Here is a 56,676-nt window from a genome sequence, read left to right on the forward strand (position 1 = left end):
GAACGCCCTTGTTTCCCTGCGTGTCCTTCCTCATGAAGCTCCACCGTATCTTTGAAAGACCCATGGAGACTTTGACGGCGGAACACCTTGTTCTACGGCTCTCTGAGGCCGCGAAGCTTCAACCGGGGTGCTAGCCGGACGTCCCGTACGCGGCGCGCAGCGCGTCCCGTACGGCTGCCAGCGCGTCCTCCTCGGAGAGGCCGAGCCGTCGGGCCCGCTCGGCGTAGGACTGCGCGGCAAAGGACGCCTCCTTGGCGGCGGCGTCCCCGGCGGCGGCGACGAAGGTGCCGTTGCGGCCCCGGGTCTCGATGACGCCGTCGGACTCAAGGGCCCGGTACGCCTTGGCCACCGTGTTCGCCGCGAGCCCCAGCGACTGGGCGAGCCCTCGTACCGTGGGCAGTTTGTAACCGACGGGCAGCGCGCCCGAACGTGCCTGCCCGGCGATCTGGGCCCGTACCTGCTCGTACGGCGCGTCGCCCGCGCCCTCATCGATGTCGATCTTCAAAGTCACGGAGCGATTCTCCCGTACGGGCCGGAAAATGGGAGGCACCCCGGCGCGCGCCCCGCGTACCGTGCGGCCCATGACCGTGATCGTCCGAACCCTCGCCCCCGACGCCGCTACCGCGGCGGCCGACGACGCGGGGTTCGCCGCCGTGCGCCGGGCGTGTGTGCCCGCCATGCTCACCACCTCCGAGTCGGTCGCCTTCGACCGCGCGCACGCCCATCCCGCCTCCCGGTACCGGCAGTTGATCGCCGAGGCCGACGGCGAGGTCATCGGTACGGCGCAGGTGGGCCTGGCCTACGACAGCCCCGAGCCCGGCCAGGGCTTCGCCAACGTCTACGTGCATCCGCGGCGGCTCGGCACCGGTGCGGGCACGCTCCTGCTGCGCGCCGCGGAGGAGTATCTGGCGGGCGAGGGCGCCGCCACCGTCTACTCCTGGGTCCTCGACGATCCCGCGAGCCTCGCCTTCGCCGCCCGCCGCGGCTACCGCGCGAGCCGCCGCGCGCACTTCCTCCGCCTGGACCTCGCGCACGGCACGCTGCCGCCGCTCCAGGGGCCTGCCGCGGGCGTGGAACTGGTGAGCGGGTCGGTGTTCGCGGACGACGCGCGGCCGCTCTTCGCGCTGGAGGCGGAGACGGTGGCGGACGAACCGGGCGACGTGACCGCGGAGTTCACGGACTACGAGCACTGGCTCGCCGAGACCTGGCACCACCCGCTGGTCAGCCGGGAACTCACCGCGGTGGCCCTGGTGGACGGCCGCCCCGCCGCCTTCAGCCTGGCCCGCACGGACGCCGCGGGCCGCTACGCCTCCGGCATGACGGGCACCGCGCGCGCCCATCGCGGCCGGGGCCTCGCCAAGCTCGCCAAGAACGACTCCCTGCACCGCGCCCGCGCGGCCGGCTGCACGGAGGCCTTCACGGGCAACGACGCCGGAAACGGACCGATGCTGGCGATCAACAAGTGGTTCGGTTACGAGATCTGTGGAACGGAGATACGCCATGTCCGGGACCTCGGCTGACGGGCACCGCCCGGCCGCCTCGGAAACGTCGGAAGCGTCGGAACCCTTGGAGACCTCGGAGACCTTGGAGATCGCCCTCGTCAAGGCGGGCCGCACGAAGATCCGCTACCCCGCGGAACTCCTCCACGACGACGGAACACGGGTCACGGTCCGCGCCCCCTGGGCGGCCCCCGGCGTCCGCGACTTCGGCTTCGTCCGCTTCGAGCCGGGCGACGTCTTCACCGAGCACTTCTGGCGCGACCGCTGGTACGCGATCAAGGAGGTGTACGCCGCCGACGGCACCTTCAAGGGCTGGTACTGCGACGTGACGCGCCCCGCGGTCCGCGAGGGCGGGGTCCTGACGGTGGAGGACCTGGACCTCGACCTGTGGTGCTCGGCGGACGCGAGCACCGTACTGCGCCTGGACGAGGACGAGTTCGAGGCGAGCGGCCTGCCCGCCACGGACCCGCCGGCGGCCTCCGCGGCCCGCCGCGCCCTCACGGAACTGGAGTCCTTGGCCCGGGGGAACCTCCTCGGCACGGTCTGACACGGGGCGCGGGCGCGAGCGGGACAGACGCGGTGGTGCGCTCGCCGTCGTAGGCGACGGGCTCCTCGTCCGACTGCCAGTGCACGGTGAAGCGCTCGCCCCTGTGCCAGGCGGACAGGCCCTCTCGGCAGTACGCCACCATGTCGTGCGGCAGGGCGGTGAGGGGGTGCCAGGCCAGCTCGGCGCACTTGTCCGGTTCGGCGTTGAACGGCTCGCCGCCCGCGCCGTACTCCGCCGTGAAGAACCAGCCCATGCGGGGCGCCTCACCGGGCCCGCGGTGCTGGACGACGGCTTCCGCCCGCAGGTCCCCCGGGGCGAGGGCGAGGCCGATCTCCTCGCGTGCCTCACGGATCATCGCCGCGCGGACGTCCTCGTGGTCCTCCATGTGGCCCGACGGGAGGTTCCACAGCCCGTCGGCGTACCCGGTGTTGGCGCGGCGGGCCAGCAGGACCTCGTCACGGCGGCGCAGGATCAGGTGGACGTCGACGATCTCCGCGTGCCGCGGTGGGGGCTCGGGCAGCATCCCCACCACCGCGTACCGCTCGTCGTCCACCGGTCCGCCCCACAGGCGCGCGTCCGCCGAGAGGCGTTCAGAGTGCAGGCGGGTGACCAGCGGGGACAGGGCTTCGATCACGCGGGGCATCGGGAGGCCGCGGGGGTGCGTCGCGCCCCACACCCCTTCGACGAGGATCAGGCGGCCGCCGGGGCGCAGGAGGGTGTGCCAGTGGCGCAGGACCGCCTCGGGGTCCGGGAGGAGCCACAGGACGTGCCGCGCGAGGACGGCGTCGAACTTGCGTCCGGCCACCGGTGGGTGGCCCGCGTCGCCGGTGAGGACCTCGGCGTCGTGGCCCGCCAGCTTCTCGCGGGCGCGTGCCGCCATGGCCGGCGAGAGGTCGACCGCGGTGACGCGGTGGCCGCGCTCCGCGGCGAGCAGGGCGAGGCTGCCGGTGCCGCACCCCAGGTCGAGCACGTCACCGGGGGTGTCCGGCAGCCACTGCGCGAGCCGCTCCGCCCAGGCCTGGCGCACCGCCTGCTCGCGCAGGCCGTGGTCCGGTTCGTCGTCGAAGGTGGCGGCGGCGGTGTCCCAGTCGATCTCCGCGGCGGGTTCGTTCGGCGTCATCTTCCGATCGTGGCATCCGCCACTGACAACGAGCCCGGCACCGCCGAGAACGGTGTTCGATCAAAAAGCCGGGCCGCGGAGGTCTAGCACGGGGCTTCGATGGACATCGGTAAGGCAGGGAGGCAGCCATGCGCCGAGTCACCACGCACAAGCCCGCGGTCAAGCCCGTCAGCCGCCGGGTGCGGGAACGCCAAGAGGCCGAGGTTCAGCCGCGGGAGAGGCCGGAGGTCCGCAAGGACATCCAGCGGACCTGGTGGCCCGACGGGTGAGCGTCAGGCGCCGCCTGCACCGCGCCGCGCCCGCACCAGCGCCTTCCTCAGCGCCTTCTTCAGCAACGGCCACGCCACTATCAGGGCGATGACGCCGTAGACCGTCACGGAGAAGGGCGTGTCGACGAGCCCGCTGACGCTGCCGTCGCTGATCTGGAGGGCGCGGCGCAGCTGTTGCTCGGCGTTGGGGCCGAGGATGACGCCGATGACGGCGGGCAGGACGGGCAGTCCGTAGCGCCGCATGCCGAGGCCGACGAGGCCGATGACGAGCAGGATGACGAGGTCGATCGGCTCGCCGCCGACCGCGTAGGCGCCGACGGCCGCGAAGAACAGGATGCCCGCGTAGAGGTAGGGCCGCGGGATGCGCAGCAGCTTCGCCCAGAGGGGGGCCAGCGGGAGGTTCAGGGCGAGCAGCAGCACCATGCCCACGAACAGGGACGCGATCAGGCCCCACACCAGGTCGGGTTCGCGTTCGAAGAGCAGGGGGCCCGGCTGGATCCCGTACTGCTGGAAGGCCGCGAGCATCACGGCGGCGACGGCGGTGGTGGGCAGGCCGAGCGTCAGCATGGAGACGAGGGTGCCCGCCGCTGACGCGGACGACGCCGACTCGGGTCCGGCGACGCCCTCGATGGCACCCTTGCCCCACTCCTCCCGGTGCTTGGACAGCCGCTTTTCGGTGACGTAGGAGAGAAAGGTGGGGATCTCCGCGCCACCGGCCGGGATCGCGCCGAACGGAAAGCCGATGAGGGGGCCGCGCAGCCAGGACTTCCAGGCGCGGCGTACGTCCTTCCTCGCGAGCCAGGGCCGGCCGACGGGGATCGCGTCGGCGCCGGTGCGGCGCAGGTGCGCGGCGACCCACAGGGCCTCGCCGATCGCGAAGAGGCCGACCGCGACGATCACCACGTCGATGCCGTCGGCGAGTTGGAGCGAGCCGAAGGTGAGCCGCTGCTGGCCCGTCATCTGGTCGAGGCCCACCAGGCCGATGGTCAGGCCGATCAGGAGCGAGGCGAGGCCGCGGACGCGGGAGGAGCCGAGGACCGAGGTGACCGCGATGAAGGCGAGCACCATGATCGCGAAGTAGTCCGGCGCGCCGATGCCGACGGCGAGGTCGGCGACGGTCGGCGCGAGGGCGACCAGCAGGACCGTGCCGATCATGCCGCCCGCGAAGTGGCCGATGGCGGCGGCCGCGAGGGCCTGCGCGCCCCGCCCCGCCCTGGCCATCGGGTGGCCTTCCATGGCTGCGACGACGGCGGCGCTCTCGCCGGGGGTGTTGAGCAGGATCGAGGTCGTCGAGCCGCCGAACATCGCCCCGTAGTAGATGCCCGCGAACATGATGAAGGCGCCGGTCGGTTCGAGCCCGTAGGTGACGGGGAGCAGCAGGGCTACGGCCATCGCGGGGCCGATGCCGGGCAGGACGCCGATCGCGGTGCCGAGGAGCACGCCGACCGCGGCCCACAGGAGGTTCAGCGGGGTGAGGGCGGTACCGAAGCCGTCGATGAGGGAGTTGAAGGCGTTCATGTCACAGCACTCCCATCAGGGGGCCGCCCGGCAGGGGGACGCCGAGCAGGTTGTTGAAGACCGCGTACGTGGTGACGGAGAGCCCCGCGGCGATCAGCGGGTCGCGGTCGAGGTGGCGGCTGCCGAGTGCGTAGGCGGAGCCCCAGAAGAGCAGCGCGCCGGCGACGGGGAAGCCGGCGGGCTCGATGAGGACGGCGGTGGCGAGGAAGACGCCCGTCAGGAGCAGGACGGTGCGCCAGTCGGCGGGCTCGGACAGGTCGATGTCCTCGCCGCTCTCGGCTTCGCCGCGGCCGCCGCGCAGGACGTCGGCGGCGATCAGCAGGGCGACGACGAGGAGGCCGACGCCGACGGCGACCGGTACGGTCCTCGGGCCGACGGGGCCGCGCTGGGTGATCTCCACGTCCATGGTGAGCGCGTCGGTGAGGACGAGCGCGCCGAGGAGCAACAGCAGGACGCTGACGCCGAGTTCGGAGTGTTCGCGCAGCCAGGTGCGGCGGCTTCGCCGGGCGGGGGGTGCGTCGGTGGTGGTCACAGCCCCAGCTCCTTCAGTACCGATACGACGCGCTGGTCCTGGGCGTCCAGGAAGTCGCCGAACTCGTCGCCGGCCAGGAAGGCGTCGTCCCAGCCGTTCGTCTTGAGGGACTTCTTCCACTCGGGTGAGGCGTGCAGCTTGCGGAACAGCTCGGTGAGTTTCTCGCGTTCGGCGTCACTGAGGCCGGGTGGGGCGACGATGCCGCGCCAGTTGGTGAAGTCCACGTCGTAGCCGGACTCCCTGAGGGTGGGCCCGTCCAGGCCGCGCACCCGCTTCGGGCCGGTCACGGCGAGCAGGCGCAGCTCCCCCGATTTGATCTGGTCCAGGTATTCGCCGACTCCGGAGACGCCGAAGGAGACCTTGCTGCCGAGGATCGAGGCGAGCAGTTCGCCGCCGCCGTCGAAGGGAACGTAGTTGACCTTCTTCGGGTCGATCCCGGCGGCGCGTGCCATCAGCATCGGGGCGAGGTGGTCGGGGCCGCCGGGTGCGGAGCCGCCTCCCACGGGCAGTTTGCCGGGGTTCTTCTTCCAGGCCGTGATGAGCTGGTCGATGGTCTTGTACGGGGAGTCCCCGGCGACCACCACGACGTCCTGCTCCTCGGTGAGCCGGGCGATCGGGGTGGTGTCGGCGAGGGTCTTCGGGGAGTGGTTGGAGCGGGCGGCGCCGACGACGCCGAGGCCCATGGACATGGCGAGCTTGCCGTTGCCGTGCTCGCCGACGAGCCGGGTCAGGCCGACGGTGCCGCCGGCGCCGGGCAGGTTGAACACCTCGATGTTGTGGGTGAGTTCGGCGTCCTCGGTGTTCTTGGCGGCGGTGCGGGCGGTGATGTCGTAGCCGCCGCCGGGTGTGTTGGGGACCATGAGGCGCAGGCCGGGGATCTGCGTGCCGGTGTCGGCGCCGCTGCCCGGGGTGAGCAGGGGCGGCGCCACGAGCACGAGGAGCGTGGCGCCGAGCAGGGCGAGGGGGGTGCGCAGGCGCATGTGGGCCACCACCTGTCGGTAACGTCGGACGGGGCATGGGTGTGAGGTGGCCCACATGTTGCCCGGGTGTTAACAACCTGTCTCTCTTCCGGAATCAACGGACGTTGTGGTCGTTGTGGTCGCGCCCATAGCCTGCGGCGATGACAAGGGTCCTGGTCGTGGACGACGACTTCATGGTCGCCAGGCTGCACTCCCGGTACGTCGGCGCGGTGGACGGATTCACCGTGGCCGGTGTCGCCCACAGCGGCTCCGAGGCGCTCGGCGCGGCGGAGCGGCTGCGCCCCGACCTCGTACTCCTCGACGTGTATCTGCCCGACATGGACGGGATCGCGGTGCTCCGTGAGCTGCGGGCCGCCGAGGAGCGCGATCCGGGGCGGCAGCCGGTGGACGCCCTGTTCATCACGGCCGCGCGGGACGCGGAGGTGGTGCGGGCGGCGCTGCGGGCGGGCGCCCTGCACTATCTGATCAAGCCGTTCGACCAGGCGGCGCTGCATGAGCAGTTGAGGCACGTGGCGGCGTTGCGGGCGCGGCTCGACGGGCTGGACGAGGCGCGTCAGGAGGACGTCGACCACCTCTTCGGTGCGCGCCCGCCCGGTTCCCGTGAGCTGCCGAAGGGCCTCGCGGCGCATACCGCGGAGCTGGTGGAGCAGACCCTGCGGGACCACCCCGGGGGCCTCTCGGCGTCGGAGTGTGCGGGCGCGGGCGCCCTCTCCCGCGTGAGCGCCCGCCGCTACCTGGAGTTCTTCGCGGACACGGGCCGCGCCGAGGTGACGCTCCGCTACGGGGGGACGGGGCGGCCGGTGCGGCGGTACCGGTGGGTGGGGTGAGCCCGCTGCGTTCAGCGCTTACTTAAGCCGGTTGCAGGAGCGGGTGGATGGTGTGGTGGACGAGCAGGTGCCCCCACAGCTCCTGCTCGACGCCGCCGGGCCAGCGCGACCGCAGCACCGGCAGGGTGTCCCGCCGCAGCGTACCGACGGCTTCCAGGGACGCCTCGATCCCCCACCGCCGGCGGTACAGGGCTCGCAGAACGGGAGCCGGGTGCGCCTCGTGGTCCACGAGCGTCGTGATCAGGCGGTGCGGAGGGCCGTCGAGCACCCGGACCTTGGTACGCGGCCGCGCGGGCCCGCAGCGCACGTCGCAGAGGTAGGAGCCGTCGGGCAGCGCGGTGCGCTCCGGCGGTACGGCGAACTCCGTCGGTGCGGTGCCCTCCGGCGTTACGGGCCGGGCGTCGGCCCGCCACAGCACGTCCGCGCCGGCGGCACGGATCGCGGGCAGCAGTTCCAGATCGGCCGAGCCGCGGTCGGCGAGCAGCAGATCTCCACGGGTCAGGGCTGCCAGCAGATCGTTCGTGAGTGCGTGCCCCGTCTCGGCGGGCAGCTTCCCGAGCGCGGCCCGGGTGATGGAGTGGCTGCCGCACTCCGCCAGCGCCGCCAGATGCGCCTGCGGCAGGGCCGCGGGGCCCGCCCCGGTGACCGGCGGATAGCTGTAACGGGCCCGGTTCTCCGGTGTGTCCGGGACGCCCATCGCTGTCGCGTCGACCGCCATCACCCGCCGCCCCAGGTAGCGGGCGCACCGTTCCTCCGTGCGCCGTGCCCGTGCGTCGCGCGCGGCTTGCGCGAACAGCGCGGCCAGCGGCTCGGGCCCCAAGCGCACGCGGGCCCGGGAGATGGCGGCGGACGTGGGCGCCGCGGGAGGGCAGCCGTCCTGCCGGGTCACCCAGGACATCGCTTCGGCCAGCCTCCTGGCCACCTGGTCGTAACTGTGCTGGGCGAACAGGCATATGGCGAGGACGAAGTACACCACGGTGCGGGCGGGCAGAAGACGGTTGCGCCGCTCGGTCCTTCCGCATTCCGCGATCACGCGGTCCACCGCGTCGGGCGGAAATGTACGCATCAGCAGTGCGAGGGCGATGCGGTCGGACAATCCGTCGGTGGCCGCCGCCCTCAACTGCCCCGGTCGTGGCATCGGAGCACCCTCCCGGTCGTATTGATGAATGGCTTGCTTTAAGTCAGCAGTACCAATCGGCACCGACTTGCCCGGCCCCCGGCAGGGGTAAACCATGAAATCAAGCCGACACAGCCAAACCTTCCTTCTGCTGTCGGACGCGCATTTCTCGGCTCTGGTTGCATTGCACGTCGAAGAATCGATTCTGTGCAGAAGTGCGGCATGCAGAAGAAACACAGAAAGGGTTGGGCGATGACAGATCGCGCGTTGCTCATCGGCATCGACGAGTATCCCGATCCGCTGAACAACCTCAACAGTTGCGTCGCCGACACCGTCGCCTTCACCGACCTGCTCGGCCAACTCGACTTCGACAGCTCCGGAATCCGTGTGCTGCTCAACGCGGACGCGACCCTGGCAGCGACTCGGGACGGTCTCGACTGGTTGCTGGACGAGGCCGAGGAGGGGGACCGCCTGGTCTTCTTCCAGTCCTCCCACGGGTACCGCTACCTCAAGGGTGACGTGATGACGGAGGTGCTCTGCGCCTACGACGAGTTCCTGGAGGACACGGAACTCGCCGAGCGCACCGCCCTCCTCCCCCAAGGCGTTCTCACCGTGGTGCTCGACTCCTGCCACTCGGGCGGCATGGAGAAGTCCCTCTTCCGCGGGGGCCTTCAGGAGACCGTGCGCACCAAGGTGTTCACGCCACCCCGGGAGAAGCTCCTGGAACGGGCCAAGTCGGTCTCCCTGGCGCGCGCGCTGAAGCCCTTCGGCCGCACCACCTTGCGCAACGAGGCGTCCCTGACCCTGAACATGGCGCACGTCCCCAACAAGGCGCCCAGGACCAAGGGCGCCATCACCGGGGCGAACGAGCTGAACGCGGTACTCCTCACCGCCTGTCAGGCGGACCAGACCGCGGCGGCCGGCAGCGCCCCCACCGCCGGGCTCTCGGCGTTCACCTACGCCCTGACCACGGAGATGGACCAGTCGGTCTCCGTCTCCGCCCTGCGCGACCGAACCGTGACGCGCATCGAAGGCCTCAACATGAGCCAGACGCCTTGCGCCTTCGCCCCCTCGGATCAGCCGCACCTCCTCACCGAAACGTTTATCTCCCGGCAGCAGACAAAGAGCAAGGAGATGATCCGACAGGTCGAGGAGATGCTCAAAGAGGTGGCCTACGCAGGCGGTGGGCACAAACCTTCCACCCCTGGAAAGGGCGAAGGAATCTCAGCGAAAAGTCACACACCGGAGGTAAAGGGAATGAGCACGGTAGAGCTTGAGAAGTCGGTCGACGCGGCCACCGAAAAGATACTCGCCGGCGTCAAGACAGCGGGCAAGAGCAAGTCGGTCTGGGGCAACGTCCCGTCCGGCCTGGACTACCAGCTGGACACGCAGACGGTCGCCGCCGTTCTCGCCCCCGCCATGGCGGCCGCGATTCCGGTGGACGGCAAGAGCTTCACGGTGCAGGCGTCCGTGACGGACACGGACAATCTCCTCGACAAGGGCTTCTGGGACTCCGCGGCCAGGCTCGCACGGGTCGTCGTACCAGCCGTCCTCGACGAGCTGACCAAGAGCGGCGGTCCCGGGAAGGGTCACTCCAAGGCCGCCGACCCGGACGAGGTGAACCGTGAGATCGCGCGGGCGGTCCCGTCGGCCCGGATGGGTGACCCGAAGTTCTTCGGGCTCGTGGAGACGCTGATCGGCATCGCGGCGCCGATCGTCATCAACGCGATCACCAAGGACTTCAAGCCCAACGAGCGTCCCACCGGCGGCAAGATCCAGGTTGATCTGCCGGCCGGCATGAGCGAGAGCGAGAAGAAGAGCTTCTGGGACGACGCCCTCGGCGTGGTCAGTACGGCACTGCCGTACGTCATCCGCGCCATCGCCTAGCGATCGGCGCGAGGACGGCGGCCGCCGCGAACGGCCGCCGTCCCGTCGGCATCCCACCCAGTGGAGGGACTTGCCCGATGCTCGAAGACAACGCCGTCTCCGACGGGACGGCTGCTCGTTGGAAGGCCAGTGCCGACCAGATCGCCGATACGGCGACAGCGCTGCGCGAGCGGGACCTGGCTCTCGCCAACGCCCCGGACGAGATCGAGCGGCGTCAACGGCGGCTGGCCGACCAGGGTCTCGACTTGGAGGCGCTCGTCGGCGACGACGACTCCGTCGGGACGAACTTCCTGAGTCGCGGCACCACCGCTGCCCGGTCGGTGAGTCGCGTGGTCAGCGTGGCGTCGCGCCGTGATCCGCCCGTCCCGCTCGCCACGGGGGTACTGATCGCTCCACGGCTGCTCCTGACGAACAACCATGTGGTGCCCGGCGAGGTCGATGCCACGGAGGCGGCCGCGCAGTTCGGCTTCGAGGTCGATGAGGCGGGCCGTGAGGGTGAGTACGTGACCTGCGCGCTCGCCCCGGAGGTGTGCTGGGTCACCGATGAGGAGTTGGATTTCACCGTGGTGGCCGTCGCCGACGCGCACGGCGAGGCACCGGGAGAGACCTATGGCTGGGTGCCGCTCATCGAGCAGACCGGGAAAGCGCTCAAGTGCGAGGTGCTGAACGTGATCCACCATCCCGGTGGCGAGAGGAAGCGGGTCAGCATCCGCGCGAACCGGATGGTGGCCCAGGACGAGATCTGGCTGCGGTACACCAGTGACACCCGGAAGGGCTCGTCGGGAGCGCCCGTCTTCAACGATCAGTGGGAGATGGTCGCGCTCCATCGCAGAGGCATCAAATTGCTGGACGAACAGGGAGCGCCGGTCGCCCGCGGCGGGGAGCGCTGGACACCCGAGATGGGTCGTGACGCTGCCGTGTACATGGGAAATGAAGGCGCCAGGGTAAGCAGAATCGTCAAGCGGCTGAGGGCGGCCCCTCTCACCCCGCCGATGCGGACCCTGATCGATGCGGCGATCGAGGCGGGTGCGGGCGTATGAACGCGACGTTGGTGTTGGTCCACGGCCGCAAGCAGGAGTGGAAGGACCCCGTCGAGCTACGGCGCACGTGGCAGGCGGGGCTGGCGGCGGGGCTTGTCAAAGCCGGCTTGCCGCCGGTGGACGGCCCCGTGGTCTTCCCGTACTTCGGTAACGTGCTGCGCAGGATCACTGACACCTTGGCCCAGAGCAACGCGGCCATCGACCTGGAAACGCTGCCCTCGGACCCCGACAGGCCAGGTCCGCTGCACCCCTGGCTGGGGTCGGACATCGGCGTGATGGAACGGAGGATGCTGGAGGACATGGCCGTCGGAGCGGGCTGGGCTCCCGGGAACTCCGACGACGACCTGGAACGACTCTCGGACGTACTGTCCTGGTCGGTCGCCCGGGACGCGCTCGACTGGCTCGGCCGCACCACCTCGTTCGACCAGGCGTTCATCGCCGCGCATCTGCGCGATGTGGCCGTCTACTTGACGCGCGCCAGGGCCCAGGTCCTCTCGCACGTGCGGGAGCAACTCCCCTCCGACGGACCCGTCGTCCTGGTCTCGCACAGCCTGGGGACCGTGGTGGCCCGTGATCTGCTCGGCGATCCCGGCCTGCGCGCACGTACGGGACTGTGGGTGACGGCAGGCTCTCCGCTGGGCATCGACGCCGTCCGCAAGAACCTCGGTCACCCGACGTACGCGGACAACCCCGGGGTGGAATGGCTGAGTGCGTACGACGTCAACGACATCGTCGCCCTTGGGCATCCGTTGCGAAGGACATGGGGCCCTCCGCTCAAGGACGTCGAAGTGGAGAACGGCGAAGCGCCACACTCGATCGAACGCTATCTCGCCCACCCCGAGGTAGCCGGACCGATCGGCGCGGCGCTGGCGGCCAAGGGCCCAGCCTGAGCCAATGCCGACAACTACGGCTCTATGGAGCCCACGTCATCCGTGCCACTCGCAGTGCCTCCGGGCGCAGGGCCTTACCTCTGCGCTGTGCGTGCCTGATGGAGCGCCGAAGTATCGACGCTGCTGACTTCACGCCCTTTGAGTCCCTGGCGGAACCAGTCGTCCGGGCAAAAGGCAGAGGTCGCCTTGCTCACCCGCGTGGTGTGCGCAAGACCTGGGTGGCGGCGCTGAGCTGTCCGGCCCGCTGTCGGTGGGTGGGTCTACCGTGCGTAGAACACGAGCCCAGCGCGAGTAGGGATGAGCATGACCATATTGGAGAACCGGCCGAACACCGCGCTCCTTGTCGTCGACGTGCAGAAGGGCGTCGTCGAAGGAGTCCACCATCGCGACGTGGTCGTCGCGAACGTCGCCGACCTCGTCGAGCGGGCGCGGCGGGAAGGAGTTCCGGTCATCTGGGTCCAGCACTCCGACGAGGAACTCACGAGAGGGAGCGACGACTGGCGGATCGTCCCGGAACTCACTCCACAGGACGCCGAGCCACTCGTCGAGAAGAGCTACGGCGACTCCTTCGAGGACACCACCCTGGAGACCGTGCTGTCGGGACTCGGTGTTGGGCGGCTCGTCGTCGTCGGCGCGGAGACCGACGCGTGCATCCGCTCGACGCTTCACGGCGCGTTCGCCAGGGGGTACGACGCGACCCTGATCAGCGATGCCCACACGACGGCTGACAAGACAGCATGGGGTGCACCGCCGCCTGACCAGGTCATTGCGCACACGAACCTGTACTGGACCCGCCAGACGGCGCCGGGGCGGACGGCTGGGACCGTCGAGACCAAAGACGTCGTCTTCGGCGGCACATCCTGATGACTCAGTAGCGCCCTTTTTGCCCGGACACGATAGTCGGAACCACGAGGCCCGGCCGATCAGGCGTTCCAAAATGCATGGCCGGGGGTTCCTGTCGGTCGTTCCGGATCGTCTGTGCGCTCAAGACGCTGAAGACCGCGGGGAGCCAAGAAGGGAGCCAGACGGGGCGGCCCCGTCTGGACTCTCACGGACCGTGCCGGACCGGTTTGTAGCTCACGTACCGGTCAAACAGGGACTCTCGGAGCCGCCACCTGAGCCCTCGGTTAGCCCTCCCTTAAAGCGACCATAAGGATCTCCATCCCCCGTCCTCAGCAGGCGATTTCGCGGTTTCGAGCGGCTAGCTTTCTCGGCGCCGGGACGGTTCGCAACCGTCCCGTCCCCCCTGAACCGCCGTTTGAGGAGAACCGCATGCCCGCTCGCCGCAAGGCCGTCGCGATCGCCGCCGCCGGTGTCGCCCCGCTCGCCCTGACCGCCCTGTCGGTGACGCCCGCCGCCGCGCACGGCTCGATGACGGATCCGGTCAGCCGGGTCTCCGCCTGCTTCCAGGAGGGCCCCGAGGCACCGAAGTCCGCCGCCTGCAAGGCCGCCGTCGCCGCCGGCGGCACCCAGGCCCTCTACGACTGGAACGGCGTGAACATCGCCAACGCCGCCGGGAAGTCGAAGCGGATCATTCCCGACGGCAAGCTGTGCAGCGCCGGCAACGACAAGTACAAGGGCCTCGACCTGCCGCGCACGGACTGGCCGGCCAGCAAGCTGTCCGCCGGGAAGCACACCTTCCGTTACAAGGGCACCGCCCCGCACAAGGGCTCCTTCGAGCTGTACGTCACGAAGGACTCCTACGACCCGGCGAAGCCCCTGAAGTGGTCGGACCTGGAGGCGAGGCCCTTCGTCAAGGTCACCGACCCGAGGATGGAGAACGGCGACTACGTCTTCGACGGGAAGGTCCCCGCCAGGTCGGGCCGCCACCTCATCTACTCGGTCTGGCAGCGCTCGGACTCCCCCGAGGCCTTCTACACCTGCTCCGACGTCGTCTTCGGCAAGGACAGCGGCGCCTCCTCGGGCTCCGCCCCGGCCCCGGCCGCGTCCGCCCCGTCCGACAAGGAGATCGAGGCGGGCGCCGAGAAGTCCACGGTCGAGCACCACGGCCACGGGGACGCCGACGCCAGGACGGGCGCGGGGGCCACCGGCGCCGCCCCCGCCCCCGCCCCCGCCGACGGTGACGGTGACGCGGCGGCGGCCGGCAACGAGCCCGAGGTGAACGGCGGCGCCGAGAAGCCGGTCACCACCGCGGCCGGCACCGACGACAACCTCGCCGAGACCGGCGGCGACAGCACCACGCCCTACCTCGCGATGGGTGGCGCGGCCGCCCTCGCCGTCGGCGCCGCGACGATGTTCGCCACGACCCGCCGCCGCGCCGCCGGACGCCACGGCCGCTGAGCCGTAAGCACCGGTTGACGGGGGTGGGCCGCCGCTACGACAGGCACGTGCTCGGCGTCGCATGCTCCGGGTCGAGCGCGTTCGCCACCTCGTGGTGGGCGACGCGGTCCAGGACGCCGACCGCCACATGCTCCGCCACGTCGGCGCGGCAGAGGTCCTGGACGGTCACGTTGCGTACGTCGGGGCCGTCCAGGAACTGGCTGCGGTACGGGGTGACCACCTCGTCGTACTTGGTGGCGATGACGGTGTAGCGCACGCCGGGCACGGTGTCCCCGCCCTTGTTGAGCCTGGTCAGGAAGGGCGATCCGGCCACCTGGTCGGCGAGGCTCGGCGTCTTGGTGGTCAGCAGGTCCTCGACGCCGGGGAAGTACGGCAGCAGTTCGGTGAGGCCGAGCAGTGTGGTGCCGTGGTTGTCGGGCGCGAGGCCGATGAGGGCGTTCACCTTGTCGGCGCCGCCGAGGAACTTGAGGTAGTGGCGGGGCATCATGCCGCCCTGCGAGTGGCCGACGAGGTCCGCCTCCTTCGCGCCCGTCGAGGCGAGCACCTTGTCGACGAAGCCGTCGAGCTGCTCGGCCGACTTGTCGATGGGGCCGAGCCCGTGGAAGAACGGCACGTCCTTCAACTGGCCGTAGTCCAGGGAGTAGACGCAGTAGCCGCGCCTGACCAGATAGGGCGCGAGGACGAGCCAGTTGTCGACGGAGTTCCCGAAGGTGCCGTGCACGAGGACGACCGGGCGGGGGTGCGCGGTGGAGGGCTTGCAGTTGTAGTCGTTCCAGCCGCGGGACGTAGTGGTCTCCGACACGGAAGCGGAGACGGAGGCGGAGGCGGTGGCGGTGGCGGTGGGGGTGAGGGTGACCGCGCCCGTGACGAGCAGGGCGGCGGCGAGCGCGCGTAGCGCTCGTCTCCAGGGCAGCATCGTGTGGTCTCCTTGCGGCTCAAGGGAGTTGCGATGGCTGTACGCCCTGTGATCCGGATCGACAGGATGCCGTGCTCACGTCAAATTACGCGCCGGTAGATGAAGAGTGAAGCGCCGCGGCACGACAACTTCCAGTGATTACTGGCAGAGTCCCGATGACGGCGGGGTTCCGCTGCCGGTGGGGCTCCACTGCCGGTCGGGCTCCGATACCGACGGCCCCCGCGCTCACCGTTGCGGTGACACCAGCCCCATCTCGTAGGCGAGAATGACCAGTTGGGCCTGGCCCCCGACATCGAGCTTGGTCAGGTCGATACGGCGTCCATGCCGCACGCACCCTCGTCCTGACCACCTTCGATGACGACGAGCACGCCTACGGCACGCTGCGGGCGGGCGCCAGCGGTCTCCTCGTCAAGGACATGGCCCCAGCCCCAGCCCTGGCCCTGGCCCTGGAGGACATCCTCGCGGGCATCGGCATCGGCATCGGCATGCGGATGCCCATGACGACGACGCCAGAGCGTACGCCCCTGGCCAGCCGAACCGCTTCGGCGGTGCCCGTGCCCGCCTCCCCCACGACCTCGATATCCGCGATGTCGGCCATCAGGACGCGCAGGCCCGCGCGCGCCAGCGGCCGGCCGCCGGCGAGGCCCCCACGGACGGCCCTTTCACTCACGCTCGCGCATACCGACGAGGCCGTATCCGTCACCCGCGGACAGCTGCCCGTTGCCCCGGCGTGCGCCGTGGGCTTGCGCAGCGCGGCCGGCGTCATCACGGAAAGCACTGTTCGTGCAACACACCGTTACCTTCCTCCCCCCTGAGGCCGCTCGTCGACCGCGACGCCACCCGCGCCAGGACGTTTTCCTCCAACCGCGCTACCCGGCTGGGGATGTGACGGCGCAGCACCTGTTCCGGCCCCCGCTCCCCCGGCTGTCAAATCGATGCCGTGTTCGAATCGCGTCGCTGACCAGGGCTGATGCGGTTAGACTAATCGAACGAGCGTACGATGAATGTATCGGGCATACGACGTAAAAGGGTCAGATATGGGGTGGAGTGATGGAGGTGCGGCATGGCGGGCTTCGCCCATCTGCACGTCGCGTCCGGTTACTCCGAGCGCTACGGCGCCGCCCAGCCCGAGCGTCTCGCCCTGCGGGCCGCCGAGCGAGGCGTGACGGCGCTCGCTCTCACCGACCGGAACACGGTCACCGGTGCCGTCCGCTTCGCGCAGGCATGCGCGGGAACCGGGGTGCGGCCGATCTTCGGTATCGACCTGGCGGTGGAGGCCCTGGCGCCCCCGCCGCCCGCCCAGCGACGCCGCACCCCGGTGCGCGGTGGCGCGCACGTCGTCGAGCCGCCGCTGCGGTTCGTGCTGCTGGCGCAGAACCGCGCCGGGTGGGCGCGGCTGTGCCGCATCACGTCGGCCGCCCACGTCGGCACCGCGTCCGGCGCGGCACCGGTGGTGGTGCCGTGGGAGGCACTGCGCGAGTACGGCGGTCCCGGTCTGACCGTGCTGCTCGGGCCGCTCTCCGAGCCGGTACGAGCCTTGGCCGCCGGGCGGGAAGACGTCGCGATGAAGCTGCTGGCGCCGTGGCGGGAGATCTTCGGGAGCGGGGTCAGGCTGGAAGTCGTAGCGCATAAACGTTCCTCCATCGGTCCTGGATCCCTCCGGCTGGCTGCCCGCACCCTGGCGCTGGCCGACCGCACCCACACCACCGCGGTGCTCTCCAACGCCGTCCGCTACGCCGACCCCGACCAGCACCGCCTCGCCGACGTCCTGGACGCCGCCCGGCTGCTGCGGCCCATCGACCGGCGCAGCCTGGACAGCGGACAGCGCTGGCTCAAGGACGAGAAGGCGATGACGGCCGTCGCGCGCCTGGTCGCCCAATGCGCCGGGGCCGACGCCCGGCGGGCACACCGCCTGCTGGCGGACACCGCCGCCACCGCGGCCCTGTGCGCCGTCGACCCCGAAGCGGACCTGGGGCTGGGCACGCGGCATTTCCCGGAACCCTCGCTCTTCGGCGCCGAGCCCGGAGCGGGAGGAGCGACCCGGCTGCTGCGCCGGCAGTGCGAGGCCGGCCTGACCCGGCGGGGCCTGGACCGCGACCGAGCGGCGCTCGACCGGCTGGACGAGGAACTCAAGGTGATTTCCGCGCTGGACCACGACTCGTACTTCCTTGCCGTCGGCCAGGTCGTGGCCGACATCCGGGCCAAGGGCATCAGGGTCGCGGCCCGCGGCTCGGGCGCCGGTTCGATGGTCTGCCACGCGCTGGGCATCGCCACCGCGAACCCGCTCGACCACCGTCTGCTGTTCGAACGCTTCCTGAGCGTGCGCCGGGCCTCCCTGCCCGACATCGACATCGACGTGGAGTCCGCCCGCCGGCTGGAGTGCTACGACACGATCTTCGACCGGTTCGGCAAGGAGCGGGTCGCCGTCACCGCCATGCCCGAGACCTACCGGGCCCGCCGCGCCCTGCGCGACACCGGCCTCGCCCTCGGGATCGCGCCCGCGGAAGTCGACCGGATCGCCAAGAGCTTCCCGCACCTGAGAGCTTCCGACATCCGGGGCGCGCTCACCGAACTGCCCGAACTGCGGCAGCTGGCGGCCGAGGCGCACCGGTACGGGCCGCTGTGGGAACTCGCGGAGGGCCTCGACTCCCTGGTCCACGGCATGGCCATGCACCCCTGCGGAGTGGTCATCAGCGACGCGACGCTCCTGGACCGGCTGCCGGTGCAGCCCACCCCGCAGGGCGATTACCCCATGGCCATGGCGGCGAAGGAGGAGATCGAGGAGCTGGGCAACATCAAACTGGATGTGCTGGGCGTACGCATGCAGTCGGCGATGTCCCACGCCGTCGCCGAGATCGAACGGACGACCGGTCGCCACATCGACCTGGACGACCCCAAGCAGGTACCGCTCGACGACGTCTTCGCCTTCAAGCTCATCCAGGAGAGCCAGACCCTCGGCCTGTTCCAGCTGGAGTCGCCCGGCCAGCAGGACCTGCTGTCCAGGTTGCAGCCGCGCGACCCGCAGGACGTCATCGCCGACATCAGCCTCTTCCGCCCCGGACCGGTCGCCGGGGGCATGCCCGAGCGGTACATCGCCGCACGTCATGGCGGCACTCCGCGGTACGCCCATCCGGACCTGGAACCGGTGCTCGCCGACACCTACGGCGTGACCATCTGGCACGAGCAGATCATCGAGACCCTGTCGGTCATGACCGGCTGCGACTACGCGCTGGCCGAGGTCGCCCGGCGGGCGCTCGGCGAGAAGCACCGGCTGCCGAAGCTCAGGGACTGGTTCCATGGCCAGGCACGCGCGCGTGGCTACAGCGCGGCCGTCCGGGACGAGGTCTGGAAGACCGTCGAGGCCTTCGGCGCCTACGGCTTCTGCCGCGCCCACGCGGTCGCCTTCGCCGTACCCGCCCTCCAGAGCGCCTGGCTCAAGGCGCACCACCCGGCATACCTGCTGGCCGGCCTGCTCGAACACGACCCCGGGATGTGGCCCAAGCGCGTCCTCGTCTCCGACGCCCGTCGCCGCGGTGTCCAGGTCCTGCCCGTCGACATCAACCACTCCCAGGTGAAACACACCGTGGAGAGGACCGGCGGAGAGCAGCGGGGCGTACGGCTCGCCCTCTCCGCGGTGCACGGCATCAGCGAGGACGAGTGCGTACGAATCGAACAGGGCCAGCCCTACGGATCCCTCTCCGACTTCTGGCAGCGGGCCCGCCCCAGCAGGCCCACGGCCGAACGCCTCGCCGAAATAGGCGCCCTGAACTCCCTCCACGACGGCCGCCTCACGCGCCGCGACCTGCTGCTCCAGATCGCCGAACTCCACCGGGCCTCCCGCACCCGATCCGTCGGCAAGGGCCAGCTGCCCATCGAAGCGGGCCCCGTGGGCGGGGCGGAGCCGAGCGGCCTGCCGGAACTGACCGGACGCGAAGCCCTCAGCGCCGAGCTGAGCACCCTCGGCATCGACGTCTCCAGGCACCTGATGGAGCACCACCACCGCCTCATGCGCGAGATCGGCGCGACCGACGCGGCCCACCTGGCCACAGTGCGCGCCGGCCAGCAGGTCCTGGTCGCCGGCGTACGGGCCTCCACCCAGACCCCGCCCATCGCCAGCGGCAAGCGCATCATCTTCGTCACCCTGGAGGACGGCTCCGGCTTGGTCGACCTGGCCTTCTTCGAGGACTCCCACCCGGCCTGCGCGCACACCGTCTTCCACAGCGGACTGCTGCTGGTGCGCGGCACGGTCCAGGTGCGCGGCACCCGCCGCACCGTCGTCGGCACCATGGCCTGGGACCTGGACGAGATCGCCGCCGCCCGCCGCGACAACGGCCCCGAGGCCGCACTCGCCCTCCTCGGCGAGAGCCACCCGCACCCGACCCCGGCCCAGCCGCAGCGGACCCTGGCCAACGGCACCACCGGCGCCCGGTTGCATCCCTACGCCGACCTCCAGCCGGCCGGCACCCGCTCGGCCGACCTGAAGAAGTTCGGCTACACCAGCCCGGGGAGCGCGGGATGACCGCGCGGCAGCGGTACGTCGCCCACCTCCACCTGCACGCCGCGCTGACCGAGCTTCAGTACCACGACGTCATGGAAGTGATGTCCGGTGTCACGCCTCATGTCCAGGCCGTTCCGCCCCACGCCGTCCAGCTCGATCTGACGTCTGCCATCAGATATTTCGATCTGTCCGCCTATGACGTCGTCCAGTTGGCGAAGCTCAGGCTGAAGGCTCTCTACGGCGTCGACAGCAGCGCCGGGCTCGCGAGTAACCGCATGCTGGCGGCCATGGCGGCCGACGCGTCCGCGCCGGGAGAGACCACCTGGATCCCCGACGAACGCGTGGCCGACTGGCTGTACCCGCGGCCCGTCACCGCGCTGCCCGGGGTCGGGCGCACCACGGCGGAGACGCTTCACAGATACGGCCTGCACACCATCGGCCAGCTCACCGGCCTGCCCTCGGTGACCCTGCAACGGCTCCTCGGCGTCGGTCAGGCGCGGCTGCTGGCCGAGCGCGCCCGCGGTCATGACCCCCGCCCGGTCACCCTCTGCGAACCGGCGGCGCACTTGGCCGCCGATCTCGTACTGGAGCGGGACTGCCTCGACCCGGCACAGCACCACCGCGCGGTTCTGGGGCTGGCCGACCAGATCGGCCAGCGCCTGCGCGGCGAAGGCCAGATCGCGAGCCGCCTCGCCCTCACGGTGCGGTACGCCGACCGCAGCTCCACCACACGTACCCGCACCCTGCCGGAACCCACCAACCACTCGCCCGCCCTCACCGCGGCCGCGCTGGGCCTGCTGGCCGGTCTCGGACTCCAGCGGGCGAGAGTGCGCGCCTTCATGATCCGCGCGGACGACCTGCTGCCGGCCGACAGGGCCTACCACCAGCTCTTGTTGGATCCCGGCGATGCCCGCGCCCGCGCGGCCGAGGCCGCCGCGGACCGTGCCCGTCGGCGCTTCGGACCGGGGGCGGTACGGCCGGCCGCGCTGGCTTAGGACGGATCGCCCGCCCCGGCTCGGGGCCAGGGCGGTGCCGTCCTGACGCGTGGTGTCATGAGTCCCCCTGACGGCAGTCCGAGGAGGAGCACGGCATGAGCGTTCTCGACATCCTGTCCGACGACGAACGGCTGGTCGTCGGCACCGTCCACGCGTTCGTCGACAAAGAGGTGCGGCCCGTCGCCCGGGAGTTCGAGCACTCCGACACGTACCCCGAGGCTCTGATCGAGGGCATGAAACGGCTCGGCGTCTTCGGCCTCGCCGTCCCCGAGCAGTACGGCGGCACCCCCGTCTCCACCCCCTGCTACGTCCTTGTCACCGAGGAACTCGCCCGCGGCTGGATGAGCCTGGCCGGCGCCATGGGCGGCCACACCGTCGTCGCCAAACTGCTGCTGCACTACGGCACCGAGGAGCAGAAGCGCCGCTACCTCCCCCGGATGGCCACCGGCGAGCTGCGGGCCACCATGGCCCTCACCGAACCCGGCGGCGGCTCCGACCTCCAGGCCATGCGTACCGTCGCCCGCCGCGACGGCGACGGATACGTCGTCGACGGCGCCAAGATGTGGATCACCAACGCGCGCCGCTCGGGCCTGATCGCCCTGCTGTGCAAGACCGATCCCGACGCCCGCCCCGCCCACCACGGCATGTCGATCCTGCTCGTCGAGCACGGCCCCGGCCTCACCGTCTCCCGCGACCTGCCCAAGCTCGGCTACAAGGGCGTCGAGAGCTGCGAGCTGTCCTTCGACGGCCACCGCGCACCGGCCACAGCCCTGCTCGGCGGCGCGGAGGGCCGGGGCTTCGGGCAGATGATGAAGGGATTGGAGACCGGACGGCTCCAGGTCGCCGCCCGCGCGCTCGGTGTCGGCCGGGCGGCCCTTGAGGACGCCCTCGCCTACGCGCGGGCCCGCGAGTCCTTCGGCAAGCCGATCTGGCAGCACCAGTCCATCGGCAACTACCTTGCCGACATGGCCACTTCGCTGACCGCTGCCCGCCAGCTCACGCTGTACGCTGCCCGCGAGGCCGACGCGGGCCGCCGGATCGACATGGAGGCTGGCATGGCGAAGCTGTTCGCCTCCGAGGCCGCGATGCGGATCGCCCTCGACGCCGTACGGATCCACGGCGGCTACGGCTACTCCACGGAGTTCGACGTCGAGCGCTACTTCCGCGACGCACCGCTGATGATCGTCGGTGAGGGGACCAACGAGATCCAGCGGAACGTGATCGCCGCGCAGCTCGTCGCGCGCGGGGGCCTCGACGCCTGAGGGCATCCGAGCACACCCGGCCACCACCACGGTGGCCACCCATCCAGCAGCCGGAGGGGCAGCCAGTGGACACCAGCGAACAGCGCCGGCACAACGACCGGGACGGCCGCGCCGAAAAGGCCGGGGCGGCGGCCGGGGAAGGCCCCGCGGGAGGGTTACCGGCCTGGCTGGTGGCCCGCGGCCTGATACCCGATACGGGCCCCAAACGCGTCCTCGCCGCCGCCACCTTCATCAACATGATCGGCAAGGGCCTCTTCATGGCCGGGGCCGCGCTCTTCTTCACCCGCTCCGTCGGCATCCCGGTCGCCCAGGTCGGACTCGCCCTGGGCGCCGCCGCCCTGATCGGCCTCGTCGCCGGTATCCCCGTGGGGCACCTGGCCGACCGGCGCGGGCCGCGCGAGGTCTACCGGATCGCGGTGGTCGTGCAGGCCCTCGCCGTGGCGGGGCTGGTGTTCGTGCACACCTTCCCGTGGCTGATCGCCGCCATGTGCGTGGCCGAGCTGGCCAACTCGGCCGGCACGGCCGCCCGCGGACCGCTGACCCGCGCCGTGGGCGCCCCGAACCCCACCCACTACCGCTCCTATCTGCGGGCCCTCAACAACATCGCCGCCGGCTGCGGCGCCCTCGCGGCCGGTGTCGCCGTCCAGGTGGACACCCGGACCGCGTATGTGAGCCTCATCCTGGGCAACGCCGTCGCGTTCCTGGTCTGCGCGGCCATCGCCTCCCGCATCCCGTCCGTGCCACCGGTCAAGGCCCCCGAGGAGAGCGGGCGTTGGCTCGCCCTCAAGGACAGGCCGTACGTGGTGCTCACCGCCCTCGACGGCATCATGTCCATCCACACCCAGGTGCTGATCTTCGCCCTGCCGCTGTGGATCATCGGGCACACCGACGCGCCGCGGTGGTTCGTCGGCGCGAGCGTGGCGGTCAACACCGCCCTCGTGGTCTGCCTCCAGGTACGGGCCAGCCGCGGCATCGACTCCAACCGGGCGGCCGGCCGGGTGGTGCGCCGCGCGGGGGTGGCGCTCCTCATCGCCACCGCCCTCATCGCGGCGGCGGGCGGCACGCCCGGCTGGGGCGCGGTGGTCGTCGTCGTACTCGGCGTGGTCGTGCTCACCATCGGCGAACTCTGGCACACTGCCGCCTCGTTCGAGCTGTCGTTCGGCCTCGCGCCGGCGCACGCGCAGGGCCAGTACTCGGGTCTGCACGGTATCGGCCAGGGGCTGTCCAACTCGATCGGCCCGCCGCTGCTCGGTCTGGTCTGCCTCGGCTGGGGCGAGCCGGGCTGGCTGGTCATGGGAGCCCTCTTCCTGGTCGTCGGCCAGCTCATGCCGCATGTCGTGAACTGGTCCGACCGCACCCGCGCGCACGCCTCGGACTGACCCCGGGGCCGACCCGGCAGCACATTCGCGCGTACTCGCGCAAGCCCGTGACGCCCATGGGCCGCTGGGACTTTAGTCCTATTCTGGCCGCGCCGGTCCCATGCGAGGCTGAGGCAGCGCGAGCAACGCGGCGGGGGCCGTTCCCAAAAGTCGGATCCGGAATCGGATTCGGGTGCGGGTTCGGGTGCGTGCTTCGGTTCCAAAGACCCCTCGTCGTCGCCGGCCGGCCACCCCGGCCGGGCACGTCCATGCAGTCCATGCAGTCCGTGATCGGTGAGGGTGACACCCCATGTCGGGCACAATCCTGTTCTTGAACCGCTGGCCCCGGCCCGATGACGAGCGGCGCTGGGAGAACCGCCTCGCGGCTCCCGAGGATCTCTTCCTGCCGGAGACCGACCGCGTCACGTACGTCTGCGACGCGGGCGGCCGCAGCGGAGTGCCCTCCGACGCCGAACGCGTCCACCTCGTCGAGGACTTCGACGACCTCGAAGGCGTCCTGCGGCTCCTGGACGCCGTCGTCCGCGACGAAGGCCCCTTCGACCACGTCATCGGCTTCTCCGAACTGCTCCTCGACCTCGTGGCGACCCTGCGCGAGCGCTACGGCATCCCGGGCGCGGGACGCGAGGAGACCGCCCGGTTCCGCGACAAGACCGTCATGAAGGAGACCCTCGCCCGGGCCGGCGTCCGCGTGCCGCGCTGGGCGCCCTGCCACACCGAGGACCAGGTCCTCGCGGTCGCCGATACGTTCGGCTACCCCGTGATCGTCAAGCCGGTGCGCGGCGCCTCCAGCCAGGGCGTGCGTGAGATCGCCTCGGCCGAGGAGCTGCGGGCGCTGTGCGCCGAGCGGAGCCTGCGCGACCTCGAGATCGAGGAGTTCGTACGGGGCGAGATCCTGCACGTCGACGGCGTCCTGGACGCCTCCGGCAAGCCGCTGTTCCTGTGCACCTCGCGCTATGTCTCCACCTGCCTGGACTTCGAGCTGCTGGGCGAACCGCTCGGTTCCGTCTTCCAGACGGACCCCGCGGTACGCGCCCGGTGCGAGGAGTTCGCCCTTCGCTGCCTGACCGCGCTCGGCCTGCGCGGCTCGGCCTTTCACCTGGAACTCTTCGACACGGGCGAGGAGTTGGTGTTCCTCGAGGTCGGCGCCCGGGTGCCGGGCGCCGACGTGCCCTACGTCATCCACGACGTCCACGGCGTGAACCTGTTCAGGCTGTGGGTCGACGTGCTGCTCGGCCGCCCGGTCGACCCGCCGGTCCCCGACCTGGAGCAGAGCGGCGGCTGGCTGATGATCCCGGGCCCCAGGCCCCTTCCCCAGAAGGTCACCGCCGCCACCCCGCTCCTCGGCGACGTGCCGTATCTGTACCGGGAGTTGGTGCCGGAGGCCGGTGAGGTCCTGGTCTCCCGGCCCGGCTCGTACGCCACGCTCCAGGGCGGCCGCTTCCTCTTCCGGGGCGGCACGCAGGCGCAGATCGAGGAAGCCGTGCGCCAGGTGCGCGCCCGCTACCGGCTGGCGGCCGAGCCCGTCCCGTAGAGCGCGCCGGGCACCGTGCCGCAGACCTACCGAACCATCTCGTACATCCGAAATCGAACCATCGAGTCCGTGGAGGAAAGACGTGGGTCAGTTGAACCATGCGGAGCTGGTCGACAAGAACTTCGTGGTGTTCGCCGAGGGGTGCTTCGGCCTCTTCACGAGCAAGATCGCCGCATCACTGATCCGCTACCGCGGGGACCGCTGCGTCGCCGTGGTCGACAGCCGCAAGGCCGGTCAGACCGCCCAGGACGTCCTCGGCTACGGCGGCTCGATCCCGATCGTCGGCCGGGTCGAGGACACCCTGCACCTGCACCCCGAGGTCATGGTCATCGGCAAGGGCCTGCACTCCGCCGAACTGCCCTCCGGCTGGAAGCCGCACCTCCTCGCGGCCGTCCAGAACGGCCTGCACCTGATCAACTCCATCCACTACCGCCTCACCAGCGACCCGGACATCGCCCGCGCCGTCCGCGAGAAGGGCATCACCGTCTGGGAGACAAAGGACGCCCCGACGGTGCCGCTCAACAAGGCCCGCGTCCTCGGCCTGGACAGCTGGATCATCCACACCTGCGGCAGCGACTCCAACATCGGCAAGAAGACCGCCGCGCTACAGATCTGGAACGAGGCCAACGGCCGCGGCATCTCCACCGGGTTCGCCGCCACCGGCCAGAGCGGCATGATGATCTCCGGCCACGGCGTCGCCGTCGACGGCGTGCCCGGCGACTTCATGGGCGGCGCCGTCGAGCAGGTCGTCATGGAGGCCGCCGTCGGCAACGAATGGGTCGTCGTCGAAGGCCAGGGCTCCCTCAACCACATCGGGGCCAGCGGTGTCGCCCTCGCCATCCTGCACGGCGCCCTGCCGCACGCCCTGGTCTTCTGCCACCGCCTCGGCGCCGAGCGCACCAAGGTCTGGGAGACACCCATCATCCCCATCCCCGAACTCATCCGCATGAACGAGGAGCTGACCGTCTTCGAACGGCCCGCCAAGGTCGCCGCCGTCAGCGTCAACAGCGCCGGCTTCACCGAGGAGGACTACCGCCGCGAGGCCGAGAAGCTGGAGGCCGAGACCGGGCTGCCGGTCCTCGACCCGGTCCGCGAGGGCGGCGCCGCCCAGCTCGTCGACATCCTGCGCGCCCACCAGCGCGAGACCGCGGACCGGCAGCCGGTCCGGCGGCGCTGAGTGCGGACCCGCGAAGCCGAGGAGGTGCACAGGTGAAGAGAGCGGTCCTGCTCCTCATGCACCAGGGAAAGTCGTTCACCGAGGAGGCCGCCGCGGCCACCGCGGGTCTTGGCCTGACCCTGGTCGCGCTCAGCTCCCGCCCGGAGACCCCGGAGGCCCTGGACGCGAGCCGCCGCCACCTGGCGGACTGCGTGGTCACCGAGGAACCCGAACTGCGCTTCGGCGATGTCGAGAAGGCCGTACGCGAACTCGCCGACCGCGGCTACCGGGTCGAGGCCGCCCTCGCCACCTTCGAGGGCTACCGGCTCCTGATGGCCGAGCTGAACGCGCGGCTCGGCGCGCGCGACTCCGCCGAGCCCGCGTTGCGCCTCTGCCTCGACAAGTACGAGCTGCGCCGCTTCCTCTTCGCCGAGGGGCTCAGCGAGGTCCGGGTCCATCAACTCGCAGCGGGAGTGACGCCGGAACTCGACGCCTCGGCACGCTGGTTCGTCAAGCCGGTGCGCGGCGCCTCGTCCTTCGCGGCCTTCGTCCTGGAGGACGTACGCGATCTGGCGGACCTGCCGGCGATCCAGGAGCAGATGCGGGCCGACCGGCGCATGAAGGCGATCTTCATGGACCGGTACGACTTCCTGGTCGAGGAGTATGTCGAGGGCCCCGAGTTCAGCTTCGAGACCCTCGTCCTCGACGGGCGGGTCCACCACCTGTGCGTCCACGAGAAGGCCCGCGTGGAACGCCTGGAGCGGACCACCCTGGAGGGGATGTCGGTCAGCCCGCCCGCCACCATCGGACGCGAACTCGTCCTGGAGGGAGCGGACTTCGTCACGCGCTGCCTCGCCGCGCTGGAGGAGCACGGGTTGACCGACGGCGCCTTCCACGTCGAGGTCAAGTACTGGGAGGCGAAGAAGCGCTGGGAGATCATCGAGATCAACCCCCGGATGGGCGGCAGTCTCATCGACGCCAGCGTCCAGGCCGTCACCGGGCACTCCCTGCTCGACCTGTGGACCGAGTCCCTGCTGCTGCCCGACGGCGAACGCGACGCGTTCCACGACCGGCTCACCCACGCCTCCCAGCTGGAGGCCCTGCGCACCGGCGCCCCGACCCGGGCGACCGTGTTCCTCAGCAAGTACGGCGAGAAGGGGCGGACCGTCGACGCGATCGGCTTCGACCCGCCCACCCGCCCGCCCCGGATCCTGCGCGTGCATGTGGCGGAGGGCACCCGGCTCGACGCCTCCGACCGGGCGATCTGCCTGATGGACGCCCTGTGGGACGTGGCGGCCGACGACCTCGACGCCGAGACCGCCTTCCTCGACCGACACGCGACGGAGCATTTCCATGTCCGCTACCGCTGACCCCGACGACCCGATCCTCGACCTGCACCTAGGCGGCAAGCTGGAGGTCCGCGCCACCGTCCCGCTGCGCGACCGCGAGGACCTCGCCCGGGTCTACACCCCCGGCTTCACCCGGGTCGCCGAGCGGATCGCCCGCGACCCGGCCGCCGCCGGCCGCTGGTCCATCCGCGGCAACACCGTCGCCATCGTCACCGACGGCTCCGCCGTCTCCGGCCTCGGCGACCTCGGCCCGCTGGCGGCCCTGCCGGTCATGGAGGGCAAGGCGCTGCTCTTCAAGGAGTTCGCCGGCATCGACGCCTTCCCCCTGTGCCTGGGCACCCAGGACGTCGACGCGATCGTCGACACCGTCGCCCACCTCGAACCGACCTTCGGCGGCATCATGCTGGAGGACATCGCCGCCCCGCGGTGCTTCGAGATCGAGGACCGGCTGCGCGAGCGGCTCTCCATCCCCGTACTCCACGACGACCAGCACGCCACCGCCGTCGCCGCGACCGCCGCGTTGATCAACGCGGCCAAGGCGGTCGGCAAGCAGCTCGGCGACCTCAAGGTGGTCGTCGCCGGTGCCGGAGCCGCCGGCACCTCGACGGCCCGGCTGTTCATGAACATCGGGGTGCGGCGGATCGTCGCCTGTGACCGGCAGGGCGCCCTGCACCGGGGCCGCACCGACCTGACGGACGCCAAGCGGTGGTTCGCCGACCACACCAACCCGGACCAGGAGACGGGTCCGCTGCGCTCCGTCCTGGCCGGTGCGGACGTCTTCGTCGGCTTCGCCGGGCGCGGTGTCCTCGCTCCCGAGGACCTGCTGACCATGGCCGACCGGCCGGTCGTCTTCGCCCTGTCCAACCCGCACCCCGAGTTCCTCCCCCACGAGGTGCGGGACACGGTCGCGATCCTCGCGACCGGGCGCAGCGACCTCCCGAACCAGATCGACTGCGGACTGTGCTACCCCGGCATCTTCCGGGGCGCCTTCGACGCGGGCGTACCGAGCATCACCGAGGAGATGAAGGTGGCCGCGGCCCGCGCGATCGCCGGTCTCGTCGACGACCGGACCCTCGGGCGCGGCCAGATCGTGCCCGACATCTTCGACGGCGTCGCCCCGCACGTGGCGAAGGCGGTGGCCGAGGCCGCCGTCACGCCCACAGGCACCTCCCTCCCGTAAACGTCCTTCCCGAGCACCACCTTCCCGCGAGCCCTCCCCTGAAGGAGAACGCAATGAACCGCGTGCAGAACACCGGGATCAGCCACCCGAAGCCGTTCTACAACGAGGAGCAGAGCCGGCTGAAGAAGGCCGAGCTGGACCGCTACATGGACAAGAAGATGGCGGAGTGGAAGGAAACCGTCCCCTTCGCGTCCCACCTGACCGACCCCGAGCTGCACCAGGCGTACTACCGCCGCACCCTCATCGAGCACGTGTGGCGGATCCGCCTCTCCCGGGTCAGCCAGTCCAAGGCCATCTACAAGATCGCCCAGATCTCGCCCAAGGCGGCCAAGGACTACGCGCACTACCAGGCCGACGAGATGCTCCACGACAGGCTGTACGTCAGCGACGCCGCGGCCGCCGGCATCACCGAGGAGGAGATCCTCGCCACCGAGCCGTACCTCTCCACCCGCCTGTTCGAGGGCTTCTTCTACTACGCCCTGGAGCACGAGTCGGCCCTCGCCCCGGTCGTCTCCAACTACCTGGTCGAGTACACCCAGGCCAAGCTCCAGCCGGCCATCGTCCAGAACCTCCAGGAGCGGCTCGGCAAGGAGAACGTCAAGGGCCAGGCCGCCCACCTCCACGTCGACACCACCGAGGACCACTCCCAGGAGATGTGGGACATCCTCCACCAGCTGATCTTCAGCGAGGAGGACTTCCAGAAGGTGTTCAAGTACATCGACGACGTCCAGGAGATCCTCGCCATGTTCTTCCGCGAGATCTACGAGGACACCGTCGCCAAGCACGCGGCGACCGCCGCGTGACCCACTCGTCCCGGGCCACGCCGACGACAGGACCAGCACGGAGACCTCATGCGCCTACGGGTTGAACCGATCGACAGCTTCACGGGGACGTTCCGCGTCCCCGCCTCGAAGCCGGAGACACAGCGGGCGATCCTGGCGAGCACCCTGGCCGAGGGGCGCTCGCGGATCACCAACGACCTCCGCTGCGAGGAGACCGAGACCATGAAGCGCGCCTGCCGCGCGCTGGGCGCCGAGATCGTCGAGCACGAGGGATACCTCGACATCACCGGCACCGGAGGGCAGTTCAAGGACGACGGCCGGACGGTGATCCGCTCCGACGGCTCCGGGCTCGTCTTCCGTACGATGACGGCGCTGGCCTCCGTCCTGCCGTCACCGGTCGTCGTGACCGGCGACGAGACCCTGTGCAAGCGGGTCATGTCCCCGCTCCTGGACGCCCTGCGCGACCTCGGCGCGGACATCGAGTCCATCTGCCGCGAGGGCAACGCGCCCGTCGTCAACTGGGGCGGGCGCCTCGCCGGCGGTCTCTGCCGGCTGCCCGGCGACGTCAGTTCGCAGTTCATCACCGCCATCCTGTTCGCCGCCCCGTTCGCCGAGCGCCCGGTGGAGATCGAGGTGGCCGGCCGGGTCCACTCGATGTCGTACATCGAGCAGACCCTGCACACCCTGCGCGAGGCGGGCATCGACGTCACCGTCTCCGACGACCACCGGCGCTACCGCGTGGAGCCCTCGCTCTACCGGTCCCAGGACGTCGCCGTGCACGAGGACTACACCTCCGCCTCGTACCTGCTCGCCGCCGCCGCGCTCTACCCGGGCCGTACCGTCTTCACCGGCGTCCACGGCACCAGTACCCAGGGCGAGTCGGCGATCGTGCCGATCCTGGAGCGGCTCGGCGTGCGCACCGCGTTCGACCGCGGGGCCGACACCCTGACCGTCGACACCCCGCCGGACAGCCTGCGCGGCGACTTCCACATCGACGCCACCGACTGCCCCAACATCGTGCCCACCCTCGCCGCCCTCGGCGCCTATGTCGAGGGCACCCTCCGGGTCACCGGGGCGCGGGTGACGCACTTCCACAAGGCCTCCCGCATCGAGGCCATGGTCGGTGAACTGTCCAAGGCGGGCGTGGACATCCGGCCGCGGTACGAGCGCGGGGTCTGCGACGGCTTCGAGGTGCGCGGCAGGTCCACGTACCCGGGCGGCGTGGAGTTCTCGCACTGGGGCGACCACCGCATCTTCATGTCGCTGTTCGTGGCCGGTCTGCGCATGGAGTCCGCCAACGTCTACTCCGGCTTCGAGGAGGTCCGGCTCTCGTTCCCCGCGTTCTTCGAGGAGTTCGCCAAGGCGGACGTCGTCACCTCGGCCGTCGACGGGCCGGACGCCGACCCCGCCCCGCCCGGCCCGCGCCGGGCCCCGGCCGCGGTGCCGGTCGGCGGCGCCTGAGCCGTCGGGGGCGCCGGCCGGCCCTCACCGGCCGGCGCCCCCCGCACGGCCCGCGCCCCGCCCCACCGCCGCCGCCCACCAGAGCGCCCACCAGAGAGGAACCCCCCGGATGTCCGCACCCGACACGGCCGCGCTCGTCAAGGAGTACCGCGAGAACGGCTTCGCGGTCGTCGAGCGTCTCTTCGACCCGAGCGAGGTAGCCGAGCTGAACACAGCCATCACGGAGATCCTGGACGTCCCCGACATCGGGTCCGTCGCCGAAGTGGAGCCGGGCGACAACGGCATGGCCCGCCGGATCTGGTCGCCCACCAAGCAGCACTCCGCGTTCGAGCGGGCCGCCGCCCACCCCCGGCTGCTCGACCACGTCGAGGCGCTCATCGGCCCCGACATCCTGTTCCACTACAGCAAGCTCCACCTCAAGGCCCCGCAGGTCGGCAGCGTCGTGGACTGGCACCAGGACTTCGCCTACTACCCGCACACCAACACCGACCTGGTGACGGCCCTGGTCTACCTCGACGACACCACCACCGAGAACTCCGCCCTTCAGGCCGTCCCCGGCTCCCACAAGCGCGGACTCGCCGACCACTACGTCGACGGCTTCTTCCGCGGCAAGGTGGCGGGCGCCGACGCCCCCGACCCGGGGCTCGCCGTGCCGATCGAGGCGCCCGCAGGCAGCGTGGTCTTCATCCACTGCCTGCTGCTGCACTACTCCTCCCCGAACCACTCCGACCGCTACCGCCGCGCCTTCCTGCCGGCCTACCGGGCGGCCGACGCCTACCCGATCCACTTCGGGGCGCACGCCGGCCACAACGAGGCCGGGGTGCGCCTGCTGCGCGGTAGCGTGTCGGACACGGCACGCGTGGAGGCCGGTACGTGGCGCCTGCCGCTCGCGGAGCGCCCCTTCGGCTCGCTCTTCCAGCTCCAGGAAGGCGCCCACACCACGGAGACCGCGGCGGCCACCGGGTACGCCACGCTGGAGGAGGCGAAGTGACAGCCCGATGAGGACGCCGAACGTGACGGTCGTCCGCGCCTGCCTGCGGGGCGGCGCGGGCGGCAGCCCCACGGCCGTGGTCCTGGAGGACGACCCGGCCGGTCCGCGTCTCGGTGACGACGAGCGGCGCCGGATCCCGGTCGAACAGGGCACCTCGCACGCGGTGTTCGTACGCCAGGACGGCGACACGACCGAGCTGCGCTTCTTCACCGCGGAAGGGGAGCTGCCGGCCTGCGGGCACGGCACCGTCGCCGCCCTCGCCCTGCTCGCGGCGCGGCACGGCGGGGACCGGCCCTATCGGGCCACCCTGCGGGCCGGGGGGCGCGTCTTCGCCGGCCGGGCCGAGCGCGACGGGGACCGGATCACCGCCGCCTTCGACCCGGGCCCGGTCACCCTGCGCGAGCCCACCGCCGAGGAACGCGACCTGGTCCTGTCGACGCTCGGCCTGGCGCCGGACGATGTCGGTCCTGACGTGCGGATCGCCGGTGTGGGCCGCGAACGCGTCCTGGTGCCGGTCCCCAGCGGGGCCGCGCTCGCCGCGCTCCGCCCGGACCTGGACCGGCTCAGGGCGGCCTGCGACCGGTTCGGGCTGCTCGGCGCGTACGTCCATTCGGCGCCCTCGCCCGAGGGCGCGCTCGCGGCCCGGATGTTCGCGCCCTCGATCGGCGTCCCCGAGGACATCGCCAACGCCAACAGCACGGCCTGTCTCGCCGCCCACCTGGCCGACCGCGGCGTCCACCGGATCGCCGTCGACATGGGCGACACCCTCGGCAGCCCCGCCACCATCACCGCCACGGCGGGAGCGGACCTGCGCGTCGAACTCGGCGGCAGTGCGCGGCTCGTGACGGAGGCGGACCGGCCCACCGGCTGACCACCGGAGGTCGACGCGGCTGACCGCCCGAGGTCGAGGAGGCGCCCGCAGGACCCACAAGCGGTACGAACGCGTGTACGACACGGGTGCGAGCGCCACTCCCCGGTGCCTCTGACGTCGTCCGTTCGGCCCATCCCACCTGCGGGAACGACCGGCGCCCCGGAGCGTGGGGGCATGAGGTTCGCCGACGAATTGAAGAGCGCCGTCACCCCGCGAGCAGCCCTGCTCGTCATCGGCGTACTCGCCCTGCAACTGCTGTTCATCGCCTCCTATGTGGGCGCGCTGCACAACCCGAAACCGAAGGACGTGGCCTTCGCGGTGGTCGCCCCGGGCCCCGCGGCGAAGGAAACCGCCGACAAGCTGGAGAAGCTCCCCGGCGAACCGCTGGACACCCGCGTCCTCAAGGACGAGGCCGCGGCCCGCCACCAGATCATCAACCGGGACATCGACGGCGCCCTGATCGTCGACCCGCGTGGCACGACCGACACTCTCCTGGTCGCCTCCGGCGGCGGCACCGCGCTCTCCAGAACCCTGACCACACTCGTCACCGAGGCCGACGCGGCCGAGAAGCGCGAGGTCAAGACCGTGGACGTGGCCGCGGCCTCGGACCAGGACTTCAACGGACTCTCGTCCTTCTACCTCGTCGTCGGCTGGTGCGTCGGCGGCTATCTGTGCGCGTCGATCCTCGCGATCAGCGCGGGCTCCCGGGCCGCCAACGTGCCGCGCGCGGTCGTCAGGCTCCTCGCCATGGCGCTCTACTCGATCGTCGGCGGACTCGGCGGCGCGGTCATCATCGGGCCGATCCTCGGCGCCCTGCCCGGCAGCGTCCTGGGCCTGTGGGGCCTCGGCGCCCTGATCGTCTTCGGGGTCGGCGCGATCACGCTCGCCCTCCAGGCGCTCACCGGCATCGTGGGCATCGGCCTGGCCGTCCTCATCGTGGTGATCGGGGGCAACCCGAGCGCGGGCGGCGCCTTCCCGCTGCCGATGCTGCCTCCCTTCTGGAAGGCGATCGGACCCTGGCTGCAACCGGGCGCGGGCACCTGGACGGCTCGCTCCATCGCGTACTTCGAGGGGAACGCGATCACCGGACCGCTCCTCGTCCTCTCGGCCTGGGCACTCGTCGGCGTCGTCGTCACCGTCGCCCTGTCCGCCCGGCGCAGACCGGTGAGCGGCTCGATCGACCTCAGCGGCACGGGGTACGGCAAGCCGTGAAAGAGCCCCGCCCCCGCCTCTGGAACGCTCCAGAAGCGGGGGCGGGGCATGACCCTCGTACCGACTCAGCAGTACCGGCTCAGCAGTACGGGCTCAGCCGATTTCCGCGCCGTAGGCGCTCAGCGCCTCCGGCACCGGCTGGAAGAAGGTCTCACCCCCGGCGGAGCAGTCGCCGCTGCCGCCCGAGGTGAGGCCCAGCGCGGTGTCGCCGGCGAAGAGCGCGCCGCCGCTGTCGCCGGGCTCCGCGCAGACCGTGGTCTGGATCAGGCCGTCGACCTGGCCCTCCTGGTAGTTCACGGTGGCGCCCAGCGCGGTGACCTCGCCGTCGTGCACCTGGGTGGTGCTGCCGCTGCGCTGCACCTTCTGCCCGACCGTGGCCTCCCCGGCCTTGCTGATCGCCTGGGTGCTGCCGTTGTAGAGGTTCACCTCGCTGGGGTGCGGGGTGTCGGCCGTGTACTTCACGAGGGCGTAGTCGTTGCCCGGGAAGCTGGACTCCTGGGTGGTGCCGATCTCCTGGCCGCCCTGCGAGTCGGACCAGCTCTTGACCGCGTTGCCGCAGTGGCCCGCCGTCAGGAAGTGCGGCTCGCCGCCCTTGACGACGTTGAAGCCGAGCGAGCAGCGCGAGCCGCCGCCCCAGATCGCGTCGCCGCCCGCGAGGAGCGCCTTGTACTCGCCCTTGCTGCGCTTGAGTTCGGCCTTGCCGCCGAGGCTCTTCACGGTCGAGGCGACCTTGTCCAGCGCGGCGCCCTTGACCGTGCGGTCCGCCGTGACGACGACCTTGTTGGTGGCCGGGTCCATCGCCCAGGATGTGCCGGGCACGGCCGCCTTGTCGTCGAGCGTGGCGCGGGCGCTCTTCAGTTCCGCCAGGGAGTTCTCGACGATTCTGGCCTTGCCGCCCGCTGACTCGACGGCGTCCGCCGCGCTCTTGTCCAGCACGTTCACGACGAGGTGCTTGCCCTTGGCGTCGTAGTACGAGCCCGCGGCGTCCGCGCCCAGGTCCTTGCCCAGGGACGAAGCGAGCTTTCCGGCCTTGGCCACCGAGAGGGTGTGCGGTGTGGGTTCGGGCGAGTTCTCGCTCGCGTTCGCGGTCTGGAAGGTGATCCCCGCGGCGACCAGCGCGGCGATGCCCGCGCCTGCCACGGCGGCACGCCGCTTGGGTATGCGTCGGTGCTTCAAAACTCACGACCTCCTGTGGGGGGAACGACCCGTCCGGTGTGGGGTCCTGACGGATCGATAGGCGGACGTGACATGGTCTGACCACGCCGGAACAGCGGCGTTGCCGCGCCCTGTAGCCGCGTCCATGCCAAGTTACTTCGTCCACTATCCCGACGCCCCGCGGTCGCACACAAGGTCAACTTCAGGACGCGCACGCGAAAACGGCAGTGCGCCCTTCAGCCCTCACACGACCCCATCGCACCACGTCGTTTCCGTTGCAAACACCGTGTGCGAGGGAAGGGTAGTCAGCCTGTGAGGACTAGTCCTGTCCGGTTCTCGCCCCTTCTCGAATGGCGGCGTCGATGACGCGAGCCCCCGCCCGGAAGCCGGGCGGGGGCTCATCCTGCTGTCGGTCAGCGGTTCATCTGCGAGCGCGCGTACGCGGTCTCAGTAGACGCTGACGTTGTACGCGCGCAGCGCCTCCGTGACCGGCTGGAAGAACGTGGTGCCGCCGGAGGAGCAGTTGCCGCTGCCGCCGGAGGTCAGGCCGAGGGCCGTGGAACCCGAGTACAGCGGGCCGCCGCTGTCGCCGGGTTCGGCGCAGACCGTGGTCTTGATCATGCCGTAGACGACGTCGCCGCCGCCGTAGTTGACGGTCTGGTTCAGCGCGGTGACCCGGCCGCTGTGCGTGCCGGTGGTGGAGCCGCGCCGGGTGACGCTCTGGCCGACCGTGGGGTCGGCGGCGCGCGTGATGTCCTGGCTGCCCACGGTGCCGGACTTGGTGATCGAGTCGTTCGTGTAGCGCACGATCCCGTAGTCGTTCGTCGGGAAGCTGGAGCCCGACGTGGTGCCGAGGACGGTGGTCTTCGCCGAGTTCGCCCACCAGGTCGTGGCACCGTCGGTGCAGTGACCGGCGGTCAGGAAGTAGTAGGCGCCCGCGCTGTTGCGCACGTTGAAGCCGAGCGAACAGCGCCAGCTGCTCGCGTAGATGGCGTCGCCGCCCGAGATGTACTTCTGGAACTTGCCCGGGGTGCGCTCGATCTTCAGGGCGTCCGCGTTGGACCCGGCGGCCGCCTTGAGCTTGGCGATCTCGGCCTTGGAGACCGTGCTGTCGGCGGTGACGACCACTCGCTTGGTCTTCGGGTCGACGCCCCAGGCGGTGCCCGCGACATCGGCGTCGAGCACGGCGTCGCCCGCCTGCTCCAACTGGGACGCGCTGAAGGTCGTCGTGCCGTCGTGCGCGTTGGCCGCGGGCACGGCGAGCGCTCCGGCGGCGACGAGCCCGGTGGCCACGGCGAGCAGGCGGGTACGTCTCGCTATGCCGGTGTGGGGGATGGTGCGCTTGATCCTCACGTTGTTCCCTCCCGAGGGAAGTCAGTGGGTCCTTGTGGGTTGAGGACCCGTGAGGCGCAGCCAAAGAGCAGGCCCGGATTCCGGATACGCCGTGCCCCTGACAAGCGCTGCTCGGGAGTATTGGGGGGCGAGGACCGGCCGCACAAGGGCGCCTTTCGGCCGACACCCGGTCGACATTCCCTCTTTCCCCGGCATTCCCCGGCATTCCCGGGTACCGGCTCAGCCGTCGAGGAGGTTCCGCTCTCCCGCCGCGACCTCGGTGACCAGGGTGTTGCCCGGCGGCGGGAAGGGGCAGATGAAGTGGTCGGCGAAGGCGCACGGAGGCAGCAGCGCCCGGTTGAAGTCGACCGTGGTGCGCCCTTCGGCATCGGGGGCGGTGGGGCGCAGGAAACGGAAGCGGTAGCTGGAGATTCCGCTGGTGGCGTCGGCGAACACGGCCCAGAGCGAGCCGTCGCCCTCGACGCTCACCCGGAGGGTGTGCTCGACTCCCCCGAGGCGGAAGGACAGCTCGCCGCCGAGGCCTAGGCCGCGCTCCTTGCCATCGGCGTTGCCCACCCTGACCGTGCGGTTCTCGCCATAGGGGGTGAAGCGGCCGGGCACCGCCCAGCGCGCGTCGTACGCGGTGACGTCGACGCCCTTGAAGGCGCGGCGCGCGGCGGCGTCCGGGTCGAAGTCGCGTACCGCCCAGAGACCTTCGCGGTGGATGACGACGAGCCTGCGCTCCCCGTGCCGGACCCGGGCCGCGGCGACCGGGCCGCTGTCGGCACCCAGCAGGACCTCGCCGGTCAGGGGCTGTCCGTCGACGGTGAGGCCGTCCTCGGCACGGGCGGTCAGGACGACCCCGTCGGAAGTCTCGGCCCACCGACCGGGGATGTCCGGAATTGAACCATCCGGATGATCCGCGAGCCAGTGCGTGCCGAGGAGGGAGAGCGGCCCGTAGGGGGCCGAGACCGTCTCCGTGCGCTGTTCGTGCCAGTGCTGCCGGTCCCGTACGGCGTCCGCGTCCGGGGTCGCGGCGTTCTCGGTGCTCATGGTGATCAACCCTTCCATACGGGCTCGCGCAGCCCGAGGTGGGAGCGCAGCGTCGCGCCCCGGTATTCCGTGCGGTACGCGCCGCGCTCCTGGAGCAGGGGCACCACCTTCCCGACGAAGTCGTCGAGACCGCCGGGGGTGAGGTGCGGGATGAGGATGAAGCCGTCCGCGGCGTCCGCGCGTACGAACCGAGTCATCTCCTCGGCGACCGAGGCGGGGGTGCCGATGAAGGACTGGCGGGCGGTGGTCTCGATGACCGTCTGGCGGATGGAGAGCCCCTTGGCCTCGGACAGGGCCCTCCACTTCGCGGCCACCGCGAACGGGTCGGCGATCTTCACGCGGCCCTGGGCCAGCTCGGACTCCGGCTCCGGATCGATGGCGGGCAGCGGACCGTCCGGGTCGTACGAGGAGAGGTCCACGCCCCAGACCTGCTCCAGGGCGAGGATGGCGTTCTGCGGGGAGACCTGCTCGCGGCGGATCCCGGCGGCCTTCTCCTGCGCCTCGGCGGCCGTGTCACCGAGTACGCAGGTGACTCCGGGCATGATCTTCAGGTCGTCGGCGTCCCGTCCGTACGCCGCGAGCCGCCCCTTCACATCGGCGTAGAAGGCGCGGCCCGCCTCCAGCGTGCCGTGCCTGGTGAAGATCACGTCGGCGGCCGACGCGGCGAACTCCCGCCCCTCGGACGAGTCCCCCGCCTGGATCACGACGGGGTGCCCCTGCGGGGAGCGCGGGGAGGTGAACTCGCCCTCGATCCTGAAGTGCTCCCCGTGGTGCGCGAAGGGCCGCGGGCGGCCTTGCGGCGTCCAGGAGTCCCACAGCTCGCGCGCTGTCGCCAGGAACTCGGCGGCCCTGGTGTACCGGTCCGCCCTGTCGAGGTAGCCGCCGCGCCGGAAGTTCTCACCCGTGAAGGCGTCCGAGGTGGTGACGACGTTCCAGGCGGCGCGGCCCCCGCTGAGGTGGTCGAGCGCGGCGAACCTACGGGCCAGTTCGAAGGGCTCGTTGAAGGTCGCGCTGACGGTGCCCGCGAGGCCGAGCCGCTCGGTGACGGCGGCGAGCGCGCTCAGGACGGTGAGCGACTCGGGCCTGCCGACGACGTCCAGGTCGTGGATCCGGCCCTTGTGCTCGCGCGGCCGCAGCCCCTCGGCGAGGAAGAAGAAGTCGAACAGGCCGCGCTCGGCGGTGCGGGCCAGCTGTTCGAAGGACGAGAAGTCGATGTGGGAGCCGGACCTCGGGTCGGACCAGATGGTGGTGCTGTTGACCCCCGGGAAGTGGGCGGCGAGATGGATCTGCTTGTGCCGCTCGGTCTGCTGGGTCATGACGGCTCCCCCACGAGCGAGCCGGGCTTCTGCGCAAGCCGGGCGTAACGATTGGCGGGCCGGGCGAGCCCCAGGTGCTCCCGGAGCGTGCTGCCCGGATAGAAGGTGCGGAACAGGCCGCGGTGCTGGAGCAGGGCGACGGTTCCGTTGACGAGCCGCTCCAGGTCGCGGCGCGGTTCGAGGGGTGTCAGATGGAATCCGTCGACGGCTCCCGCGCGGTGCCAGTCGGCGATCAGCTCGGCCAGATCGACGGGCCCGCCCCGGTAGGCGGGCCCCTGGGCGGTGGGCAGCGGCCCTCCCCCGTGCCCCGGCTCCGCGGCGCACTCGCCGCCCCCGAGGTCGACGACGAGCGCGGCGAACACCCGCAGTGCGTCCGGGTCGCGCCCGGACCGGGCCGCGAGGCCCCGCAGTTCCGCCCGCGCGGCGTCGGCCTGGAGGGCGGAGGCGGCGCGCACCAGGGCGACGTCCGCGTGCCGGGCGGCGGTCTCACGGGCGGGCGGGGCCGTGGCGTCGACGACCCGTACGGGGTGCCCCTGCGGCGGCCGCGGCACGATGGAGGGGCCGCGCACCGAGAAGGTGCTGCCCGCGAAGTCGACGTGGTGCAGCTTGTCCCGGTCGATGAAGCGGCCGGTCGCCACGTCCCGTATCTCCGCGTCGTCCTCCCAGCTGTCCCAGAGCCGGGCCGCGGCGTCGGCGACGTCACCGGCCTCGCGCCACAGCTCCTCGCGGGGCGCCGCCGGGCGCCGCCCGAAGAGCCGGGCCTCGGCCTCGGTGGCCGACACGTCGACGAGCCAGCCGGCCCGGCCGCGGCTGACCCAGTCGAGGGTGGCCACGGCGGCCTGCACGTGGAACGGCTCGGTGTGCGTGGTCGTGACGGTCGGGACGAGGCCGACGCGGCCGGTGCGGGGCGCGATCCCGGCGGCCACGGCGAGCGCGTCGGGTCCGGGCCGCGCGAAGGAGTCCCCGAGCGTCACGAAGTCCAGCGCCCCGCGCTCGGCCAGCAGGGCCAACTCGGCGTAGGGGGCGGCTTCGTGGACCTCGGGCAGGTCGATGGCGGCGGCGAGGTGGAGAGGGCCACGGCCGGTGGGTGCGGTCATCGGGTACAGGAGCCTTTCTCGGGAAGCGTGGGGAGCGGACCTCGGAGGTCCTCGAAGAGGAGCAGCCCGCGGAGGGCTTCAGAGGACTTTGGAGAGGAACGCGCGGGTACGTTCGTGTCGCGGGGCGTCCAGGACGTCCCCCGGGCGGCCCTGTTCGACCACGCGCCCGTCATCCATGAAGACGACGGTGTCGGCGACCTCGCGGGCGAAGCCGATCTCGTGGGTGACGACGATCATCGTGGTGCCCCGGGCGGCCACGTCCCTGATGACGTCGAGGACTTCGCCGACGAGTTCCGGGTCGAGCGCGGAGGTCGGCTCGTCGAAGAGGAGCAGCTTCGGCTCCAGGGCGAGCGCGCGGGCGATGGCCACGCGCTGCTGCTGTCCGCCGGAGAGCTGCTGGGGGTAGGCGCCTGCCTTGTCGGCGAGGCCGACCCGGGTGAGCAGGGTCTCGGCACGTGCGGCGGCCGTCTCGCGGGGGCGCTTGAGGGCGTGGACCGGGGCCTCGACGATGTTCTCCAGGACGGTCAGGTGCGGGAAGAGGCGGAAGTCCTGGAAGACGAAGCCGATGCGGGTGCGCTGTCTGAGCACATCGCGTTCGCGCAGCTCGTACAGCTTGTCACCCGAGCGCCGGTAGCCGATGGGCGATCCGTCGACGCCGACCCAGCCCGCGTCGGCCTTCTCCAGGTGGTTGATGGTGCGCAGGAGCGTGGACTTGCCGGATCCGGAGGGGCCGAGGACGACGGTCACCTCGCCGGCCCGGACCGTCAGGTCGACGCCCTTGAGTACTTCCAGGGGGCCGAAGGACTTGCGTACGGAGTGGACTTCGACCATGGCGTTCATCGTGCGGCTCCCAGGAAGTCGAGTACGGCACGCGCGGTGGCGTCGTTCTGGCGGAAGGTGGGGCTGTTGGTGCGGGGCCGGGTGAACGCCCCGGCGCCGCGCGCGTTGGTGTGCGGGCCGAGCGCGAACCGGCGCGGGTGTGCCACGCCCGCGCGGTCGAGCACGCGTCCGTCGGCGGGGTCGACGGCGAGCAGCCCCGTCTCGGTGGCGGCGGCGCCCTCGGCGTGCAGGGCGCGCAGCAGCGGGTCGCGGGTGCGGGCGAGGGTGGGCTGCGGGAGCCGTGCCTCGACGAGGGCGCGGGCCTCGGTGACCTGCCCCGGCAGGGTGGGGCTGTGTGCGCGGAACACCCCTGCTTCGGCGCTCACGTGGACGTCGGCGCCGAGGAACCGCACGACACCCGCGCGCGAGAGGGCGAGCAGCTGCCGCAGCCGGGGGCCCGGCGGCCCGGACGCGAGGAGGCTGAAGAAGCCGTGCCACCAGGCCCCCGTGTCGCCGAGCCGGGTCAACTGGCCGTAGACGGACAGGAGTCCGAGGAAGACGGCGAGGTCGGGGCTGTGCTCCGGGTCGTGGCGGCGGGCGAGGTCGGCGGCGATGTGGGCGCGCAGGGCTTCCTGGAGCGCGCCGTCCGAGGTGTGGCGCACCCCGGCCAGGGGGCGGTCGAGCGCGGCGAGGTCGAGCCGGTCGGCGGGGTCGGGCACGGCGGAGGTGACGAGGGCGTCAAGCTCGGGGCTGCCGGGCGCGCAGGCCGCGTACTTCTCGTCGAAGTCCGTCCAGGAGACCCGGGTGCGGTCGGGGTGTGCGGTGAAGAGGCGGTGGTAGTGGGCGAAGCCCAGCTCCTTGTCGATGAGCGGCCACACGTCCCGCCGGAAGTCGATGCCGTCGGGCCTCGCGAGTAGTTCGTCGACCTCGGTGGCCCCCAAGTAGCGTGGGAGCGGCGGGCGTTCGCCCGTCCAGTCGTAGCCGATCTTGGAGTGGTACGGGACGCCGCGCCGTGAGCCGACGTACAGCACGGGCTCCTTTCCCGAGGGGAGGTAGCGCTCCCCCTCGTACCGCCCGCCGCGCCCTTCGGTGAGCAGCGCCATCAGGTCGACGAAGGCGAGCCCGAAGCCGCGTACGAGGACGGGTTCGCCGGGTGCGAGCTGTGACAGATCGCTGTCGGCGGTGAAGTCGGGCGGCAGGTACACGAGCCCGTTCGACGCGGCGTACGCGGCCAGAGCGGCCTCGCTGGCGTCCGGTTCGGCGTCCAGGTGCCCTTGGGCCAGGACGACCAGGTCGGCGGCGAGCGGTGTCCGGGCGCCCTCCAGCCACACCTCCTGGCGGGTGTCGGGGGCGCCGGTGACGCGCAGCGCCCTGCGCCGGTGGTGGTGGACGACGGCGCCGGGCGGCAGGGCGGCCACGGCCTTCTCGTACACCCAGCGCAGATATCCGCTCTGTTCGCGGCGGCCGGCGAAGTCCCGGCCGCCGCGTCCGGCCCACTCGTGCAGCGTGGGCCCGGGGAGGACCGGCCCGGCCATCTCCACCGTCTCGTCGGTGAACATCGTGACGTCCTGGGCCTGCGAGTTCATCCACAGCAGCGGCGACTGGTCCCGCCGCCAGACGCGGCCGCCGCCCGGCGGGTAAGGGTCGACGAGATGGATGTCGAGCGGTGAACCGCCCAACAGCTCGGGCGCGTTGGCCGCGATGCGCTCCAGAATCCCGGTGCCGCGAGGACCCGCGCCGACGATCACCAGCGCCGGGCGCCGCGCCACTCCGTCCGCACTCATCGCGCCCACCCCGGCCGCACCGCTCATCGCGCGCGCTCCGAGCCGCGCGCGTAGTGCCGCTCGACGTAGTGCTGCCCGACGCCGAGCACCGAGGTGACCACGACGTACCAGATGGTGGCGACCATGAGCAGCGGGATGACCTGGTAGGTGCGGTGGTAGACGAGCTGCACGGAGTAGAGCAGGTCCTGCACCGCGATGACGCTGACGATCGAGGTGCCCTTGAGCGTGCCGATCAGCATGTTCCCGGCGGGCGGCACGATGGACCGCATGGCCTGCGGCAGGACGATCCGCCGCAGGCGGCGCCACCGACCGAGCCCGAGCGACTGCGCGGCCTCGGTCTGCCCGCGGCCGACGGAGAGGATGCCGCCGCGCACCACTTCGGCGGCGTAGGCGGCCTCGTGCAGGGTGAGCCCGATGACGGCGATGGTGACGGGCCCGAGGAGGTTCACCGTCCTGACGCCGAAGAGCTGCGGGTACAGCGCCCCGATGTTGAACCAGAAGAGCAGCTGCACCAGGATCGGCATCGACCTGAAGAACCAGACATAGCCCCAGCTCACCGCCCGCAGTACGGGGTTGGCGGACAGCCTGCCCATGGCGAGAAGCGTGCCGAGCGCGAAGCCGAGCACCATGACGACGGCGGTCAGCCAGAGCGTGAGCCACAGGCCCCGCAGCACGGACGCGGTGGTGAAGTAGTCGGCGACGACGTCCCATTGGAACGCGTCGTTGCGTACGACGGACTGGGCGGCGAAGGCGAGCAGCGCGAGGACGAGCACGGCGGCCGTCCACTGCCCCGCGCGGGGCAGTGGCACGATGCGCGGCGCGGCGGGGGCCCGCGCGGGGTCTTGGGGAGGAGGGGCGGTCGCGACTTTGGTGAGGATGTCGGAAGACATGCGGAAGGCTCCGTGGATACAGAAGTCCGGACACGGGTGATGCCTTCACATGGACCGAGCCCCTCAGCACGATCCGCGTTCGAGATTACGGGGCGTCTCACGTGCGCTGTCAAGGCCGTCCAGGATGTGAGCGTTACGTCTCACGGCAGTTGACGCGGAAACGGATGCCTGTTCCACTTGCCCCATGCATCCGCAGCAGTGGCTGGTCACGCGCTCCCACATCGACTTCGGTCGAGTGTGGTCGGCGTCTTGTTGATGCCCTCCTGAGCTTGATGCCTTCCTGAGCTTGATGCCTTCCTGAGCTTGATGCCTTCCTGAGCTTGATGCCTTCCTGAGCTTGATGCCTTCCTGAGCCTGATGCCTTCCTGAGCCTGATGGCCTCGGCTTGATGCCCTCCTGAGCCGGCCCCCTGCGCCTCACGCACCGCCAGAACCCGCTCCATACGTGCCGGGCTGCCACCGCGCACGCGCCGAGCCGGCTTCACCGTGGCCGGGCCGCCTCTCCACCCTCTCCACCCTCTCCTCCCTTTTCTCAACGCCCGCGCCGCACGGCGCCGTTGACGCCCTCGCCTTCACACGCGCACCTCACCGCCCGGCACGTCACGGGCGGTGACACCCCTCCCCTCGTACGTTCCGCTTCGCCCTGCCCCGCCGAGCTGGAGACCGTCACGCCATGAGTACGCCCCCGCACTCCCACCGCCTCCCGGCGGCCTTCGCCCTGATCACCGCCGTCACCCTCGCGCTGACGGCCTGCGACCCCGGCGGCGGCGCCGACACCACGGGCGGCGCGGCCCCCGCCGGAAAGAGCGCCGAGATCCCCACCGCCGACGTGGTGTCGCCGGTCAGGAAGGACGAGGCGGCGGCCCGCCTGCTGCCCTCTTCCGTACGGGACCGGGGAACCCTGCGCATCGCGTCCTCCGTCGGCGGCACCCCGCCCGGAGCGCTCTACCTGGAGGACGGCAGAACGATCGTCGGCCAGGACATCGACTTCGCGGACGCCGTCGCCAAAGTGCTCGGGCTGAGGCTGGAGCGGGAGGCGGCGAGCTTCGAGGCCATCCTGCCGGCCCTGGGCAGCGGCAAGTACGACCTCGGCACCGGCAACTTCGGCGTGACCGAGGAGCGCCGCAGGACCATCGACTTCGTCACGTACATCAACGACGGCCAGGGCTTCGCCGTCCGCGCGGACAGCGGGCTGAAGAAGGTCACCCACCTCCGGCAGCTGTGCGGCCTGAACGTGGCGACCGGCGCGGGCACCACCTTCGAGGTCACACTGGAGGAGAACAAGCACGTCTGCGAGGAGGCGGGCAAGGAGCCGTACGCCGTGAAGACGTACGCCGAGCCCGGCGCCGTCTGGCCGGCGCTGCGGCAGGGCCGCGCCGACGTGGTCATGTCCACCATCAACGGCCTGCGCTACGCCGTACGGCAGCAGGAGGGCCTGAGGTTCCTCGGTGAGTACCGCCGCCTCGACGTCGGCTTCGCCTTCAAGAAGGGCACGAAGCTGGCACCGGCGTTCAGGGCGGCGGTGGACCGGCTGATCGAGGACGGGACGTACGACCGCATCCTGAGGAAGTGGGGCACGCGGGGCTCGGCGATCGGGAAGTCCCGGATCTCCCCGCCGGAAACCAAGGGCTGACGCCTTGTCACCGGGCGTCCGCTACAGCCCGCAGTCGCAGCAGGAGCAGCACTCGCAGATGCCGCAGCACCCGCCGTCGCAGTCGCAGTTGTTGCAGCAGCCCTCGCGCTTCTTGCGGGACCAGGGGCCCTCGTACTCGTCGGCGCAGCACATCTTGCAGGTGCAGCACAGCCCGATCGCGACGGCGCACCCCGCCCAGAAGCCGCGCTTGCCGGGCTTCGGCGGCTGCGGCTCGAACGCGGGCCCACCCCCGAATCCACCCGGCCCGCCCGGACCCTGAGGCCCGCCCGGACCCTGAGGCCCACCCGGCCCCTGAGGCCCGCCCGGCGGCATTGCACCCCCGTACGGATTCCCGCCCCCGTAAGGATGCGCGCCCCCGTAGGGATTCTGCGACCCGTACGGCCCGCCCTGCTGCGACGGCGGCGGCCCGAAGGCCCCGCCCTGATGTGCCGTCACCGGCTGCGCGTGACCGCATGACCCGCTCCCGAACGCGCGGTCGACCGAGCGGCGCAGTTCGTGCGCGAGCAGGACGTGCGCGAGCTTGCCGTCGGTGAATTCGGCGTCCCGCAGCGCGAGCCGTATGCCGTGCAGCGCGTCGTCGGCGAGGCGGCGCGCCTCCGCCAGGGACGTGCCGGTCGCCGTGAGGGGGTTCCAGGCGCCCGACGCGGCGTCAGCTTCCCTGTCCTCCACGGCGTCGAGCAGGTGAGCGAGGCGGCCGAAGAGCCGTCCTGCCTCGGCGAGGGGTTCCACGTTGCCGGGCCGCCCCGCGAGCACCGCGGTGTGCGCGAAGGCGGCCGCGGTCGCGGTCTCGGTCGGCTCGGTGACCGCGAGCAGCGAGGTGCCGGGCCCGGCCAAGGCCTCGACGCCCGCCTGCCGTTCGACGGCGTCGAGCAGGACCGCCGTGTCGAACCCCACCTCGGAGCCGGTCCGCGCGCCCGCCCTGTCCCAGCTCCTGGCCACGCGCCGCGCGGCGACGGCCACCGGGCGGCGTGCCAGGAGGCCGTCCCCGTCGACGACGTGGTCGCGGACCTTGGCCGAGGCGAGCACCAGCGAGACGGCGGCGGCGAGCCGTGCCCCCTCGCCCCGTGCGACGGAGGCGGTCCGCATCCCGCGCAGGGGACAGGGCCCGGCGGTGCGCCGCCGGCCGGGGGACGACGGGGCCTGAGCCTCCGTCAGGACCGAGATGATGAGCCCGTCGTAGTTGGTGACGACGCGGGCGAACTGCCCGTGGTCGCCGCGCAGCGCGAGGCAGAGCCCGCACAGGTGCGCCATCCACTGGGCCTTGAGCCCGTCACCGAGGCGATGGGTACAGGGCCTGACGATTCCGAACAAGACGACGACTCCCCCGAGCGGCCGGACGTTGAGCAACCCCGGCATCGTATCGAGGGTCGTTCACCCGTACGTACCTGCCGTCACCCGTACGCCTCGAATCATCATATTTCACCCTCCGTCAGCAACCGTACACAGTACGACCCTTGAAGTAGGGCGTGCGTCGGCGTGTTGACTCTGCACCAGTACCGTCACGAAAACCCCGCGCGGCGACTATCCACTTGGCGCACCATCCGCATCATGGACGAGCATAGGGATGCGGAACGCAGGGAAACCGCTGTGAGAGGAGGCGTCCATGGGATCGGTGCGCAAGGCGAGTGCTTGGCTTGGGCTCGTCGACGACAACAACGACGAGCGTTACTACGACGACGGCTATGAGGACGACCGGGACGAGGGACCCGCCCGGCCGGAGGCCTGGGTCACCGACCCGGGCTCGCGGGTGGTGCCCGAGGCCGCCGAGGACCAGGATCGCCGGATCGGGACCGTGACCCCGGACAGCTTCCGGGACGCCCGCCACATCGGCGAGCTGTTCCGGGACGGTGTCCCGGTCATCATGAATCTCACCGCCATGGAGCCCGCCGACGCCAAGCGCGTGGTCGACTTCGCGGCCGGTCTCACCTTCGGTCTGCGCGGCTCGATCGAGCGCGTGGCGACGCGGGTCTTCCTGCTGACCCCCGCCGACACGCACATCGTCAGCGGTGAGGCCGCGGGCCGCCCGTCGGACGGCTTCTTCAACCAGAGCTAGGGGGCAAGGCCGCTCACCGGAACCTGCCGGGTCTCACCGGAAGGCGTCGAGACCGGTGAGCGCCTTGCCCAGAACCAGCTGATGCATCTCGACGGTGCCCTCATAGGTGAGCACCGACTCCAGGTTCGTCGCGTGCCGCATGACGGGGTATTCCAGCGAGATCCCGTTGGCGCCCAGGATCGTCCTGGACGTGCGGCAGATCTCGATCGCTTCGCGTACGTTGTTGAGCTTGCCGAAACTGACCTGCTCGGGTCGGAGCCTGCCCGCGTCCAGGCGTCGCCCGAGATGGTGGGCGAGCAGGATGCCCTTGTGCAGCTCGACCGCCATGTCGGCGAGCTTGGCCTGGGTGAGCTGGAAGCCTCCGATGGGCCGGCCGAACTGCTCGCGGGTCTTCGCGTACTCCACCGCCGCCTCGAACGACGAGCGGGCGGCGCCCATCGCACCCCAGACGATGCCGTAGCGCGCGTGGGACAGACAGCTGAGCGGGCCCTTGAGGCCGACGACCTCCGGCAGGACCGCGTCGGCGGGCAGCCGCACCTCGTCCAGCACCAGCTCACTGGTGACGCTGGCCCGCAGCGACCACTTGTGCTTGATCTCGGGCGCCGAGAACCCGGCCGCGTCGGTCGGCACGACGAAGCCCCTGATGCCCTCCTCGGTCTGCGCCCAGACCACGGCCACCCCGGCCACCGACCCGTTCGTGATCCACATCTTCCGCCCGCTGAGCACCCAGTCGGTGCCGTCCCTCTTCGCGTACGTCCGCATCGACGCCGGGTCGGAGCCGTGGTCGGGCTCGGTCAGGCCGAAGCAGCCGATGATCTCGCCCGCGGCCATCCCGGGCAGCCACCGCCGCTTCTGCTCCTCGGAGCCGAAGCGGTGGACGGCGTACATCGCGAGGGAGCCCTGCACGGAGACCAGCGAACGGATGCCGGAGTCGGCTGCCTCCAGCTCCAGGCAGGCGAGCCCGTACTGGACCGCGCTCGCGCCCGCGCAGCCGTAGCCCTCCAGCGACATGCCGAGCGCCCCGAGGGAGCCCAGCTCCCGGGCCAGCTCGCGGATGCCGGGCAGCTCGCCCTTCTCGTACCAGTCGGCGATGTGCGGCAGGACCCGGTCGGCGGCCCAGCCGCGCACGGTGTCGCGGATCGCCAGGTCCTCCGGGTCGAGGAGGTCGTCGATACCCAGGAGGTCGGCGGGGTCGAGGGGCGGCAGAGGGGCGCGGGCGCTTGGGGACATGCGGGCCTCCGGCGGCACAAAACTAGCACTGGTAGTCAGCTACGGCTCGCGCTGACGTTACGACGCGGTGTCCCGCACGTCCAGGGGCGCTGAGGCGCGCGCCGCAAGGGCGGGCGAGTGCAAAACTCCCGGCCGAGGGCCGCCAAGACCTCAGCGCAGGGAGTCGACCCCGACCCCCGCCGGATCACGGGGCGCCGGAATACCCTGCTCGGCCCGCGCCGCGGGCGCCCCGCACTCCATGGTCCGCGGCAGCCGCAGCGCCGCGAGCGCCCCGAGCAGCAGCAGCCCCGCACTGACCAGCAGCGTCACATGCAGCCCGTGCACGAAGGAGTCCCGCGCCGCGGTGCGCAGGGCGTCGCCCGCGTCACCGCCGAGCCGCGCGGCGACCTCGTACGCCTCGCCCAGCGAGTGACTGGCCGCCGCACTGTCCTGCGCGGGAACCCCCCGCACCGAGGCGAGCCCCGGCGCGTACGCCGCGTTCATGACCGTGCCGAGCAGCGCGATGCCGATGCCCGCGCCCAGCTGGTACGAGGTCTCGCCGATGGCCGCGGCCCCGCCCGCCTCGGACTGCGGCGCCTCGCTCAGCATCGATTCGTACGCGCCGAAGAGCGTGGTCTCCAGGCCGAAGCCGAGCAGGACGAAGCCCGTGAGCAGCAGGGTATCGTTGGCGTGGCCGCCCATGCCGGTGAGCACCACCACGGCGAACGCGGTGAGGCAGAACCCGGCGCAGACCATCCTGCGCGGTCCGAAGCGGTGCAGCAGCTTCGACCCGGCGAGGCCCGCGGCCATCGCGGCGATGGTGAGCGGCAGCAGCCGCAGGCCGGTCTCCAGCGGGGACAGTCCGAGGACCAGCTGCAAGTACTGGGCGGCGATCAGCTCCAGGCCCACGAGCGCGAGCATGGCGAGCACGATGCAGCCCACCGACGTGCTGAACGCGGGCCGCGCGAACATGGACAGGTCGACCAGCGGATGCTTGCGCCGCCGCTGTCTGCGGACGAAGCCGACGAGCAGGGCGGCGCCCACGGCGAGGGAGACCAGGGTGGTGGCGCCGAGCGGCGCCTCGCCGCCGCCGAGCCGCTTCACGCCGAGTACGAGCCCGAAGAGGCCGCCCGCCGCCATCAGCGCGCCGGCCACGTCCCACGGCCCGTTCTGGTCCCCGGTGGACTCGGGCAGCAGCCAGCGGCCGATCGGCAGGCTGACCAGCATCAGCGGAATGTTGATGAGGAAGACCGAGCCCCACCAGAAGTGTTCGAGGAGGAACCCGCCGAGCAGCGGCCCGACGGCCGCGCCGACGGCGGCCACCGCGCTCCAGATGCCGATGGCGACGGCCCGCTCGCGCCGGTCGGGGAAGACCTGGCGCAGGATCGACAGCGTCGCGGGCATGATCATCGCGCCGCCGACGCCGAGCAGCGCCCGGGCGGCGATGAGGATCTGCGCGTTGTCGGCGAGGGCGGCGATCGCCGAGGCCACGCCGAAGAGGGCGTAGCCGAGCAGGAGGACACGTCTGCGGCCGACACGGTCGCCGAGCGTGCCGAACAGGATGAGGAGCGAGGCGCAGACCAGTGGATAGATGTCGACGATCCACAGCAGTTCCATCGCGCCGGGTTTCAGGTCCTCGGTGACCGCGGGCACGGCGACGTGCAGGACGGTGGCGTCGACGGCGACCAGCAGCAGGCTGACGCAGAGGACGACGAGCACGAGCCAGCGGTTGGCCCCGGCACCGGCCCCGGATCCCCGACGGCCCTGCGGTGCTGCGGCCGTGGTCGTCCCGGACATGTGCGTACCTCCCAGTGATCCCTCGCGTCGGCGGCCTGCGGGATGGGGACTGGCTGCTCCGGCGGCGCAGACAAGGCGAGTGAGCCGTCAGAGTACGCGAGTCCGCTCCGGGGGCGCGTGGCGGACCTCTCATGGTTGTACGGATGCGGTGTGGTGTGCGCCACGCCCCCTCCCCCGGACCACGCCCCGGGCGGGCGTCCGGTTCCGTCCACGGCCGATAATCGACCCCGTGACCGATCTTGATCAACGCCTCTCGGCGCCCTCGGCGTCCCCGGCGGCTACAGCGGGCCACGCGCTGCGCCGCGCCGCGCCCGCCCTCCTCGTGTACGCGGGGGTGCGCGCGCTGGGTGTCGCGGTGCTCGCGGTGTGGGGCGCGGCGGCGGGCAGGAGCCCGCACACGCTGCTGGCCGCCCGCTGGGACTCGCTCTGGTACACCCGCGTCGCCGAGCACGGCTACGGCTGGGAGGTGACGCTGCCGGACGGCAGCGTGCACTCCAACCTCGCGTTCTTCCCGCTCCTGCCCTGGCTGGAGCGGCTCGTCTCGGCGGTCGGCCCGCTGTCGTACGCCGACGCGGGCCTGGTGGTGAGCTGGGTCGCGTCGCTCTTCGCCGCCGCGGGGATCTTCGCGGTCGCCGACCATGTGTACGGACGCCGGGCCGGGATCTGCGCGGCCGCGCTCTGGGCGGTGCTGCCGGTCGGCATCGTGCAGTCGATGGCGTACAGCGAGTCCCTGTTCACGGCACTGGCCGCCTGGTCGCTGTACGCGGTACTCAGGGGGCGGTGGGTCTGGGCGGGTGTGCTCGCCTCGGCCGCGGGCCTCACCCGGCCGGTGGGCGGCGCGGTGGTCGTCGCGATCTGGGTGGCGGCGGCGGTCCAGGCGTACCGGGAGCGGCGGGCCGACGGACGCATGATCCTCGGTGTGGTCCTGGCCCCGCTGGGCGCCGCGGGCTATGTGCTGTGGGTGGGTCACCGCACGGGCGGTGGTCTGTTCGGCTATCTCGACGTGCAGGCGGGCTGGGGCAACGGCTTCGACTTCGGCTATGCCTTCGCCCGCTTCGTCGGGGACAAGTTCACCTCCGTCCCCGGCGCGCTGGCGGGCCTCGGCCTCATCGTCGGGGTGGTGCTGGTGGTCTGGCTGTACGTCGTCGGCGTACGGCAGGGGCAGCCCCTGCCGCTGCTCGTCTACACCGGGATCGTCGTCGCGCTGGCGCTCTGCGCGGCGGGCTACTTCGGCTCGAAGCCGCGCCTCCTCATGCCCGCCTTCCCGCTGCTGCTGCCCCTCGCGGTGGCGCTGGCCCGGCTGCGTACGTCCAGGTCGGCGCTGGTCCTCGGGGGTGTGGCCGTGGTGAGCGCGGTGTACGGGGCGTTCTGGCTGCACGGCTCGGGGCCGCCGTGAACCCGTCATGATCATTTCCATGCGCGTCGGTTACCGTGCGGAGAATTCCGCGCCAGGACCCGGTGAACGAATTCATAAGCGACATAAGAATGGCATGGGAAACGATCAACGAATTGAGTAAGGCGACCCCCGGCGAATAAGGAATCCCCGGAATAAACCCCGCTCTGAGATCAATCCCACATCACATCGTCATCACAAAGCCACTGATTCGGCCTAGTGCCAGACTCACTCGCTGTAACGTCGATTGGGTGCGTACCGAACGAAACCTCACCCGTCTTGACCGGGTCTTCGCCCGGCTGGACCGTGAGCCGGAACGACCGGCCCACCTCGATGTGCCGAGGATGAGCCGGCACCGGGTCGTGCTCTTCAGCGCGACCCTGGCGTTCTACCTCGCCATCGTCGTCGCCGTGCTGACCACCTCCTGGCTGGTGCGGTTCGACTGGCAGGTCATGTTCTTCCGGCCCTACCAGCAGTGGCCGGAGATCCACGCCTTCCTCGACTACTGGGTCGTCCTCGGCCAGCGCGGCCCGACCGCCGTCATGGTCGCTGCCTGGCTCGGCTGGCGCTCCTGGCGGCAGCACACGCTGCGCCCGCTGCTGATGTTCGGCGCGTCCCTGCTCCTGCTCAATGTGACGGTCGGCGCCGCCAAGCTCGGCATGGGCCGCCTCGGCCCGCACTACGCCACCGCGATCGGCTCGAACGAGATGTGGCTCGGCGGGGATATATTCCCTTCGGGCCACACCGCCAACGCCGTCGTGACCTGGGGAATCCTGGCCTATCTGGCCTCCACTCCGCGCACCCGCCGCTATCTGTCGGCCCTCTCGGCCGTGGTCTCCCTGAGCGTCGGCCTCACCACCGTCTACCTCGGTACGCACTGGCTGAGCGACGTCTTCCTCGGCTGGGCCGCGGGGCTGCTCATCCTGCTCGCGCTGCCCTGGTTCGAGCCGCTGATCACCCGGGTCGAGGGCGTCGCCCTCGGCCTGCGCGAGAGCCGGCGTGCCCGCCGCGCCCGTCTCGCGCCCCTGCCCGAGCCCGCCGCGGCCCCCGTGGGCGTCCCCGCGATCGTGCCGCCGCGCCCCGCCGCGGAGGAGACCGTCCCGGCCCGCGAGACGGTCGGCGCCGTCCGCGCCGGGCGCCCCCCGGCCTATCTGGCGCCGGGCCCGCACACGGCCCGCTCCGAGCGCACCCCGGTCACCCCGGCCGGCAGCCGCCGTCCGCCGCACGCCGACCGCGTGCCGCGCGGCACCACGTCCGCCCGCCCGATGGCAGGCGGCTGACCCCACCGACAGCGGGGGCCGGTACGCACAGCCCATCCCCCGCACCACGAAGGCCCCGGTTCCGTCGAGGAACCGGGGCCTTCGTCGTACGCGGATGCGGGCGGACGCCCACGCGGCGGGGCGCTCAGCCCTTCCAGGAGCGCGTCACGACGCCCTCCTTCACCTCGAAGTTGAGCCGCCCCGCGAGGTATTCCATGGTGATGATCGCCCCGGGCGGCAGCGACCTGACGGTGGACCAGCCGCGCTCACGCGCCTGCCGCTCGGCGGCCTCCGCCGCAAGCCCGACATAGCGGTCGGGGCTGTCCTGGGGCTCTGCGGGTGGGGTCGGGATAGGTGCCATGGCCGCCACGGTAGGCGGCGCGGCACCGCCGCGGAAGGCCGGGGCCGGACACCAAGGGTCACGGATACCTCTCCGGTCACGCTTCTGTCACAGGATCACGACGTACGTTTCGGTCGAACTCCGTCACACGTATGGGCGGTTCCGTACGTGTAACGGTGTAATTCACGGATGACTTCAGGACCCCGAGAGGACTCCACGGCAACTGCCTGAATTGCCCGCACCGAATAGCCTCTCGCCCCCTTTACGCAGCCTCCGCATTTCGGAATCCCGGCCCCCTCGACCGGTGGTGACGGCGCATAGGGAATTCATGGTTCCGGCCCGGCGCCCCGTGCGCCGCCCGTCCGGAAGCGGCGTACGCCCCCTGTCGGAGCGGGCACCGACGCGCGCATGATGGCGTGAGCTTCGAGCGGACTTCGGCGGGCCCGGCACGCGATGGCGAAGGGGCAGGGGATGGGGACCGAGACGGTACGGGCGGTTCGGCGGCCGGGGCCGGAGCGGCGGCGCGGCCGGGTGGTGGAGTGGCTGACCACCACGGACCACAAGAAGATCGGCCACCTCTACCTCATCACGTCGTTCGTCTTCTTCCTCGCCGCCGGTCTGATGGCCCTGATGATGCGGGCCGAACTGGCCCGCCCCGGACTCCAGCTGATGACCAACGAGGAGTTCAACCAGGCCTTCACCATGCACGGCACGATCATGCTGCTGCTCTTCGCGACCCCGACGTTCGCGGGGTTCGCCAACGAGATCATGCCGCTCCAGATCGGCTCCCCGGACGTCGCCTTCCCGCGGCTGAACATGCTCTCGTACTGGCTGTTCCTCTTCGGCGGCCTCATGGTGCTCGGCTCACTGCTCGTGCCGAGCGGTCCCGCGGCCTTCGGCTGGTTCGCGTACGCCCCGCTCAACAGTCTGGAGCGGTCGCCGGGCATCGGAGCCGACCTGTGGATCATGGGGCTCGCGCTCTCCGGTTTCGGCACGATCCTCGGCGCGGTGAACTTCCTGACGACCATCATCGGGATGCGCGCACCCGGGATGACGATGTTCCGGATGCCCATCTTCACCTGGAACGTGCTGTTCACTTCGATCCTGGTGCTGATCGCGTTCCCGGTGCTGGCCGCCGCGCTGCTCGTCCTGGAGGCGGACCGGCGCCTCCACTCGCTCGTCTTCGCCTCGGAGAGCGGGGGCGCGCTGCTGTGGCAGCACCTCTTCTGGTTCTTCGGGCACCCCGAGGTGTACATCATCGCGCTGCCGTTCTTCGGCATCATCACGGAGATCATCCCGGTCTTCAGCCGGAAGCCGATGTTCGGCTATCTGCCGCTGGTCGGCGCGACGATGGCCATCACCGGCCTGTCCGTGGTCGTGTGGGCGCACCACATGTTCGCGACGGGCGCGGTCCTGCTGCCCTTCTTCTCGTTCGTGTCGTTCCTCATCGCGGTCCCGACGGGCGTGAAGTTCTTCAACTGGACGGGCACGATGCTCAGGGGCTCGCTGTCCTTCGAGACGCCGATGCTGTGGGCGGTCGGGTTCCTGGTGAGCTTCCTGTTCGGCGGCCTCACGGGCGTCATCCTGGCCTCGCCGCCCCTGGACTTCCACGTCACCGACTCGTACTTCGTCGTCGCGCACTTCCACTACGTCGTGTTCGGCACCGTCGTCTTCGCGACCTTCGGCGGCTTCTTCTTCTGGTGGCCCAAGCTGACGGGCAAGATGCTCGACGAACGCCTCGGCAAGATCCAGTTCTGGACGCTCTTCGTGGGGTTCCACACCACCTTCCTCGTCCAGCACTGGCTGGGCGCCGAGGGGATGCCGCGCCGCTACGCCGACTATCTGGCGGCGGACGGCTTCACGGTCCTCAACACCGTCTCGACCATCGGGGCGTTCCTGCTCGGCCTGTCCACCCTGCCGTTCCTCTACAACGTCTGGAAGACCGCCAAGTACGGCGAGAAGGTCGACGTGGACGACCCCTGGGGGTTCGGCCGCTCCCTGGAGTGGGCGACCTCCTGCCCGCCACCGCGCCACAACTTCCGCGCACTGCCCCGGATCCGCTCCGAGTCGCCGGCCTTCGACCTGCACCATCCCCAGTACGCGGCGTTCACGGAGTGGGAGAGGGACCGGCCCCCCGAGGATCCGCAGACGGAACACCCCGGTCCAGGGCCCGGCTCAGGAGGTCCCGGGACGCCCTGATGCGGTCGGCGAGCGCGGTGGGCTCCACGACCTCGAACTCGAAGCCCATGAACATCACGTGGAACACCATCACGTCCAGGCTCGCCGCTCCCGTGCGCAGCAGGCAGCTTCGCTCGGTCTCGGCCTCCAGGGTGCCGTCGCTCGGGCTGATCCGCTGGGCGGCCTCCGCCAGCGGCACGAGCAGCCGGACCACGGCCCGCGCGGCGTGCGCGCGCGTGGAGACGCCCTGCGACACGTACGAGGCCAGGTCGTCGGCCGGTGGGGTGCGCGGGGTGAAGCGCGGCCCGTGCGGCGGCCTCGGCGTGAGGCGGTCCACGCGGAACGTACGCCAGTCCTCGCGCTCCAGGTCCCACGCCACGAGGTACCAGCGGCGCTCGGTGCACACCAGCCGGTGCGGCTCGACGACGCGGCGGCTCGAACTGCCCTCGTGGTCGCGGTAGTCGAAGCGCAGCCGCTCCGCGTCCCGGCAGACGCCCGCGAGTTCGGTCAGGACGGCGGGGTCCACGCCCTGCTGCCGCGGGGCGCGCAGCATGGGCACGGTGAAGGCGTTGAGGGCCCCGACGCGGCGTCGCAGCCTGCCCGGCAGCACCTGCTCCAGCTTGGTCAGCGCGCGTACGGAGGTCTCGCCGATGCCCTCGATGCCCTGTCCCGCGGCGGTGCGCAGGCCCACGGCGACCGCGACCGCCTCGTCGTCGTCCAGGAGCAGCGGCGGCAGTTCGGCACCCGCGCCGAGCTGGTAGCCGCCGCCGGTGCCGGGGCTCGCGTGGACGGGATAGCCCAGCTCGCGCAGCCGGTCCACGTCACGGCGGACCGTGCGCGGTGTGACGCCGAGCCGGTCGGCCAGGTCCGCGCCGGACCAGTCGCGGTGGGCCTGCAACAGGGAGAGCAGGCGGAGCAGTCGTGCGGAGGTCTCCAGCATGGACGTGATTGTGCCCCGGGTTGAGGACAGGGACGGTCCGCGACCGGGAGCCCGGGCCGGCGCGGACTCGTCCGCCTCTCACGAAGGGCCTGCGTCTAGACCGCGCGGACGCGGACGGCCAGGTCGTTGTCGTTCGTGTAGTACGGGCCGACCTCGACCGCCCCGTGCGGGGTCTCGCGGCGCGTCACCGGATACGTGAAGATCGTCTTCTTGTCCGGGACGTCGTCCAGGAGCCGGGCCAGGCGTACGCGCGGCCCGCTCTCGCCCGCCGGGCGCAGCCACAGGTCCCAGGGCCCCG

Annotated in this window: 50 protein-coding genes (2 of these 50 running past the window's edge); 27 read left to right on the top strand and 23 right to left on the bottom strand. The window is 71.3% G+C overall.

The features are described from left to right. Together IG54_RS0107860 and IG54_RS0107865 are read right to left on the bottom strand one after the other, a co-directional pair. Window positions 1–34, bottom strand: the beginning of a protein-coding gene (locus IG54_RS0107860; protein ID WP_234336056.1) for a putative immunity protein. 608 nt of this gene lie to the left of the window's left edge; only the first 34 of its 642 coding nucleotides appear in the window; it begins with the start codon at window positions 32–34; its stop codon lies beyond the left edge, outside the window. Between the two features lie 96 nt (window positions 35–130). After that, window positions 131–511 carry a GntR family transcriptional regulator gene (locus IG54_RS0107865; RefSeq protein ID WP_030778966.1) on the bottom strand — a complete coding sequence of 127 codons (381 nt, stop codon included), beginning with the start codon at window positions 509–511 and terminating at the stop codon, window positions 131–133. Between the two features lie 70 nt (window positions 512–581). Between IG54_RS0107865 and IG54_RS0107870 the strand changes: the two genes are divergently transcribed. Continuing rightward, on the top strand, window positions 582–1,520 hold the full coding sequence (locus tag IG54_RS0107870; RefSeq protein ID WP_030778968.1) for a GNAT family N-acetyltransferase: 939 nt from the start codon (window positions 582–584) through the stop codon (window positions 1,518–1,520). Beyond that, window positions 1,501–2,046, top strand: coding sequence for a DUF402 domain-containing protein (locus IG54_RS0107875; RefSeq protein WP_051819344.1), 546 nt, complete (start codon window positions 1,501–1,503; stop codon window positions 2,044–2,046). Before IG54_RS0107870 ends, IG54_RS0107875 begins: the two co-directional genes overlap by 20 nt. On the opposite strand, the gene IG54_RS0107880 is transcribed toward IG54_RS0107875, so the two are convergent. Next, complete coding sequence (locus IG54_RS0107880; protein ID WP_051819345.1) at window positions 1,997–3,166, bottom strand: methyltransferase domain-containing protein; 1,170 nt, start codon at window positions 3,164–3,166, stop codon at window positions 1,997–1,999. The genes IG54_RS0107875 and IG54_RS0107880 overlap by 50 nt on opposite strands. 128 nt (window positions 3,167–3,294) lie before the next feature. On the opposite strand from IG54_RS0107880, the gene IG54_RS42475 reads away from it, so the two are divergent. Then, the gene (locus IG54_RS42475) at window positions 3,295–3,435 is read left to right on the top strand and encodes a hypothetical protein (RefSeq protein ID WP_164551702.1); all 141 of its coding nucleotides are present in this window, start codon (window positions 3,295–3,297) and stop codon (window positions 3,433–3,435) included. A gap of 3 nt (window positions 3,436–3,438) precedes the next feature. Here IG54_RS42475 and IG54_RS0107890 read toward each other — a convergent pair whose 3' ends face one another. Genes IG54_RS0107890 through IG54_RS0107900 form a run of 3 tightly spaced genes read right to left on the bottom strand, consistent with a single transcriptional unit; the run spans window position 3,439 to window position 6,465 of the window. Further along, window positions 3,439–4,953 carry a tripartite tricarboxylate transporter permease gene (locus tag IG54_RS0107890; protein ID WP_030778973.1) on the bottom strand — a complete coding sequence of 505 codons (1,515 nt, stop codon included), beginning with the start codon at window positions 4,951–4,953 and terminating at the stop codon, window positions 3,439–3,441. A gap of 1 nt (window position 4,954) precedes the next feature. Continuing rightward, window positions 4,955–5,485 carry a tripartite tricarboxylate transporter TctB family protein gene (locus tag IG54_RS0107895; RefSeq protein ID WP_030778974.1) on the bottom strand — a complete coding sequence of 177 codons (531 nt, stop codon included), beginning with the start codon at window positions 5,483–5,485 and terminating at the stop codon, window positions 4,955–4,957. Continuing rightward, a complete protein-coding gene (locus tag IG54_RS0107900; RefSeq protein WP_030778975.1) occupies window positions 5,482–6,465 on the bottom strand; it encodes a Bug family tripartite tricarboxylate transporter substrate binding protein in 984 nt (327 codons plus the stop codon). The genes IG54_RS0107895 and IG54_RS0107900 overlap by 4 nt, the downstream gene beginning before the upstream one ends. A gap of 140 nt (window positions 6,466–6,605) precedes the next feature. Here IG54_RS0107900 and IG54_RS0107905 point away from each other — a divergent pair, with 140 nt between their 5' ends. After that, a complete protein-coding gene (locus IG54_RS0107905) occupies window positions 6,606–7,292 on the top strand; it encodes a response regulator (RefSeq protein ID WP_030778976.1) in 687 nt (228 codons plus the stop codon). Between the two features lie 22 nt (window positions 7,293–7,314). Here the strand turns inward: IG54_RS0107905 and IG54_RS0107910 are convergent, their stop codons facing one another. Beyond that, window positions 7,315–8,430 carry an IS4 family transposase gene (locus IG54_RS0107910; protein ID WP_030778977.1) on the bottom strand — a complete coding sequence of 372 codons (1,116 nt, stop codon included), beginning with the start codon at window positions 8,428–8,430 and terminating at the stop codon, window positions 7,315–7,317. A 231-nt stretch (window positions 8,431–8,661) separates the two neighbouring features. Between IG54_RS0107910 and IG54_RS0107915 the strand changes: the two genes are divergently transcribed. The 5 genes from IG54_RS0107915 to IG54_RS0107935 all read left to right on the top strand — a co-directional run bounded on the left by IG54_RS0107915 (window position 8,662) and on the right by IG54_RS0107935 (window position 14,527). Beyond that, window positions 8,662–10,296, top strand: coding sequence for a caspase family protein (locus tag IG54_RS0107915; RefSeq protein ID WP_158708836.1), 1,635 nt, complete (start codon window positions 8,662–8,664; stop codon window positions 10,294–10,296). A 77-nt stretch (window positions 10,297–10,373) separates the two neighbouring features. Next, window positions 10,374–11,336 (top strand): trypsin-like serine peptidase, encoded by a 963-nt coding sequence (locus IG54_RS37740; protein WP_030778979.1) that lies wholly within the window; start codon window positions 10,374–10,376, stop codon window positions 11,334–11,336. After that, the gene (locus tag IG54_RS0107925; RefSeq protein ID WP_030778980.1) at window positions 11,333–12,226 is read left to right on the top strand and encodes a hypothetical protein; all 894 of its coding nucleotides are present in this window, start codon (window positions 11,333–11,335) and stop codon (window positions 12,224–12,226) included. The genes IG54_RS37740 and IG54_RS0107925 overlap by 4 nt, the downstream gene beginning before the upstream one ends. A gap of 303 nt (window positions 12,227–12,529) precedes the next feature. Next, window positions 12,530–13,090 carry a cysteine hydrolase family protein gene (locus tag IG54_RS0107930; RefSeq protein WP_030778981.1) on the top strand — a complete coding sequence of 187 codons (561 nt, stop codon included), beginning with the start codon at window positions 12,530–12,532 and terminating at the stop codon, window positions 13,088–13,090. 408 nt (window positions 13,091–13,498) lie between these two features. Beyond that, entirely contained in the window at window positions 13,499–14,527 is a 1,029-nt protein-coding gene (locus tag IG54_RS0107935; RefSeq protein ID WP_030778982.1) for a lytic polysaccharide monooxygenase auxiliary activity family 9 protein, read from the top strand. A 34-nt stretch (window positions 14,528–14,561) separates the two neighbouring features. Here the strand turns inward: IG54_RS0107935 and IG54_RS0107940 are convergent, their stop codons facing one another. Next, window positions 14,562–15,443, bottom strand: a complete 882-nt coding sequence (locus tag IG54_RS0107940; RefSeq protein ID WP_030778984.1) for an esterase/lipase family protein — start codon at window positions 15,441–15,443, stop codon at window positions 14,562–14,564. Window positions 15,444–15,813: 370 nt separating this feature from the next. Further along, the gene (locus tag IG54_RS43725; RefSeq protein WP_199809507.1) at window positions 15,814–16,113 is read right to left on the bottom strand and encodes a hypothetical protein; all 300 of its coding nucleotides are present in this window, start codon (window positions 16,111–16,113) and stop codon (window positions 15,814–15,816) included. Between the two features lie 393 nt (window positions 16,114–16,506). Between IG54_RS43725 and IG54_RS0107955 the strand changes: the two genes are divergently transcribed. The 13 genes from IG54_RS0107955 to IG54_RS0108015 all read left to right on the top strand — a co-directional run bounded on the left by IG54_RS0107955 (window position 16,507) and on the right by IG54_RS0108015 (window position 34,110). Then, complete coding sequence (locus IG54_RS0107955) at window positions 16,507–19,962, top strand: DNA polymerase III subunit alpha (protein ID WP_030778988.1); 3,456 nt, start codon at window positions 16,507–16,509, stop codon at window positions 19,960–19,962. Then, a complete protein-coding gene (locus tag IG54_RS0107960; RefSeq protein ID WP_030778990.1) occupies window positions 19,959–20,936 on the top strand; it encodes a DNA polymerase Y family protein in 978 nt (325 codons plus the stop codon). The genes IG54_RS0107955 and IG54_RS0107960 overlap by 4 nt, the downstream gene beginning before the upstream one ends. Window positions 20,937–21,031: 95 nt before the next feature. Next, entirely contained in the window at window positions 21,032–22,198 is a 1,167-nt protein-coding gene (locus tag IG54_RS0107965; protein ID WP_030778992.1) for an acyl-CoA dehydrogenase family protein, read from the top strand. Between the two features lie 65 nt (window positions 22,199–22,263). Then, window positions 22,264–23,577: an MFS transporter gene (locus IG54_RS0107970; protein ID WP_234336057.1), complete on the top strand. Its 1,314-nt coding sequence runs from the start codon at window positions 22,264–22,266 to the stop codon at window positions 23,575–23,577. Between the two features lie 289 nt (window positions 23,578–23,866). After that, window positions 23,867–25,108, top strand: coding sequence for an ATP-grasp domain-containing protein (locus tag IG54_RS0107975; RefSeq protein ID WP_030778995.1), 1,242 nt, complete (start codon window positions 23,867–23,869; stop codon window positions 25,106–25,108). Window positions 25,109–25,190: 82 nt separating this feature from the next. Then, window positions 25,191–26,285, top strand: coding sequence for a DUF1611 domain-containing protein (locus IG54_RS0107980; protein ID WP_030778997.1), 1,095 nt, complete (start codon window positions 25,191–25,193; stop codon window positions 26,283–26,285). A gap of 32 nt (window positions 26,286–26,317) precedes the next feature. Beyond that, window positions 26,318–27,634 carry an ATP-grasp domain-containing protein gene (locus IG54_RS0107985; protein WP_030779000.1) on the top strand — a complete coding sequence of 439 codons (1,317 nt, stop codon included), beginning with the start codon at window positions 26,318–26,320 and terminating at the stop codon, window positions 27,632–27,634. Then, entirely contained in the window at window positions 27,618–28,793 is a 1,176-nt protein-coding gene (locus tag IG54_RS0107990; RefSeq protein WP_051819347.1) for an NAD(P)-dependent malic enzyme, read from the top strand. Before IG54_RS0107985 ends, IG54_RS0107990 begins: the two co-directional genes overlap by 17 nt. 53 nt (window positions 28,794–28,846) lie before the next feature. Next, window positions 28,847–29,596, top strand: coding sequence for an iron-containing redox enzyme family protein (locus tag IG54_RS0107995; RefSeq protein ID WP_030779004.1), 750 nt, complete (start codon window positions 28,847–28,849; stop codon window positions 29,594–29,596). Between the two features lie 48 nt (window positions 29,597–29,644). Beyond that, window positions 29,645–31,036 (top strand): 3-phosphoshikimate 1-carboxyvinyltransferase, encoded by a 1,392-nt coding sequence (gene aroA / locus IG54_RS0108000; RefSeq protein WP_063756204.1) that lies wholly within the window; start codon window positions 29,645–29,647, stop codon window positions 31,034–31,036. 109 nt (window positions 31,037–31,145) lie between these two features. Continuing rightward, window positions 31,146–32,027, top strand: coding sequence for a phytanoyl-CoA dioxygenase family protein (locus tag IG54_RS0108005; protein ID WP_030779011.1), 882 nt, complete (start codon window positions 31,146–31,148; stop codon window positions 32,025–32,027). 7 nt (window positions 32,028–32,034) lie between these two features. Then, the gene (locus IG54_RS0108010; protein ID WP_030779013.1) at window positions 32,035–32,898 is read left to right on the top strand and encodes a PhzF family phenazine biosynthesis protein; all 864 of its coding nucleotides are present in this window, start codon (window positions 32,035–32,037) and stop codon (window positions 32,896–32,898) included. Window positions 32,899–33,072: 174 nt separating this feature from the next. Beyond that, on the top strand, window positions 33,073–34,110 hold the full coding sequence (locus IG54_RS0108015; RefSeq protein ID WP_030779016.1) for a membrane protein: 1,038 nt from the start codon (window positions 33,073–33,075) through the stop codon (window positions 34,108–34,110). A 93-nt stretch (window positions 34,111–34,203) separates the two neighbouring features. Here IG54_RS0108015 and IG54_RS0108020 read toward each other — a convergent pair whose 3' ends face one another. The 8 genes from IG54_RS0108020 to IG54_RS0108055 form a co-directional block, all read right to left on the bottom strand. Beyond that, the gene (locus IG54_RS0108020; protein WP_030779017.1) at window positions 34,204–35,286 is read right to left on the bottom strand and encodes a S1 family peptidase; all 1,083 of its coding nucleotides are present in this window, start codon (window positions 35,284–35,286) and stop codon (window positions 34,204–34,206) included. 426 nt (window positions 35,287–35,712) lie between these two features. Beyond that, a complete protein-coding gene (locus IG54_RS0108025; RefSeq protein WP_030779018.1) occupies window positions 35,713–36,618 on the bottom strand; it encodes a S1 family peptidase in 906 nt (301 codons plus the stop codon). 219 nt (window positions 36,619–36,837) lie between these two features. Then, window positions 36,838–37,650: a DUF1684 domain-containing protein gene (locus IG54_RS0108030; protein WP_030779019.1), complete on the bottom strand. Its 813-nt coding sequence runs from the start codon at window positions 37,648–37,650 to the stop codon at window positions 36,838–36,840. 5 nt (window positions 37,651–37,655) lie between these two features. After that, the gene (locus IG54_RS0108035; RefSeq protein WP_030779021.1) at window positions 37,656–38,966 is read right to left on the bottom strand and encodes an NtaA/DmoA family FMN-dependent monooxygenase; all 1,311 of its coding nucleotides are present in this window, start codon (window positions 38,964–38,966) and stop codon (window positions 37,656–37,658) included. Continuing rightward, window positions 38,963–40,063 (bottom strand): LLM class flavin-dependent oxidoreductase, encoded by a 1,101-nt coding sequence (locus IG54_RS0108040; protein WP_030779024.1) that lies wholly within the window; start codon window positions 40,061–40,063, stop codon window positions 38,963–38,965. Before IG54_RS0108040 ends, IG54_RS0108035 begins: the two co-directional genes overlap by 4 nt. 78 nt (window positions 40,064–40,141) lie before the next feature. Continuing rightward, window positions 40,142–40,903: an amino acid ABC transporter ATP-binding protein gene (locus tag IG54_RS0108045; RefSeq protein ID WP_030779028.1), complete on the bottom strand. Its 762-nt coding sequence runs from the start codon at window positions 40,901–40,903 to the stop codon at window positions 40,142–40,144. Beyond that, a complete protein-coding gene (locus IG54_RS0108050) occupies window positions 40,900–42,666 on the bottom strand; it encodes an FAD/NAD(P)-binding protein (protein ID WP_030779030.1) in 1,767 nt (588 codons plus the stop codon). The genes IG54_RS0108045 and IG54_RS0108050 overlap by 4 nt, the downstream gene beginning before the upstream one ends. Window positions 42,667–42,689: 23 nt before the next feature. Then, window positions 42,690–43,556 carry an amino acid ABC transporter permease gene (locus IG54_RS0108055; RefSeq protein ID WP_030779032.1) on the bottom strand — a complete coding sequence of 289 codons (867 nt, stop codon included), beginning with the start codon at window positions 43,554–43,556 and terminating at the stop codon, window positions 42,690–42,692. Window positions 43,557–44,228: 672 nt separating this feature from the next. Between IG54_RS0108055 and IG54_RS0108060 the strand changes: the two genes are divergently transcribed. Continuing rightward, a complete protein-coding gene (locus tag IG54_RS0108060; protein WP_030779037.1) occupies window positions 44,229–45,188 on the top strand; it encodes an ABC transporter substrate-binding protein in 960 nt (319 codons plus the stop codon). Between the two features lie 21 nt (window positions 45,189–45,209). Here the strand turns inward: IG54_RS0108060 and IG54_RS0108065 are convergent, their stop codons facing one another. Continuing rightward, on the bottom strand, window positions 45,210–46,520 hold the full coding sequence (locus IG54_RS0108065) for a DUF5685 family protein (RefSeq protein ID WP_199809509.1): 1,311 nt from the start codon (window positions 46,518–46,520) through the stop codon (window positions 45,210–45,212). Window positions 46,521–46,812: 292 nt separating this feature from the next. Here IG54_RS0108065 and IG54_RS0108070 point away from each other — a divergent pair, with 292 nt between their 5' ends. Then, window positions 46,813–47,262: a cell division protein SepF gene (locus IG54_RS0108070; protein WP_030779039.1), complete on the top strand. Its 450-nt coding sequence runs from the start codon at window positions 46,813–46,815 to the stop codon at window positions 47,260–47,262. 33 nt (window positions 47,263–47,295) lie between these two features. On the opposite strand, the gene IG54_RS0108075 is transcribed toward IG54_RS0108070, so the two are convergent. Continuing rightward, complete coding sequence (locus IG54_RS0108075) at window positions 47,296–48,492, bottom strand: acyl-CoA dehydrogenase family protein (protein ID WP_030779040.1); 1,197 nt, start codon at window positions 48,490–48,492, stop codon at window positions 47,296–47,298. 150 nt (window positions 48,493–48,642) lie between these two features. After that, window positions 48,643–50,268, bottom strand: coding sequence for an MFS transporter (locus IG54_RS0108080; protein WP_030779041.1), 1,626 nt, complete (start codon window positions 50,266–50,268; stop codon window positions 48,643–48,645). 229 nt (window positions 50,269–50,497) lie between these two features. On the opposite strand from IG54_RS0108080, the gene IG54_RS0108085 reads away from it, so the two are divergent. Continuing rightward, window positions 50,498–51,664: a mannosyltransferase family protein gene (locus IG54_RS0108085; protein WP_030779042.1), complete on the top strand. Its 1,167-nt coding sequence runs from the start codon at window positions 50,498–50,500 to the stop codon at window positions 51,662–51,664. A 248-nt stretch (window positions 51,665–51,912) separates the two neighbouring features. Continuing rightward, complete coding sequence (locus IG54_RS0108090) at window positions 51,913–52,941, top strand: phosphatase PAP2 family protein (RefSeq protein ID WP_030779045.1); 1,029 nt, start codon at window positions 51,913–51,915, stop codon at window positions 52,939–52,941. Window positions 52,942–53,065: 124 nt separating this feature from the next. Here the strand turns inward: IG54_RS0108090 and IG54_RS0108095 are convergent, their stop codons facing one another. After that, window positions 53,066–53,281 (bottom strand): I78 family peptidase inhibitor, encoded by a 216-nt coding sequence (locus tag IG54_RS0108095; protein ID WP_030779047.1) that lies wholly within the window; start codon window positions 53,279–53,281, stop codon window positions 53,066–53,068. A gap of 450 nt (window positions 53,282–53,731) precedes the next feature. On the opposite strand from IG54_RS0108095, the gene ctaD reads away from it, so the two are divergent. Then, window positions 53,732–55,459: a cytochrome c oxidase subunit I gene (gene ctaD, locus IG54_RS0108100; RefSeq protein ID WP_030779049.1), complete on the top strand. Its 1,728-nt coding sequence runs from the start codon at window positions 53,732–53,734 to the stop codon at window positions 55,457–55,459. On the opposite strand, the gene IG54_RS0108105 is transcribed toward ctaD, so the two are convergent. After that, entirely contained in the window at window positions 55,368–56,378 is a 1,011-nt protein-coding gene (locus IG54_RS0108105) for a helix-turn-helix transcriptional regulator (protein ID WP_030779051.1), read from the bottom strand. The genes ctaD and IG54_RS0108105 overlap by 92 nt on opposite strands. A gap of 95 nt (window positions 56,379–56,473) precedes the next feature. After that, window positions 56,474–56,676: the end of a hypothetical protein gene (locus tag IG54_RS0108110; protein ID WP_030779053.1), read on the bottom strand. It continues 655 nt past the right edge of the window; 203 of the gene's 858 nt are visible here — the last part of the coding sequence; the start codon falls outside the window, past its right edge; its stop codon occupies window positions 56,474–56,476.

Source organism: Streptomyces sp. NRRL S-920, assembly GCF_000717945.1.
Classification (GTDB): Bacteria; Actinomycetota; Actinomycetes; order Streptomycetales; family Streptomycetaceae; genus Streptomyces; species Streptomyces alboniger.

What these genes read in the sequence shown, in the direction of transcription:
- IG54_RS0107870 (WP_030778968.1), top strand. Translation starts at nt 582, where the DNA reads ATGACCGTGATCGTCCGAACCCTCGCCCCCGACGCCGCTACCGCGGCG.
- IG54_RS0107875 (WP_051819344.1), top strand. Translation starts at nt 1,501, where the DNA reads ATGTCCGGGACCTCGGCTGACGGGCACCGCCCGGCCGCCTCGGAAACG.
- IG54_RS0107880 (WP_051819345.1), bottom strand. Translation starts at nt 3,166, where the DNA reads ATGACGCCGAACGAACCCGCCGCGGAGATCGACTGGGACACCGCCGCC.
- IG54_RS42475 (WP_164551702.1), top strand. Translation starts at nt 3,295, where the DNA reads ATGCGCCGAGTCACCACGCACAAGCCCGCGGTCAAGCCCGTCAGCCGC.
- IG54_RS0107890 (WP_030778973.1), bottom strand. Translation starts at nt 4,953, where the DNA reads ATGAACGCCTTCAACTCCCTCATCGACGGCTTCGGTACCGCCCTCACC.
- IG54_RS0107900 (WP_030778975.1), bottom strand. Translation starts at nt 6,465, where the DNA reads ATGCGCCTGCGCACCCCCCTCGCCCTGCTCGGCGCCACGCTCCTCGTG.
- IG54_RS0107905 (WP_030778976.1), top strand. Translation starts at nt 6,606, where the DNA reads ATGACAAGGGTCCTGGTCGTGGACGACGACTTCATGGTCGCCAGGCTG.
- IG54_RS0107910 (WP_030778977.1), bottom strand. Translation starts at nt 8,430, where the DNA reads ATGCCACGACCGGGGCAGTTGAGGGCGGCGGCCACCGACGGATTGTCC.
- IG54_RS0107915 (WP_158708836.1), top strand. Translation starts at nt 8,662, where the DNA reads ATGACAGATCGCGCGTTGCTCATCGGCATCGACGAGTATCCCGATCCG.
- IG54_RS37740 (WP_030778979.1), top strand. Translation starts at nt 10,374, where the DNA reads ATGCTCGAAGACAACGCCGTCTCCGACGGGACGGCTGCTCGTTGGAAG.
- IG54_RS0107925 (WP_030778980.1), top strand. Translation starts at nt 11,333, where the DNA reads ATGAACGCGACGTTGGTGTTGGTCCACGGCCGCAAGCAGGAGTGGAAG.
- IG54_RS0107930 (WP_030778981.1), top strand. Translation starts at nt 12,530, where the DNA reads ATGACCATATTGGAGAACCGGCCGAACACCGCGCTCCTTGTCGTCGAC.
- IG54_RS0107935 (WP_030778982.1), top strand. Translation starts at nt 13,499, where the DNA reads ATGCCCGCTCGCCGCAAGGCCGTCGCGATCGCCGCCGCCGGTGTCGCC.
- IG54_RS0107940 (WP_030778984.1), bottom strand. Translation starts at nt 15,443, where the DNA reads ATGCTGCCCTGGAGACGAGCGCTACGCGCGCTCGCCGCCGCCCTGCTC.
- IG54_RS0107955 (WP_030778988.1), top strand. Translation starts at nt 16,507, where the DNA reads ATGGCGGGCTTCGCCCATCTGCACGTCGCGTCCGGTTACTCCGAGCGC.
- IG54_RS0107960 (WP_030778990.1), top strand. Translation starts at nt 19,959, where the DNA reads ATGACCGCGCGGCAGCGGTACGTCGCCCACCTCCACCTGCACGCCGCG.
- IG54_RS0107965 (WP_030778992.1), top strand. Translation starts at nt 21,032, where the DNA reads ATGAGCGTTCTCGACATCCTGTCCGACGACGAACGGCTGGTCGTCGGC.
- IG54_RS0107975 (WP_030778995.1), top strand. Translation starts at nt 23,867, where the DNA reads ATGTCGGGCACAATCCTGTTCTTGAACCGCTGGCCCCGGCCCGATGAC.
- IG54_RS0107990 (WP_051819347.1), top strand. Translation starts at nt 27,618, where the DNA reads ATGTCCGCTACCGCTGACCCCGACGACCCGATCCTCGACCTGCACCTA.
- IG54_RS0107995 (WP_030779004.1), top strand. Translation starts at nt 28,847, where the DNA reads ATGAACCGCGTGCAGAACACCGGGATCAGCCACCCGAAGCCGTTCTAC.
- aroA (WP_063756204.1), top strand. Translation starts at nt 29,645, where the DNA reads ATGCGCCTACGGGTTGAACCGATCGACAGCTTCACGGGGACGTTCCGC.
- IG54_RS0108005 (WP_030779011.1), top strand. Translation starts at nt 31,146, where the DNA reads ATGTCCGCACCCGACACGGCCGCGCTCGTCAAGGAGTACCGCGAGAAC.
- IG54_RS0108010 (WP_030779013.1), top strand. Translation starts at nt 32,035, where the DNA reads ATGAGGACGCCGAACGTGACGGTCGTCCGCGCCTGCCTGCGGGGCGGC.
- IG54_RS0108015 (WP_030779016.1), top strand. Translation starts at nt 33,073, where the DNA reads ATGAGGTTCGCCGACGAATTGAAGAGCGCCGTCACCCCGCGAGCAGCC.
- IG54_RS0108030 (WP_030779019.1), bottom strand. Translation starts at nt 37,650, where the DNA reads ATGAGCACCGAGAACGCCGCGACCCCGGACGCGGACGCCGTACGGGAC.
- IG54_RS0108035 (WP_030779021.1), bottom strand. Translation starts at nt 38,966, where the DNA reads ATGACCCAGCAGACCGAGCGGCACAAGCAGATCCATCTCGCCGCCCAC.
- IG54_RS0108040 (WP_030779024.1), bottom strand. Translation starts at nt 40,063, where the DNA reads ATGACCGCACCCACCGGCCGTGGCCCTCTCCACCTCGCCGCCGCCATC.
- IG54_RS0108045 (WP_030779028.1), bottom strand. Translation starts at nt 40,903, where the DNA reads ATGAACGCCATGGTCGAAGTCCACTCCGTACGCAAGTCCTTCGGCCCC.
- IG54_RS0108050 (WP_030779030.1), bottom strand. Translation starts at nt 42,666, where the DNA reads ATGAGTGCGGACGGAGTGGCGCGGCGCCCGGCGCTGGTGATCGTCGGC.
- IG54_RS0108055 (WP_030779032.1), bottom strand. Translation starts at nt 43,556, where the DNA reads ATGTCTTCCGACATCCTCACCAAAGTCGCGACCGCCCCTCCTCCCCAA.
- IG54_RS0108060 (WP_030779037.1), top strand. Translation starts at nt 44,229, where the DNA reads ATGAGTACGCCCCCGCACTCCCACCGCCTCCCGGCGGCCTTCGCCCTG.
- IG54_RS0108070 (WP_030779039.1), top strand. Translation starts at nt 46,813, where the DNA reads ATGGGATCGGTGCGCAAGGCGAGTGCTTGGCTTGGGCTCGTCGACGAC.
- IG54_RS0108075 (WP_030779040.1), bottom strand. Translation starts at nt 48,492, where the DNA reads ATGTCCCCAAGCGCCCGCGCCCCTCTGCCGCCCCTCGACCCCGCCGAC.
- IG54_RS0108080 (WP_030779041.1), bottom strand. Translation starts at nt 50,268, where the DNA reads ATGTCCGGGACGACCACGGCCGCAGCACCGCAGGGCCGTCGGGGATCC.
- IG54_RS0108095 (WP_030779047.1), bottom strand. Translation starts at nt 53,281, where the DNA reads ATGGCACCTATCCCGACCCCACCCGCAGAGCCCCAGGACAGCCCCGAC.
- ctaD (WP_030779049.1), top strand. Translation starts at nt 53,732, where the DNA reads ATGGGGACCGAGACGGTACGGGCGGTTCGGCGGCCGGGGCCGGAGCGG.
- IG54_RS0108105 (WP_030779051.1), bottom strand. Translation starts at nt 56,378, where the DNA reads ATGCTGGAGACCTCCGCACGACTGCTCCGCCTGCTCTCCCTGTTGCAG.